The sequence below is a fragment of the Amycolatopsis sp. NPDC004079 genome (assembly GCF_040610415.1).
In the GTDB taxonomy this organism is placed as follows: domain Bacteria; phylum Actinomycetota; class Actinomycetes; order Mycobacteriales; family Pseudonocardiaceae; genus Amycolatopsis; species Amycolatopsis halotolerans.
In genome coordinates this window covers 1-56,851 of record NZ_JBEXMH010000005.1, presented here as the reverse complement: position 1 = coordinate 56,851, position 56,851 = coordinate 1, and the positions used below count along the sequence as shown (strand labels likewise).

The 56,851-nt window shown below is 70.1% G+C and carries 53 protein-coding genes and 1 riboswitch (1 of these 54 cut by a window edge); of the genes, 21 read left to right on the top strand and 32 right to left on the bottom strand.

The genetic code is table 11. The annotated features are described in order from the left end of the window. On the bottom strand, positions 1–1,738 hold the 5' portion of the coding sequence (gene lepA / locus ABZX37_RS07020) for a translation elongation factor 4 (protein WP_354736806.1). Its footprint begins 128 nt before the window's first position; 1,738 of the gene's 1,866 nt are visible here — the first part of the coding sequence; its start codon is at positions 1,736–1,738; its stop codon lies beyond the left edge, outside the window. A gap of 116 nt (positions 1,739–1,854) precedes the next feature. On the opposite strand from lepA, the gene ABZX37_RS07015 reads away from it, so the two are divergent. Beyond that, positions 1,855–2,466: a class I SAM-dependent methyltransferase gene (locus ABZX37_RS07015; RefSeq protein WP_354736804.1), complete on the top strand. Its 612-nt coding sequence runs from the start codon at positions 1,855–1,857 to the stop codon at positions 2,464–2,466. Here ABZX37_RS07015 and ABZX37_RS07010 read toward each other — a convergent pair. Beyond that, the gene (locus tag ABZX37_RS07010) at positions 2,463–2,837 is read right to left on the bottom strand and encodes a VOC family protein (RefSeq protein WP_354736802.1); all 375 of its coding nucleotides are present in this window, start codon (positions 2,835–2,837) and stop codon (positions 2,463–2,465) included. The two genes, ABZX37_RS07015 and ABZX37_RS07010, sit on opposite strands and share 4 nt — an antisense overlap. A 22-nt stretch (positions 2,838–2,859) precedes the next feature. Next, positions 2,860–3,723, bottom strand: coding sequence for a DMT family transporter (locus ABZX37_RS07005; protein WP_354736800.1), 864 nt, complete (start codon positions 3,721–3,723; stop codon positions 2,860–2,862). 393 nt (positions 3,724–4,116) lie between these two features. Between ABZX37_RS07005 and rpsT the strand changes: the two genes are divergently transcribed. Next, positions 4,117–4,377 (top strand): 30S ribosomal protein S20, encoded by a 261-nt coding sequence (gene rpsT / locus ABZX37_RS07000; protein WP_116200451.1) that lies wholly within the window; start codon positions 4,117–4,119, stop codon positions 4,375–4,377. A gap of 154 nt (positions 4,378–4,531) precedes the next feature. On the opposite strand, the gene holA is transcribed toward rpsT, so the two are convergent. Continuing rightward, the gene (holA, locus tag ABZX37_RS06995) at positions 4,532–5,503 is read right to left on the bottom strand and encodes a DNA polymerase III subunit delta (RefSeq protein ID WP_354736798.1); all 972 of its coding nucleotides are present in this window, start codon (positions 5,501–5,503) and stop codon (positions 4,532–4,534) included. Between the two features lie 131 nt (positions 5,504–5,634). After that, a riboswitch (SAM riboswitch) is annotated at positions 5,635–5,768 on the top strand. A gap of 13 nt (positions 5,769–5,781) precedes the next feature. On the opposite strand from holA, the gene thrC reads away from it, so the two are divergent. Then, the gene (thrC, locus tag ABZX37_RS06990; protein ID WP_344283822.1) at positions 5,782–7,047 is read left to right on the top strand and encodes a threonine synthase; all 1,266 of its coding nucleotides are present in this window, start codon (positions 5,782–5,784) and stop codon (positions 7,045–7,047) included. Between the two features lie 24 nt (positions 7,048–7,071). Here the strand turns inward: thrC and ABZX37_RS06985 are convergent, their stop codons facing one another. Then, a complete protein-coding gene (locus ABZX37_RS06985) occupies positions 7,072–9,450 on the bottom strand; it encodes a ComEC/Rec2 family competence protein (protein WP_354736796.1) in 2,379 nt (792 codons plus the stop codon). Next, positions 9,447–10,004: a ComEA family DNA-binding protein gene (locus tag ABZX37_RS06980; RefSeq protein WP_354737191.1), complete on the bottom strand. Its 558-nt coding sequence runs from the start codon at positions 10,002–10,004 to the stop codon at positions 9,447–9,449. Before ABZX37_RS06980 ends, ABZX37_RS06985 begins: the two co-directional genes overlap by 4 nt. A gap of 814 nt (positions 10,005–10,818) precedes the next feature. On the opposite strand from ABZX37_RS06980, the gene ABZX37_RS06975 reads away from it, so the two are divergent. Both ABZX37_RS06975 and ABZX37_RS06970 read left to right on the top strand, forming a co-directional pair. Beyond that, a complete protein-coding gene (locus tag ABZX37_RS06975; protein ID WP_354736794.1) occupies positions 10,819–11,742 on the top strand; it encodes a GNAT family N-acetyltransferase in 924 nt (307 codons plus the stop codon). After that, the gene (locus ABZX37_RS06970; protein WP_354736792.1) at positions 11,739–12,566 is read left to right on the top strand and encodes a DUF3626 domain-containing protein; all 828 of its coding nucleotides are present in this window, start codon (positions 11,739–11,741) and stop codon (positions 12,564–12,566) included. Before ABZX37_RS06975 ends, ABZX37_RS06970 begins: the two co-directional genes overlap by 4 nt. Here the strand turns inward: ABZX37_RS06970 and ABZX37_RS06965 are convergent. Genes ABZX37_RS06965 through nadD form a run of 5 tightly spaced genes read right to left on the bottom strand, consistent with a single transcriptional unit; the run spans position 12,563 to position 15,808 of the window. Continuing rightward, positions 12,563–13,408, bottom strand: a complete 846-nt coding sequence (locus tag ABZX37_RS06965) for a DegV family protein (protein ID WP_354736790.1) — start codon at positions 13,406–13,408, stop codon at positions 12,563–12,565. The two genes, ABZX37_RS06970 and ABZX37_RS06965, sit on opposite strands and share 4 nt — an antisense overlap. 4 nt (positions 13,409–13,412) lie before the next feature. Continuing rightward, entirely contained in the window at positions 13,413–14,141 is a 729-nt protein-coding gene (gene octT / locus ABZX37_RS06960; protein WP_116200457.1) for a diglucosylglycerate octanoyltransferase, read from the bottom strand. Positions 14,142–14,145: 4 nt separating this feature from the next. Then, the gene (locus ABZX37_RS06955) at positions 14,146–14,760 is read right to left on the bottom strand and encodes a histidine phosphatase family protein (protein WP_354736788.1); all 615 of its coding nucleotides are present in this window, start codon (positions 14,758–14,760) and stop codon (positions 14,146–14,148) included. Then, on the bottom strand, positions 14,757–15,164 hold the full coding sequence (rsfS, locus tag ABZX37_RS06950; RefSeq protein WP_344283800.1) for a ribosome silencing factor: 408 nt from the start codon (positions 15,162–15,164) through the stop codon (positions 14,757–14,759). The genes ABZX37_RS06955 and rsfS overlap by 4 nt, the downstream gene beginning before the upstream one ends. A gap of 44 nt (positions 15,165–15,208) precedes the next feature. Next, positions 15,209–15,808 carry a nicotinate-nucleotide adenylyltransferase gene (gene nadD / locus ABZX37_RS06945; RefSeq protein WP_344283797.1) on the bottom strand — a complete coding sequence of 200 codons (600 nt, stop codon included), beginning with the start codon at positions 15,806–15,808 and terminating at the stop codon, positions 15,209–15,211. Between the two features lie 166 nt (positions 15,809–15,974). Here nadD and ABZX37_RS06940 point away from each other — a divergent pair, with 166 nt between their 5' ends. From ABZX37_RS06940 to argS, 3 genes are all read left to right on the top strand, one after another. Continuing rightward, a complete protein-coding gene (locus ABZX37_RS06940) occupies positions 15,975–18,083 on the top strand; it encodes a RecQ family ATP-dependent DNA helicase (RefSeq protein ID WP_354736786.1) in 2,109 nt (702 codons plus the stop codon). Between the two features lie 664 nt (positions 18,084–18,747). Further along, the gene (locus ABZX37_RS06935; protein ID WP_344283792.1) at positions 18,748–20,037 is read left to right on the top strand and encodes an MFS transporter; all 1,290 of its coding nucleotides are present in this window, start codon (positions 18,748–18,750) and stop codon (positions 20,035–20,037) included. A gap of 57 nt (positions 20,038–20,094) precedes the next feature. After that, a complete protein-coding gene (argS, locus tag ABZX37_RS06930) occupies positions 20,095–21,813 on the top strand; it encodes an arginine--tRNA ligase (protein ID WP_354736785.1) in 1,719 nt (572 codons plus the stop codon). A 1-nt stretch (position 21,814) separates the two neighbouring features. On the opposite strand, the gene ABZX37_RS06925 is transcribed toward argS, so the two are convergent. Beyond that, on the bottom strand, positions 21,815–22,441 hold the full coding sequence (locus tag ABZX37_RS06925; RefSeq protein ID WP_354736783.1) for a TetR/AcrR family transcriptional regulator: 627 nt from the start codon (positions 22,439–22,441) through the stop codon (positions 21,815–21,817). A gap of 116 nt (positions 22,442–22,557) precedes the next feature. Here ABZX37_RS06925 and ABZX37_RS06920 point away from each other — a divergent pair, with 116 nt between their 5' ends. From ABZX37_RS06920 to ABZX37_RS06900, 5 genes are read left to right on the top strand one after another with little or no spacing between them, the layout of a single operon-like run. Continuing rightward, positions 22,558–23,352, top strand: a complete 795-nt coding sequence (locus ABZX37_RS06920; protein ID WP_354736781.1) for an enoyl-CoA hydratase-related protein — start codon at positions 22,558–22,560, stop codon at positions 23,350–23,352. Between the two features lie 2 nt (positions 23,353–23,354). Then, on the top strand, positions 23,355–24,500 hold the full coding sequence (locus ABZX37_RS06915; protein WP_354736779.1) for an acyl-CoA dehydrogenase family protein: 1,146 nt from the start codon (positions 23,355–23,357) through the stop codon (positions 24,498–24,500). Between the two features lie 9 nt (positions 24,501–24,509). Further along, positions 24,510–25,244, top strand: a complete 735-nt coding sequence (locus ABZX37_RS06910) for a 3-oxoacyl-ACP reductase family protein (RefSeq protein WP_354736778.1) — start codon at positions 24,510–24,512, stop codon at positions 25,242–25,244. Between the two features lie 13 nt (positions 25,245–25,257). Beyond that, positions 25,258–26,883: an AMP-binding protein gene (locus ABZX37_RS06905; protein WP_354736776.1), complete on the top strand. Its 1,626-nt coding sequence runs from the start codon at positions 25,258–25,260 to the stop codon at positions 26,881–26,883. A gap of 28 nt (positions 26,884–26,911) precedes the next feature. Beyond that, positions 26,912–27,388 carry a hypothetical protein gene (locus tag ABZX37_RS06900; protein WP_354736774.1) on the top strand — a complete coding sequence of 159 codons (477 nt, stop codon included), beginning with the start codon at positions 26,912–26,914 and terminating at the stop codon, positions 27,386–27,388. 2 nt (positions 27,389–27,390) lie between these two features. Here the strand turns inward: ABZX37_RS06900 and ABZX37_RS06895 are convergent, their stop codons facing one another. After that, positions 27,391–28,644: an FAD-dependent monooxygenase gene (locus ABZX37_RS06895; protein ID WP_354736772.1), complete on the bottom strand. Its 1,254-nt coding sequence runs from the start codon at positions 28,642–28,644 to the stop codon at positions 27,391–27,393. A gap of 85 nt (positions 28,645–28,729) precedes the next feature. Between ABZX37_RS06895 and ABZX37_RS06890 the strand changes: the two genes are divergently transcribed. Next, positions 28,730–29,350 carry a TetR family transcriptional regulator gene (locus ABZX37_RS06890; RefSeq protein ID WP_354736770.1) on the top strand — a complete coding sequence of 207 codons (621 nt, stop codon included), beginning with the start codon at positions 28,730–28,732 and terminating at the stop codon, positions 29,348–29,350. Positions 29,351–29,368: 18 nt separating this feature from the next. Here ABZX37_RS06890 and ABZX37_RS06885 read toward each other — a convergent pair whose 3' ends face one another. Next, a complete protein-coding gene (locus ABZX37_RS06885; protein ID WP_354736768.1) occupies positions 29,369–29,692 on the bottom strand; it encodes a transcriptional regulator in 324 nt (107 codons plus the stop codon). 96 nt (positions 29,693–29,788) lie between these two features. Here ABZX37_RS06885 and ABZX37_RS06880 point away from each other — a divergent pair, with 96 nt between their 5' ends. Beyond that, positions 29,789–31,228, top strand: coding sequence for an MFS transporter (locus ABZX37_RS06880; protein ID WP_354736766.1), 1,440 nt, complete (start codon positions 29,789–29,791; stop codon positions 31,226–31,228). 6 nt (positions 31,229–31,234) lie between these two features. Here ABZX37_RS06880 and proB read toward each other — a convergent pair whose 3' ends face one another. The 5 genes from proB to ABZX37_RS06855 all read right to left on the bottom strand — a co-directional run bounded on the left by proB (position 31,235) and on the right by ABZX37_RS06855 (position 38,030). Continuing rightward, complete coding sequence (proB, locus tag ABZX37_RS06875; protein ID WP_354736765.1) at positions 31,235–32,341, bottom strand: glutamate 5-kinase; 1,107 nt, start codon at positions 32,339–32,341, stop codon at positions 31,235–31,237. Continuing rightward, positions 32,338–33,861, bottom strand: a complete 1,524-nt coding sequence (gene obgE, locus ABZX37_RS06870) for a GTPase ObgE (protein WP_354736763.1) — start codon at positions 33,859–33,861, stop codon at positions 32,338–32,340. The genes proB and obgE overlap by 4 nt, the downstream gene beginning before the upstream one ends. Before the next feature lie 124 nt (positions 33,862–33,985). Next, complete coding sequence (rpmA, locus tag ABZX37_RS06865; protein ID WP_116200471.1) at positions 33,986–34,243, bottom strand: 50S ribosomal protein L27; 258 nt, start codon at positions 34,241–34,243, stop codon at positions 33,986–33,988. A gap of 47 nt (positions 34,244–34,290) precedes the next feature. Beyond that, positions 34,291–34,605 (bottom strand): 50S ribosomal protein L21, encoded by a 315-nt coding sequence (gene rplU / locus ABZX37_RS06860; RefSeq protein ID WP_009081084.1) that lies wholly within the window; start codon positions 34,603–34,605, stop codon positions 34,291–34,293. 161 nt (positions 34,606–34,766) lie between these two features. Further along, positions 34,767–38,030 (bottom strand): translation initiation factor IF-2 N-terminal domain-containing protein, encoded by a 3,264-nt coding sequence (locus tag ABZX37_RS06855; RefSeq protein WP_354736761.1) that lies wholly within the window; start codon positions 38,028–38,030, stop codon positions 34,767–34,769. Positions 38,031–38,540: 510 nt separating this feature from the next. Here ABZX37_RS06855 and ABZX37_RS06850 point away from each other — a divergent pair. Next, positions 38,541–39,971: a S8 family serine peptidase gene (locus tag ABZX37_RS06850; RefSeq protein WP_354736759.1), complete on the top strand. Its 1,431-nt coding sequence runs from the start codon at positions 38,541–38,543 to the stop codon at positions 39,969–39,971. Between the two features lie 10 nt (positions 39,972–39,981). On the opposite strand, the gene ABZX37_RS06845 is transcribed toward ABZX37_RS06850, so the two are convergent. The 4 genes from ABZX37_RS06845 to ABZX37_RS06830 are packed head-to-tail and all read right to left on the bottom strand — an operon-like array spanning position 39,982 to position 43,089. Continuing rightward, positions 39,982–40,821 (bottom strand): ABC transporter permease, encoded by an 840-nt coding sequence (locus ABZX37_RS06845; RefSeq protein ID WP_354736758.1) that lies wholly within the window; start codon positions 40,819–40,821, stop codon positions 39,982–39,984. After that, positions 40,821–41,624 (bottom strand): ABC transporter permease, encoded by an 804-nt coding sequence (locus ABZX37_RS06840; RefSeq protein ID WP_354736756.1) that lies wholly within the window; start codon positions 41,622–41,624, stop codon positions 40,821–40,823. Before ABZX37_RS06840 ends, ABZX37_RS06845 begins: the two co-directional genes overlap by 1 nt. Further along, on the bottom strand, positions 41,624–42,565 hold the full coding sequence (locus ABZX37_RS06835) for an ABC transporter ATP-binding protein (RefSeq protein WP_354736754.1): 942 nt from the start codon (positions 42,563–42,565) through the stop codon (positions 41,624–41,626). The genes ABZX37_RS06840 and ABZX37_RS06835 overlap by 1 nt, the downstream gene beginning before the upstream one ends. 47 nt (positions 42,566–42,612) lie before the next feature. Then, positions 42,613–43,089, bottom strand: a complete 477-nt coding sequence (locus tag ABZX37_RS06830; RefSeq protein WP_354736752.1) for a MarR family transcriptional regulator — start codon at positions 43,087–43,089, stop codon at positions 42,613–42,615. A 58-nt stretch (positions 43,090–43,147) separates the two neighbouring features. Here ABZX37_RS06830 and ABZX37_RS06825 point away from each other — a divergent pair, with 58 nt between their 5' ends. Further along, a complete protein-coding gene (locus ABZX37_RS06825; protein WP_354736751.1) occupies positions 43,148–43,495 on the top strand; it encodes a hypothetical protein in 348 nt (115 codons plus the stop codon). Between the two features lie 45 nt (positions 43,496–43,540). Here ABZX37_RS06825 and ABZX37_RS06820 read toward each other — a convergent pair whose 3' ends face one another. The 3 genes from ABZX37_RS06820 to ABZX37_RS06810 all read right to left on the bottom strand — a co-directional run bounded on the left by ABZX37_RS06820 (position 43,541) and on the right by ABZX37_RS06810 (position 48,569). Beyond that, a complete protein-coding gene (locus ABZX37_RS06820) occupies positions 43,541–46,876 on the bottom strand; it encodes a phosphodiester glycosidase family protein (protein WP_354737189.1) in 3,336 nt (1,111 codons plus the stop codon). A gap of 124 nt (positions 46,877–47,000) precedes the next feature. Next, complete coding sequence (locus ABZX37_RS06815) at positions 47,001–47,726, bottom strand: maleylpyruvate isomerase family mycothiol-dependent enzyme (RefSeq protein ID WP_354736749.1); 726 nt, start codon at positions 47,724–47,726, stop codon at positions 47,001–47,003. Positions 47,727–47,735: 9 nt separating this feature from the next. After that, positions 47,736–48,569: a helix-turn-helix transcriptional regulator gene (locus tag ABZX37_RS06810; RefSeq protein WP_354736747.1), complete on the bottom strand. Its 834-nt coding sequence runs from the start codon at positions 48,567–48,569 to the stop codon at positions 47,736–47,738. An 86-nt stretch (positions 48,570–48,655) separates the two neighbouring features. Here ABZX37_RS06810 and ABZX37_RS06805 point away from each other — a divergent pair, with 86 nt between their 5' ends. Further along, positions 48,656–49,429 carry a glucose 1-dehydrogenase gene (locus ABZX37_RS06805; RefSeq protein WP_354736745.1) on the top strand — a complete coding sequence of 258 codons (774 nt, stop codon included), beginning with the start codon at positions 48,656–48,658 and terminating at the stop codon, positions 49,427–49,429. Between the two features lie 63 nt (positions 49,430–49,492). Here the strand turns inward: ABZX37_RS06805 and ndk are convergent, their stop codons facing one another. The 3 genes from ndk to ABZX37_RS06790 form a co-directional block, all read right to left on the bottom strand. Beyond that, the gene (ndk, locus tag ABZX37_RS06800) at positions 49,493–49,903 is read right to left on the bottom strand and encodes a nucleoside-diphosphate kinase (RefSeq protein ID WP_020660996.1); all 411 of its coding nucleotides are present in this window, start codon (positions 49,901–49,903) and stop codon (positions 49,493–49,495) included. Positions 49,904–49,973: 70 nt separating this feature from the next. Then, complete coding sequence (locus tag ABZX37_RS06795; RefSeq protein ID WP_354736743.1) at positions 49,974–51,533, bottom strand: alkaline phosphatase D family protein; 1,560 nt, start codon at positions 51,531–51,533, stop codon at positions 49,974–49,976. A gap of 97 nt (positions 51,534–51,630) precedes the next feature. Beyond that, positions 51,631–52,110, bottom strand: coding sequence for a GNAT family N-acetyltransferase (locus ABZX37_RS06790; protein WP_354736741.1), 480 nt, complete (start codon positions 52,108–52,110; stop codon positions 51,631–51,633). Between the two features lie 53 nt (positions 52,111–52,163). On the opposite strand from ABZX37_RS06790, the gene ABZX37_RS06785 reads away from it, so the two are divergent. Beyond that, a complete protein-coding gene (locus ABZX37_RS06785) occupies positions 52,164–52,544 on the top strand; it encodes a VOC family protein (protein ID WP_354736739.1) in 381 nt (126 codons plus the stop codon). Here the strand turns inward: ABZX37_RS06785 and ABZX37_RS06780 are convergent. Genes ABZX37_RS06780 through ABZX37_RS06770 form a run of 3 tightly spaced genes read right to left on the bottom strand, consistent with a single transcriptional unit; the run spans position 52,528 to position 54,874 of the window. Beyond that, positions 52,528–52,800, bottom strand: coding sequence for a hypothetical protein (locus ABZX37_RS06780; RefSeq protein ID WP_354736737.1), 273 nt, complete (start codon positions 52,798–52,800; stop codon positions 52,528–52,530). The two genes, ABZX37_RS06785 and ABZX37_RS06780, sit on opposite strands and share 17 nt — an antisense overlap. Then, positions 52,797–53,198, bottom strand: a complete 402-nt coding sequence (locus ABZX37_RS06775; protein ID WP_354736735.1) for a DUF4233 domain-containing protein — start codon at positions 53,196–53,198, stop codon at positions 52,797–52,799. The genes ABZX37_RS06780 and ABZX37_RS06775 overlap by 4 nt, the downstream gene beginning before the upstream one ends. Further along, a complete protein-coding gene (locus ABZX37_RS06770) occupies positions 53,195–54,874 on the bottom strand; it encodes a folylpolyglutamate synthase/dihydrofolate synthase family protein (protein ID WP_354736733.1) in 1,680 nt (559 codons plus the stop codon). The genes ABZX37_RS06775 and ABZX37_RS06770 overlap by 4 nt, the downstream gene beginning before the upstream one ends. Positions 54,875–55,043: 169 nt before the next feature. Here ABZX37_RS06770 and ABZX37_RS06765 point away from each other — a divergent pair, with 169 nt between their 5' ends. Then, the gene (locus ABZX37_RS06765) at positions 55,044–55,676 is read left to right on the top strand and encodes a class I SAM-dependent methyltransferase (protein ID WP_354736731.1); all 633 of its coding nucleotides are present in this window, start codon (positions 55,044–55,046) and stop codon (positions 55,674–55,676) included. 94 nt (positions 55,677–55,770) lie between these two features. After that, a complete protein-coding gene (locus ABZX37_RS06760; protein ID WP_354736729.1) occupies positions 55,771–56,646 on the top strand; it encodes an SGNH/GDSL hydrolase family protein in 876 nt (291 codons plus the stop codon). Positions 56,647–56,851 lie beyond the last annotated feature (205 nt).

Here is a 56,851-nt window from a genome sequence, read left to right as displayed (position 1 = left end):
TCCGCGAGATGTCACCGCCGTAGCATTTGGCCAGCACGTCCTTGCGGATGGCGCGGATCGTTTCGCGCGCGATGATCCGCGAGCCGATCGCCGCCTGGATGGGCACCTCGAACTGCTGTCGCGGAATCAGCTCGCGCAGGCGCGTCGCCATGCGGTTTCCGTACGTGTAGGCGGCGTCCTTGTGCACGATCGCGGAGAACGCGTCCACCGTCTCGCCCTGCAGCAGGATGTCGACCTTCACCAGGTCGGCCACCTGCTCGCCGGACTCCTCGTAGTCGAGCGACGCGTAACCGCGCGTGCGCGACTTCAGCGTGTCGAAGAAGTCGAAGATGATCTCCGCGAGCGGGATCGTGTAGCGCAGTTCGACGCGGTCCTCGGACAGGTAGTCCATGCCCAGCAGGGTGCCGCGCTTCGACTGGCACAGCTCCATGATCGTGCCCACGAACTCCGACGGCGCCAGGATGCTCACCTTCGACACCGGCTCGTGCACCTCGGAGATCTTGAGTCCGCCCGGCCAGTCCGACGGGTTCGTGACGATGACCTCGCTGCGGTCCTCCAGCACCACGCGGTACACCACGTTCGGCGCGGTGGAAATCAAGTCCAGGCCGAACTCGCGCTCCAGCCGGTCCCGGGTGATCTCCAGGTGCAGCAGGCCGAGGAACCCGCAGCGGAAGCCGAAGCCCAGCGCCACCGAGGTCTCCGGCTCGTAGGTCAGCGCGGCGTCGTTGAGCTGCAGCTTCTCCAGCGCCTCGCGCAGCTCCGGGTAGTCCGAGCCGTCCACCGGATACAGCCCGGAGTAGACCATCGGCTTCGGCTCGCGGTAGCCCGCCAGGGGCTCCTTGGCGCCGTTCCGCTCGGCCGTGACGGTGTCGCCGACCTTCGACTGCCGCACGTCCTTCACGCCGGTGATCAGGTAGCCGACCTCGCCGACGCCGAGGCCCTTGCTGGCCTTCGGTTCCGGCGAGATGATGCCGACCTCCAGCAGTTCGTGCGTGGCGCCGGTGGACATCATCTTGATCTTCTCGCGCGGCGTGATCTTGCCGTCGACCACCCGGATGTAGGTCACCACGCCGCGGTAGGTGTCGTAGACCGAGTCGAAGATCATCGCCCGCGCGGGCGCCTCCGAATCGCCGACCGGCGGCGGGACCTGCTTCACGACCTCGTCGAGCAGCGCGCCGACGCCGACGCCGGTCTTCGCCGAGACCCGCAGCACGTCGTCGGGCTCGCAGCCGATGATGTGCGCGATCTCGCCCGCGTACTTGTCCGGGTCGGCCGAGGGCAGGTCGATCTTGTTCAGCACCGGGATGATCTGGAGGTTGTTCTCCAGCGCCAGGTACAGGTTGGCCAGGGTCTGCGCCTCGATCCCCTGCGCGGCGTCCACCAGCAGGATCGCTCCTTCGCACGCTTCGAGCGCGCGGGACACCTCGTAGGTGAAGTCGACGTGGCCGGGGGTGTCGATCATGTGCAGGACATAATCTTGCTCACCGCCCTGGCCGTCCTTGATCTTCCACGGCAGCCGGACGTTCTGGGCCTTGATCGTGATGCCGCGTTCCCGCTCGATGTCCATGCGGTCGAGGTACTGCGCGCGCATGGCCCGCTCCTCGACGACGCCGGTGAGCTGCAGCATCCGGTCCGCCAGCGTCGACTTGCCGTGGTCGATGTGGGCGATGATGCAGAAGTTGCGGATCAACTCCGGCGGCGTGAAGGTGGTGTCGGCGAACGTCTTGGGCGCTGTCACTCGGGCTGTCCTCGGGATGGTGGGGGATGTCCGTACCCCATCGTCCCATGGACCTCCGGGTGCGGGTGGGGGTCATCCCCGATGCGGCCCCGCGCGACTCGTGATGACCTCGAAGCATGACCACTTCACCCTCCCCCTCGCCGCCCGGCCCCGGCGTCCTCGACGCCGCGCTCGACCGGGCTTTCGGCCACCCCAGCGGCCTGCTGGGCAGGTTCGGCGGCAAGCTGATGGCGGTCAGCAACGCCACGACCGAGCACCGCGTCGTCGACCTCGCCCGCCTCGAACCGGACGAAACCGTCCTCGTCATCGGCCCCGGTCCGGGGATCGGCCTCGACGCGGCGAGCAAACTCGCCGGCGAGGTGATCGGCGTCGAACCCTCCCCCGAGATGCGCGATCTCTGCGCGGACCGCTGCGGCGACCGCGCCGAGGTGCGCGCGGGCAGTGCGGCTCGGACTGGCTGCGCGGACGAGATCGCGGACGTCGTGCTGACCGTGAACAACGTCCAACTCTGGGACGACCGTGCGGCGAGCTTCGCCGAGTTGTTCCGGGTGCTGCGGCCGGGCGGACGGCTGCTGCTCTCGGCGCACGAGAAATGGCTTCCGGTGACGCGACACGAACTCGCCGACGAGGCCGCCGCCGCGGGATTCGCCGACCTGCAGACCTGGACCTGGGATCCGCCCGGGTTCGCCCCGCTCGCCGCCCAGCTCCGGGCAGTGAAACCGAGCTAGCGCTTGTCGCGGCGCAACGGGTGGTCCTCCGGGACCTCGACGAGGACGATCCGCAACCCGTCCGGGTCGGCGATCCACGCCTCGTCGGTGCCCCACGGTTCGCGGCGGGCCTCGCGCACCGGTTCGACCCCGCGTCCGGCCAATTCGGACAGAGCCGCCGGGAGATCGCGGACCTGCAGGAACAGATTGACGTCCGGGCCGGGCCCCTCTTCGCCGGTGCCGACCACCTCGATCGAACCGCCACCGGCGAAAAACCGCGTGCCACCAGGGAACTCTCGCTCGATCGCGAGGCCGAGAACGTCGCGATAGAACGCGGTCGACACCTCGTGGTCGCGGGGGTGGATCAGCACCCGGCTGCTCAGTACGTCCATGGCTCCTGCCTACCTGAGCCGCTCAGGCAACCGCAATCGCGGCGATCCCGACCAGCACCACCAGCGATCCGGCGAGCCGCCGCGCCGCGTTGCGCTCGCGGAGCACGAGCCAGGCGGCGACCCCGCCGAACACGATGGACAGTTCGCGCGCCGGAGCGACGAGGCTGACCGGCGCGATCCGCAGGGCATACAGGACCAGCAGATAGCCGGCGGGCGAGGCGAGTCCGACGATCAGCACCTCGCGCCGGTGGTCCCGCCACAGCCGCTTGATCTCGGACCGGCCGCGAGCGGCGGCCGGCGCGAGCAGGATGCTCTGGCCGATCGCGCCGCCGCCGAAGTAGACGAGCGGAGGCACGCCGAGCGACGTGACCGAATGCGCGTCCCAGAGCGTGTAAGCCGCGATGACCGTTCCGGTGGCGACGCCGTAGAACACCCCAGCGCGACGAGCTTTCGCGTCGCCGGTGCTGCCGCCGAGACTGATCACCAGGACGCCCGCGACGACAAGGAAGGCGCCGACCAGCCCGAGCACACCGGGCCGTTCGCCCAGGACTGTGACGGCCACGAGCACCGACACCAGCGGTCCGGTGCCGCGGGCCAGCGGATACACGACCGACAGGTCGCCGACCTCGTAGCCGCGCTGCAGCACGATCCCGTACACCACGTGCAGGACCGCGGTGACCAGCGCGGCGAGCAGCCAAGTCCATTGTGGACGTTCCGGTTCGACGGCCAGCGCGACCGCGATCACCGGGAGCATCGCGACCGCGGAAACCGTGTAGTACAGCCAGACGAATCGCGGACCGCCGGCGGAAACCCGCTTGGCGGCGAGATTCCACACTGCGTGCACGACCGCGGCGACGAGGACCATGGCGAGGGCAGTGGTGTTCATCTGCGACCCTTTCAGGTTTTCAGCGCACGCTGAAGACCGGGTCCTCCAGGCTTTTGTCCCGTCAGATGAACGGCAGGGCTCGGTGTCCCGCCGAAGGTGCCGCTCGGACCAGGCCCGCCCGCCCTCGTTGTCTTCGCGACCCGCTCTGCGGGACCACGGGCAGGCGACGGAACCCTAGGCACTACCGGAATCCACCGTAACGGAGCCGAGGACGGAATGCCGAACAGCGACCGGCTCCGGGGTCCGCTCCAGGGCCGCGAGCAGGGCTGTTAAGATTTTCGATTGTTGCCGTGCGGCATTCCGTCAGGGAGGAAACCCGGCAGTCCCTCGGGACTGATCCGGAGCCACACGAACGCGGCAGCGACCTTCACCGAGTGAAAGAGGAACGCCTCCATGGCCAACATCAAGTCGCAGGTCAAGCGCATCGACACCAACGAGAAGGCGCGGCAGCGCAACCTGGCGATCCGGTCCTCGGTGAAGACCGCGATCCGCAAGTTCCGCGAGGCCGCCGAAGCCGGTGACAAGGACAAGGCCCTCGAACTGCAGCGCGACGCCGCTCGCAAGCTCGACAAGGCCGTCACCAAGGGCGTCATCCACGCCAACCAGGCCGCGAACAAGAAGTCGGCTCTCGCGAAGCGCGCGAACCAGCTCTGAGCGCAGTCTTTCCGGAAGGCCCGGCGGCTTCGGCTGCCGGGCCTTTTCCGTGTCCTGAGGTCGGTCTGGGCCCGGTGATCGCGCCCCTCAGACGGCGGGGTGTGCCCCATCGCGAGAGCGCGGCAGCCGATAAGGGCTGCCGGTCGCCTGAGCGTCAGCGATCTCCCTTGGCCGCGACCACCTCGAGGACCGCGCGCTGCAGGGCGTAGTTCGCATCGGCCGCCGCGCCCTTGACCTCGGCGTTCAGCCGCGCCACGACGCGCATCGCGGTCGCGAGGCCGTCCTGGCCCCAGCCGCGGGACTGGCCTTGGGCCTTGCGGATCTTCCACGGCGGCATGCCCAGTTCGCCCGCCATCTGGTTCGGGTTGCCGCGGCCAGCGGCGGACACGCGAGCGATCGTGCGGACCGCGTCGGCGAGAGCGTCGGCCACCAGGACGTGCGGAACGCCCAGCTGCATCGCCCACTGCAGCGACTCCATCGCGGCCGCCCGGTCCCCCGCGACGGCCTTCTCCGCGACCGCGAAGCCGGTCACGTCGGCGCGTCCCGTGTGGTAGCGGCGGACCGCCTGCTCGTCGATGACTCCTCCGGTGTCGGCGACCAGTTGCGTCGCCGCCGAGGACAGTTCGCGCAGGTCCGAGCCGACCGAGTCGAGCAGCGCCATCAGGCCCGCGCCGTCGATCTTGCCGCCCGCGCGGCGCACCTCGTTGCGGACGAACGCCTCGCGCTCGGCCGGCTTGGTGAGCTTCGGGCATTCGGTGATCTCCGCGCCCGCTTTTTTCAACGCGCCAGGCAGCGCCTTCGCGGCCTTGCTCCGCCCGCCGCCGCTGTGCACGACCACGAGGACGATGCCGTCGGCCGGCGCCTTCACGTAGGCCAGGACCGCGTCGGACAGCTCCTGCGAGATGTCCTGCGCCGACTCCAGCACGATCACGCGCCCCTCGGCGAACAAGGACGGGCTGACCAGCTCAGCCAGCACGGGCGGTGTGAGATCGGACACTCGCGTCCGCGTGAGGTCCGCCGTGGGGTCCGCGGCCTTGGCCGCGTCGAGGGAAGCTCGCACAGCCCGTTCGATGAGCAGTTCTTCCTCGCCCGTGACGAGGTGCAGCGGCGCGGGTGCGGTGGTCACCTCGCCATCTTCTCACCCGGCTGCCGGACCGTCCGCCCCGGTGATGTGAGCCGCCTCCGTGGCACGAGCTGATCGGGATGTCGTACGGTGTAGACGAGGACGCGCCCACCGGCGCTCCGACAACCGAATACCGCTCATCCAGAGGGGCAGAGGGAACGGCCCGACGAAGCCCCGGCAACCGGCGTACAGCCTGTCATCCCGCGATCGCGGGATAGCTGACGACCACGGTGCCAATTCCGGCCCGCTTCGGCGGGGCAGATGAGGAAAGGAACCTCGCGATGACTGCAGCCCTCAGCGCCACCTCCGCCAACAAGACGATCGACCTCGGTCCGGCCGTCGAACTGGTGTCGAAGGAAGAAGGGCACCGGCAGCCGCTCGCTCCGGAATTCGTCTCCGCCGAAGACTTCTCGCCGCTCGAGGTCGCCTACGACTTCGGCCGCGTCCGCCGCGAGGACATCGAAGCGGGCCCGCGCAACATCTGGCGTTACAAGAAACTCCTTCCCGTCCCCTCGACCGTCGAGGAGACTCCGAACACCGAACCCGGCTGTACCCGGCTCGTGCGCGCCGACCGGCTCGCGAAGGAGCTCGGCCTCAAGAGCGTGTGGGTCAAGGACGACACCGGCAACCCGACGCACTCGTTCAAGGACCGCGTGGTCGCCGTCGCGCTGGCCGCGGCCCGCGAGTTCGGCTTCGAGGTCCTCGCGTGTCCCTCGACCGGCAACCTGGCCAACGCGACCGCCGCCGCGGCGGCCCGCGCCGGCTGGCGGTCGGTCGTGCTGATCCCGAAGAACCTCGAGCGCGCGAAGATCCTCACCACCGCGGTCTACGACGGCGACCTGATCGCCGTCGACGGCAACTACGACGACGTCAACCGGCTCGCCACCGAGCTGGCCGGCGAGCACCCGAAGTGGGCGTTCGTGAACGTCAACGTCCGCCCGTACTACTCCGAGGGCTCGAAGACGCTCGCCTACGAGGTCGCCGAGCAGCTCGGCTGGCGGATCCCCGAGCAGATCGTCGTGCCGATCGCCTCCGGTTCCCAGCTCACCAAGGTGGACAAGGGTTTCCGCGAGCTGGGCCAGCTCGGTCTCGTGGACGCCAGCCCGTACAAGGTGTTCGGCGCACAGGCCACCGGCTGCTCGCCGGTCTCCACCGCGTACCGCAACGGCCACGACGTGGTCCAGCCGGTGAAGCCGGACACCATCGCCCGCTCGCTGGCGATCGGCAACCCGGCCGACGGCCCGTACGTGCTCGACGTGGTCAACCGCACCGGCGGCGCGATCGAGGACGTCACCGACGAAGAGGTCGTGGAAGGCATCCGGCTGCTCGCGCGCACCGAAGGCATCTTCACCGAGACCGCGGGCGGCGTCACCGTGGCGACCGCGAAGAAGCTCGTCGAAACCGGCAAGCTCGACCCGGACGCCGAAACCGTCCTCCTCATCACCGGTGACGGCCTCAAGACCCTCGACGCGGTCGAGAACCACATCGGCCCGAAGGCCACCGTGCCGCCGTCCGCCGCGGCCGTCGCCAAGGCGCTCGGCTACTGACGCACCAGCCCGGGGTCCGCCGCACTACCGCGGCGGACCCCGCGGCTCACCCCGGCGCGCGACCGCCGGCCCGCTTCCCGCGGGCAGAACAGCGGTGTCGCCGTCGACGTCGGTCCGGGTGACCAGTGCTCCCATCGTCCCGAGAACGTCCACTGTGGACTTGCTCGGATGTCCGTATCCGTTGCCCGCGCCGACACTGATCAGCGCCGTGCGCGGCCGCACCGCCGCGAGGAACTGCGGCAGCGAATACCTCGAGCCGTGGTGTGGCACCTTCAATACGTCGGCCCGCAGGTCGACGCCCTCGGCGAGCAGATCCGCTTGCGCGGCCAGTTCCACGTCCCCGGTCAGCAAAACCCGGCCAGCCGAGGTGTCCGCGCGCAGGACCACCGAACTGTTGTTGATCATCGTGCCGTCCTGCAGCGCCGGTGACCGAGTAGTGGCGTAGCGCGGACCTAGTACGTCCAGCGACAATCCCGGCCACTCCAGCCGTTGTCCCTCGCTCAACTGCATTAGCGGCACGCCACGACGCCGCGCTTCGCCGGAAACCGACTGCCACGCCCACGCCGGGGCACGTCCGGGCCCTACCGCGATCGCGCCGACTGCCCGTCCGTCGAATACCGAAGCGAGACCGCCGATGTGGTCCGCGTGCAGGTGGCTCAGCACGAGCAGCGGCACCCGTTCGACGCCCAGCCTCCGCAGGCATTCGTCGACCGGCCCCGGCTCCGGCCCGGTGTCGACGACCACGGCACGGCCCGGCTCGGCCGTCGCCAGAACTACCGCATCTCCTTGTCCGACATCGCATTCCACCATCGCCCAGCCGTCCGGCGGCCAGCCAGGAGCCAGCACTTTGGCTGGCACGACCGTCAGCAGCACGACGACCAGCCCGATCGCCACCAGCAGCCGGAGCCGGCGAAACCTTGCCGCCACCACGACCACGACGAGCAGGGCCGCCGCGCACAATCCGCCCCACCAGCCCCCAGGCCAGGACAGCGCTGCACCGGGTGCCCTCGCGCCGTGCCGAGCAACGGTGATCAGCCACCGGGCCTCCGGGTCCGCCAGATGGATCAGCACCTGCCCGGCACCTGGCCACCACGGCCCGACGACTGTCGCGAGCACGCCCAGCACGGTGACCGGCGCGACCACTGGTGCCGCAAGGACATTGGTGACGACTGAGACCAGGCTGACCGTGCCCGCCATCCCGGCGATGACTGGTGCGGTGACCACGAACGCGGCCAGCGGGACAGCGAGGCCTTCGGCGTAACCGGGCGGAACTCCCCGTCGTACCAACGAATCCGCCCAGCGCGGCGCGAGCAGAACCAGCCCTGCCGTCGCGAGAACTGAGAGCGCGAAGCCGAAATTCGCCGCCATCGTCGGATCCCACGCCACCAGGACGCACACCGCGAAGGCCAGCGCGGGCAGAGCTGAACCACGTCGTCCGAGGGCCAGCGCGAGCAACCCGATGCCGCCCATGACGCCTGCCCGCACCACACTCGGTTCAGGACCCACGAGGACGAGGAATCCTGCCAGACAGGTGCCCGCCGCTGCTGCGGAAGACTTTGGGCCCGCTCGAACCAATCGGCACAGGAGCAGGACCGCTCCGCCGATGATGACGAGATTTCCGCCGCTCACCGCCATCAGATGGGTGAGCCCCGAGGCAGTGAACTCGCTCTCGACCCGCTGCGGCAGCGCGCTCGTGTCGCCGAGCACCAGTCCGGGCAGCAGACCCGCTGGTTCCTCCGGCAGGACCGCGCACAGCGAATGCAAGCTGTTGCGCAGGGCCGCGGCGGCGCGCTGCCACCACGGGGCCGACCCGACGTCGGCTGGTGCGGCACGGACGGAGAGCACTGCGGCGGTCAGCTCGCCGCCGCGCGCGGGCAGGAGCCGACCGGACGTCGTCGCTTCCTGGCCTGGCAGCAGACCGCTCCATCCCGCGACCGGTGCCAGCAACAGAACCCGGCCGGTCGATTCGACTGGCTGACCGTCCACTGTGGCCGTGGTGACGCGGGCGGGGATCGCGACTGACCGGGTGCCCGCCTGCTGATCGGCGTAGCCAGCTTGGTGGATCGGCCGTGGGCGCTCGCTGATCTCGACCCGCAGCGTCGCAGTGACACCACGGGCAGCAGCGGCGCCCAGCGGGTCGGATGCCGCGTCGTGAATGCGAAGGGCCGTTGGCACTGCGGCAATGAGCCCTACTAGCAACAACGCTCCCCCGACGCCTACGTATCGGGAACGGCCTCGCGCTAGAAGCACCACCGCGCCGATGACCGCTACGGCTCCGACTGCGGTCGCGGCCCACCAGCCGAGTTGCAGTCCGGCAAGGGTGGCCGCCCATCCGGCGACAGCAGCGGGAACGAGGCGGAAATCGTGTTCACGCCGCGGCTTTTCCTCGGTTTCCAGTTTCATCCGACGGTCACCTGCTCGCGGAGCTTCTGGAATTTGCTTTCGCCGATGCCGTCGACGTCGCGAAGCTGTTCGACGCTCGAGAATCCGCCGTGCTGCGTGCGCCAGTCGGTGATGCGCCGGGCGGTGACCTCGCCGACGCCGGGGAGGCTGTCGAGTTGTTCGGCGGTCGCGGAGTTCAGGTCGATCTTGCTGGCTGCAGCGGCTGAACCGGCTGGTGCCGCCTGGGCGGCGGGGACGCCGACCGCCAACTGTTCGCCGTCGGTGAGTTTGCGGGCGAGGTTCAGCGCGGTCAGGTCGACGCCCGGGTTTGCACCACCGGCGGCGCGGAGGGCGTCGGCGACGCGGGAACCCGATGGAACCGTGACGAGTCCCGGGGATCGCACCTGGCCGACGACGCTGATCACCAGGTTCTCGTTGGTCTTCGACGCATGCGGTGCCTGCGCGCGGGCGGTCGGGAGCGGCGGGGCGATCTCGGCTGCGGGCGAGCGGCCGAAGATCGCCAGGCCACCGGCGATGACGGCGGCGGCCGCCAGCAAGGCCAGGGCGAAGATCATTCCTCGACGGCCCAGGAGCCCCGGCAGGCCGGTGGCACCGGGGAGCCAGCGGCGGGTCCACCGCTGTTCAGTGTGTTCCGGCAGCCAGCTGCGGACGAGTTTGCCGCCGGGCAGCGAGCTTTCCGGTGGCGACGGGTTGTCGGCAAATGCAGACAGTCCGGCGCGGGGATCCGTAGGCCGTGAGAGACCTTGGGAGCTCGTCTCAGCCGCCGACTGGCCGTCCAGCAGCAGTGAACTGTTAGCAACTGCAGACAGCCGGGCTTTCAGGCCCTTTGCTCGAGAGGGCGGCACCGAGTCAGGTGCCGCGTGGTCCGTACCTGCCAGCAGCGGACTGTCGGCAGGGCGCTTCAATCCTCCGCGCACGCCAGGCAGCTCCGTACTTACGGACAGCTGGCTGTCTGCACTTGCCGACAACCGTCCGCGGGCTGACCGGCCCGCACGGCCGAGGGGCAGCCAGCGGCGTGCCGGACGGTCGCCGGGTCCGGCGGTGTGCGGGACCACGGCCAGCTGGTCGGCGAGCCAGGTGAGCCTGACGTTGACGGGAGTGCCCGGATCCCGGGCGGACTGCTCGAACACACGATCGACGCTAGGCGTCGGCCGGCTCGGCGGCGAGAGGCTTCCGCGCGATCTGTGGACAACCCGCCCCTTGGGGACAACTCGGCTGGCACAGCCGGAGACGCGCCGAAATTTGTCGGAGTACGCGGTCATACTGGCGGGTTTGGCCGAAAGCACCGGGGGTCGAAAAGCGTTCGCACCTGCCGCTGTCATCCGCTAGACCTGGCAGTCAGCCGTCGAACGGGAGCATGCCGCAGCTGTGAATCACACCGACCTGACCTTGCGCCCGATCACCGGGCCGGAAGAACTCGATCTTTTCTGCCAGCTCACCTACGCCCTTGACCACGAACTGGCCGACGACCTCGCCGCCGGTCGCCGCAGGCCCGGCTGGATGTGGGTCGCGCTTCGCGGTGGCGAACTCGTCGCCAGGGCCGCGTGGTGGGGTCGTGCCGAGGAGCCGGTCCCGTTTCTGCTGGACGTTTTCGATGTTGAGGACGCGGCCGTCGGCGCGCGGCTGGTGCGAACCGCGATGGCGGAGATCCTGCCTCCGGGCACCAGGCCGCCGACCTACAACCGGATGATCCCCGCAGAGTGGCGCGATGAAGCCGCGGCCCGAAGCGTGGTCGAAGACCGGATGACCGCGCTCGAACAGGTCGGTGCCCAGCTGCTCGCCGAGCGGCTGCGCTTCGAATGGCGACCCGAGACTGCGGTCGCGCCGCCACGGAACCGGCTGGTCTTCCGTCCGATCCACGACGTGGACGAAATCCTCGAACTGATGACCCGCGTCCTGGACGGGACGCTCGACGCCCACAGCCGCGACGACCTGACCCGGATGCCCGCTCGGGAAGCGGCGATCCGGCATTACGAGGACGAACTGGCGCATTACCGCAGCCCACGGGACTGGTGGCGGGTCGCCACGCTGCCCGACGGCACGCCGGTCGGGTTCGTCACGCCCGCGCGCAACAACTACAACCCCATCATCGGGTATCTCGCCGTCCTGCCCGAACATCGCGGCAACGGCTACATCGACGACATTCTCGCCGAGGGCACTCGAATCCTTGCCGCCCAAGAAGTTCCTCGCATCCGAGCGGCGACGGACCTCGGCAACATCCCGATGGCGAACGCGTTCCGGCGCGCCGGGTATGGCAACTTCGAGCGCACGATCACGATGGCCTGGCCATGATTCGCGCGGAACCCTGGGAACGCGCGGTCGCCCACTTGGCCGGGTTGGCGACCGGCGGCCCGGCGGATCCGTCGTGGCGGGTCACGCTGCATTTCCACCCGGACCGGCTGGTCGGCGGGGTGCCGATCCTGGAAAGCCTGGCGCGCGACGGCCGCTACCGCTCGCAGTTCGAGACCGGCGTCAGCAACGGCGGGCTGACCGCGCATCCGGGAGGAGACCGCTGGCGTTGGGAAAGCCGGTTGTTCGCTGGCGCTTACGACGACGTCGCGGCCGCGCACCGGCCTAAATACGGGTCGCTGAATTTTCGCGGCCGGAAGACAGGCGGCTCGCCGCGGTTCGGCTCGGCGTATCTGCGGCTTGCGCGGCACACAATGCCCCGGACGACTTTCGCTTATCCCGACAGCGTCTTCGAGCCGACCTCATTCGGCGTCGAGGCGCGCTTGTCCGAGCTCGTCGCGATTGCCGAGGCTGACGACCAAGATTTGCTGGACGACTACATAGAGGCGCAGGTGCACGGCGAGGTGGACCTGGCGCGGGACGTCGAGGCACTGGTTCTCGATCCGTCCTACCAAGGAACCGAAATCGAGGCGGCGGCTCGAAAACTGGGCACCGTCGAATGGCATGACGGGTTCCGGATCGACACCGGAGAACTGCTCCGGCATCCCGATTACCGCGGGCCGGAATTCACCGCACTGGGCGCCGAACTCGCCGAGGACGGGCAACTCAACCCGCGCGTCCTCGGGAAAGCCACCGGCCACGACGAACAATCCCTCAAACGCGTCTGGCACCTGCTCGCGCGATTCGGCAACCAGGAACTCGGCTAGGCGCGCTGCACGACCACGCCGAGCACGCCAGGACCGGTGTGCGCGCCGATGACCGCGCCGATTTCCGACACCACGCATCCCCCGGCGCAGCCCGGAATCGCTTCCTCCAGCCGGTTCGCCAGTTCGACAGCTCGTTCCGGCGAAGCAAGATGATGCACCGCCAGCTCGACCGGCCCGGTGCCCGCCGCCTGCACGGACAACTCGACCAAACGCCCGATCGCGCGGTTCATCGTGCGCACTTTCTCCAGCGGCAAGATCCGGCCGTCGGACATGTGCAGCACCGGTTTCACCGCCAGCGCGGTGCCGAGCAACGCCGCGGCCGAACCGATCCGGCCGCCACGGCGCAGGTGTTCCAATGTCTCGACCACGAACAACGTCGACGACCGGTCGGCCGCTTCCGTTGCGACCGCTTCGACTTCGGCCGGGCTGGCTCCGGAAGCGGCGGCGTCCGCGGCGTGCAGGGCGGCAAAGCCCAAACCCATCGCCGTGGTGCGGGAATCGACAACGCGGACCCGGTCCGAGCCGACTTCTTCCGCTGCCAGAACGGCGGCTTCCCAGGTGCCGGACAGCTCTCTCGACAGGTGCACCGACACGACCGCGTCCGCGCCAGCGTCGAGTGCGGCCCGGAATTCGGTGGCGAACTCGGCCGGAGTGGGCCGGGAAGTCGTGACGATCTTGCGCTCCCCCAGCGCTTCCGCGAGCGCGGCAGGACCCATTTCGACGCCGTCGAGCGAGCACACGCCTTCCACCAAGACGTGCAGAGGCACCACCCGCACCGAGTGCCGCTCGGCGAAGCCTTCGGGCAGGTGCGCGGTGGAGTCCGTGACCACGGCGACCGACACGCCGTCAGCCTACGTTGCCAGAGCCGAGGTGCGGGGCAACGAGCTTCGCCATCGCAGTGCCGACGGCTTCGTGCCCCGCCCATCCCCAGTGCATGCCGTCGGGATTTCCCGCGCCGCTCAAGACATGTTCGCCAACCACGCCGGGCGTGTCGAGCAACGGCACTTCGCGTCGCGCGGCCCACGAAGCGAGCGCAGCGGCTGCTTCGGCGCGTCCCGTGTGCACGCGTCCGTACGCATCAGCGCGGTGCACCGAAGGCAGCATGCCGAACACAGGCAACTCGGGACGTAGCGCGCGCAACGCTTCGACGGACTGGTCCAGGTAGCTCACGCTCAGCCGCGCAGGAAGCACGCGAGGACGTCCGCGCATCACGACAGACAGCCGTGGCTGCGCAGCGAGGTAGGCACCGCGTACAACGCGACGCACGCCGTCGGGGCGAAGGTAGCGAAGCCCCTGACGCAAGTACGTCGGCAGAGGCGACGGCAGTGTGTCCATGTGGCCGACAGCGAGCACGACAGCGTCGACGCGACGCAGGTCCGCCCACACGCGCGGGTCGCCGGTAAGCGACCACCACAGGTCGCGCGCGGTCCAGCCGATGCCGGCGACGAGATCGGCCTGTCCGGACAACGCGTTCGCGGCGACGTTGGGCCACAGGCGCGGATCGTCGGCCGCGCAAGGGCCCTCGGGGCCGTGGAAACAGAGTGAATCGCCGAAGACGAGCAGCTGCGGGCTCATCGGGTCAGCCGGTGATGCCCGCGTTGTACGCGTGCAACCGCCACTTCCCCTCGCGGTGGCCGAGTTCGACCCAGTGGCAGTTCATGATCCCGCCGAGCGACGGCCACACCTCGACCGGAAGGCCGAGCAGCTTCGCGGTGAGCGCCAGGATCAGGCCGCCGTGCGAGGCGAGCAGGACCGATTCCCCGGCGTCGGAGTTCGGCTGCATCAGGTCGTTGACCACCTCGGCGGCGCGTTCGGCGACCTCGACCCGGGATTCGCCGCCGGGCGGGGCCCACGCGGCGTTGGTGCGCCACAGCTGGCGGTCGCCGGGATAGCCCTCGTCGACCTGGGCTCCGGTCAGTCCCTGCCACTCGCCGAGGTGCGTCTCGCGCAGCCGCTTGTCGATCTGCAGCGGCACGCCGATCGCCTCGGTGAGCACCGTCGCCGTGTCGGTGGCGCGGCGCAGATCGGACGCGATGACGAGCTCCGGAGCGAACCGCGCGAGCGCGGGCACGGCGAAGCGGGCCTGGTTCCAGCCGACCGGGGTCAGCGCCGAATCGAGGTGTCCCTGCATGCGGCCGGCGGCGTTGTAGTCCGTCTCGCCGTGCCGCCAGAGCAGCAGCCGCCGCGGGCTCACGCCTCCGGACCGTCCGCGTCGTCGGTGTCGTTGGCGGGGACCGTCGCGAGCCCTTCGACCTCGATCCGCGGGCAGTCCTTCCACAGCCGCTCGAGGCCGTAGAACGAGCGCTCGTCCGCGTGCTGGACGTGGACGACGACGTCGACGTAGTCGAGCAGCACCCAGCGGCCCTCGCGGGCGCCTTCGCGCCGGACCGGCTTGTGCCCCTCGATGCGGAGCTTCTCTTCCACGTTGTCGACGATCGCGCCGACCTGCCGCTCGTTGGCCGCGGACGCGATCACGAACGCGTCGGTGATCACGAGCTGCTCGGACACGTCCAGGACGACCACGTCGCTGGCCAGCTTGTCGGCCGCCGCGTGCGCGGCCGCCACCGCCAGGTCCCGTGCCTCGGACGTCGCTGCCACAGTGCTCCTTCAGATTCGGGGTATGCCCGGACGAGGGTACCCGGTCAGGCCTCGGCGTCCTTGCGGTAGAGGTCCTTCTTCGCGATGTAGCGCACAACGCCGTCGGGCACGAGGTACCAGACCGGCTCGCCGCGCTCGACGCGTTCGCGGCATCCGGTGGACGAGATGGACATGGCGGTGACCTCGACGAGGCTCACCTTGCCGCTCGGCAGATGGTGCGAGTTGAGCCGGTAGCCCGGGCGCGTGACACCGATGAAATGCGCGAAGTCGAACAGCTCGCCGGCCTTGTGCCAGGTGAGGATCTGCTCGAGGGCGTCGGCCCCGGTGATGAAGAACAGCTCGTCGTCCGGGTACTCCTCGTGCAGGTCGCGCAGCGTGTCGACGGTGTAGGTCTGCCCGCCGCGGTCGATGTCGACCCGGCTCACCGAGAAGACCGGGTTGGACGCGGTGGCGATGACCGTCATCAGGTAGCGGTCCTCGGCGCGCGTGACGCGGCGGCCGGACTTCTGCCAGGGCTGCCCGGTCGGCACGAAGATGACCTCGTCAAGCGCGAACCGCGACTGGACCTCGCTGGCCGCGACGAGGTGGCCGTGGTGCACGGGGTCGAAGGTGCCGCCCATGACCCCGATCCGGCGTGGTGACATAGCCGGTGAGCCTATACGCGCGGGCACGCGAGGGCTTCCCGTCGCGACTGCGACCTAGGTTACTGTTGTGACATAAGTCACATAACTCTCCGTTTCCGGTCGGAAACTGTCCGTTCCGGGTCGGTCGGCTCCGGGATTGTCGGGGGCATGGGGTAGACCGGGGGGCGTGGACACCACCGAAGCTCTCCGGACCCGCGCCGAGACCCTGCTCCGCGCGCTCGCCGGGGACAACGCCGCCCTCCGAGAGGACCAGTGGACCGCCATCGAGGCACTGGTCGCGCACCATCGGCGCGCGCTCGTCGTGCAGCGCACCGGCTGGGGAAAGTCGGCTGTGTACTTCCTGGCCACCGCGCTGCTGCGGGAACAGGGAGCGGGGCCGACGGTCATCGTGTCGCCGCTGCTCGCCCTCATGCGCAACCAGATCTCCGCCGCCGCGCGGGCGGGGATCCACGCCGCCACCATCAACTCGGCGAACGCGCAGGAGTGGGCCCAGGTCCAGGCGTCGGTGGCCGCGGGCGAGGTGGACGTGCTGCTGGTCAGTCCGGAGCGGCTCAACAACCCGGACTTCCGCGACAGCGTGCTGCCGAAGCTCACCGCCAGCGCCGGACTGCTGGTGGTGGACGAGGCGCACTGCATTTCGGACTGGGGCCACGATTTCCGTCCGGACTACCGGCGGCTGCGCACGCTGCTGGGCGACCTGCCCGAGGGCGTGCCGGTGCTGGCCACCACCGCGACCGCGAACGACCGGGTGGCCACGGACGTCGCCGAACAGCTCGGCATCGGCGGCGAGACGGACACGCTCGTCCTGCGCGGTCCGCTCGACCGGGAAAGCCTGCGGCTGGCGGTGGCCGAACTGCCGAGCGACGAGGCGCGGCTGGCCTGGCTCGCCGAGCACCTGGCGGAACTGCCGGGGTCGGGCATCATCTACACGCTCACCGTCGCCGCCGCGCACGACGTCGCCGCGCTGCTGTCCGATCGCGGCTATCCGGTGGCCGCCTACACCGGGAAGACCGATCCGGCCGACCGCCAGGCCGCGGAGGACGACCTGCTGGAGAACCGGGTCAAGGCGCTGGTGGCGACGTCGGCGCTCGGGATGGGGTTCGACAAGCCGGACCTCGGGTTCGTGGTGCACCTGGGCGCGCCTTCGTCGCCGATCGCCTATTACCAGCAGGTCGGCCGTGCCGGTCGTGGCGTCGAGCGGGCCGAGGTGGTGCTGCTGCCCGGGCGGGAGGACAAGGCGATCTGGGCGTACTTCGGATCGCTGGCGTTCCCGGACGAGCTGCGCGTCACGCAGGTGCTCAACGCGCTCGCGTACTCCGACCGTCCACTTTCGACAGCCGCGCTGGAGCCGACGGTCGAGCTTTCCCGGTCGCGGCTGGAGATGGTGCTGAAGGTGCTCGATGTGGACGGTGCGGTGCGCCGGGTGCGCGGCGGCTGGGAAAGCACCGGGCAGCCGTGGGAGTACGACCGGGAACGGTACGAACGCGTCGGCGTCGCGCGGGCGGCCGAACAGGAGGCAATGCTCGGGTACATCCGCACGGCCGGGTGCCGGATGGAGTACCTGCGGCGGCAGCTCGACGATCCGGAAGCAGTGCCGTGCGGCCGGTGCGACAACTGCACCGGGGAGCATTGGAACACGGCGGTGTCCGAGGAAGTCGCGGGCGAGACGCGGGCACGGCTGGACCGGCCCGGGGTCGCGGTGGCGCCGCGCAAACAGTGGCCGAGCGGGATGAAAGGGCTCGACGTGCCGCTGTCGGGCCGGATCAAGACGGAGGAGCAGGCCGAGCCGGGACAGGTGCTGGGCCGGCTCACGGACGTCGGCTGGGGCGGTCGGCTGCGCGAACTGCTCGGCCCGGGCGCGCCGGACACCGAGGTCCCCGACTCGGTTTTCGACGCCTGCGTGAAGGTGCTCGCGGGATGGCAGTGGGCGCAACGTCCGGTGGCGGTGGTGGCGATCCCGTCGGCGACGCGGCCGCAGTTGGTGGACAGCCTCGCGTTGCGCTTGTCGGCGATCGGGCGGCTGGACTACCTGGGAGAGCTGGCCTCGGCCGGGCCGCCGCCTCGGCAGGCGAACAGCGCGCAGCGGCTGGCTGATTTGTGGCGGAGGCTGAGCCTGCCGGAGGACGTGGCGGCGAGTGTCGCGCAGGCACAGGGGCCGGTGCTGCTGGTGGACGATCTGATCGACACCGGTTGGACGATGACGCTGGCGTCCCGGCTGCTGCGCAAGGCCGGGGCGGAGGGGGTGTTGCCGTTCGCGTTGGCGACCACTGCTTGATGCGCGGTGCGATGTGGGTGCGGCGCGGGCTGGCCGGATCGGCTTGAGATGCCCTGGGCGGCTGGGCGGGACGGCCTCGGAGTGCGCTGAAACCTGGGTGACTGGCCGGGATGGGCTTGAGGTGCGCCGAGAGATCGGCGAGCGGCCGGGATGGGCTTGAAAGTGCGCTTCGGCCTGGGTGTCCGGGCGGGATCGGTTTGAGCGGAGCTGGAGCCTGGGCGAGATGGGGTTGAGCGTACGGCGGACCGGTGCGGAATGAGGCCGTGTTTGCGGCGGGAGCCAGCCGAGGCGCGGCTAGTCCTGGCGGGTTGATCCGGACCGGTGCGCGAGCGCTGCATCGGTGATGCTGCGGCGACGCCTGCCTCAGCGGTGCGCCCGATCCGTGCCACCTGATCGCGGCCGTTCTTGTGGCCACCGGATGCCATGCCCACGAACGAAGCGGGTGGGCGAGGACAAGCCCTGGTCTAGCGGCTCGGCTCAGCCAGCGCGGACTGAGCGCCCCCATCGCCACCCGCGCCTCCATGATCCCCGTGCGGCCAAAGCATTCCCGCATCACGGACCGCAGTGGGACAAGCACCAACTGCCATCATGGGGCGAGATCTACCGATCTCCGGGCATTTCTGGCAAAGTCCCGTTCCACTCGTGCGGACGTGGAGGTTGCCCGATGGCCGGTCCTACGACCGAAGGCGTCGCCCGGCATCGGTTGCCGGTGCGGAAGTTGTTCGCTGCCAGTGCGGGCAATGCGCTCGAGTGGTTCGACTGGACGATCTACGCGACCTTCAGCATTTACTTCGCCGGCGCGTTCTTCCCTCCTGGCAACGAAACGCTCGCGCTGATCAACACCTTCGCCACCTACGCGCTCGCGTTCTTCTTCCGGCCCCTCGGCGGCGTGCTGCTCGGGCGCTTCGCCGACGTGCACGGGCGCAAGCCCGCCATGCTGCTCACCATTTCGCTGATGGCGGGCGGGTCGGTCGCGATCGGCGTGCTTCCGACGTTCGCGCAGGTCGGGTGGCTGGCTCCGATTCTTCTGCTGCTCGCGCGGATCGCGCAGGGGCTTTCGCTCGGCGGGGAGGTGTCCAACGCTTCCGCGTACCTCGGCGAGGTCGCGCCCAAGGAGCGGCGCGGGCGGTATTCCTCCTTCTTCTACATCTCGACCGGGTCGGCGGTGCTCATCGCGACGGTGCTCGGGTTCGTGCTCGCCCGCACGATGGACAAGGCGCACCTCACCTCGTTCGGCTGGCGGATTCCGTTCCTGCTCGGCGGCGTGCTCGGGCTGGTCGGGCTGTGGCTGCGGCGCAGTCTTGAAGAAACCGAGCTGTACCACGAGAAAAAGGAGAGCGCGCGGCAAGTGAAGCGGCCGTTGCTCACCACGGTCACCCAGCATCCGCGGGCGGTCGGGCAGCTCATCGGGTTCTCGATGCTCTCGACGCTTTGCTACTACACCTTCTTCAGCGCCCTCACCTCCTTCGCGGTCAAGGGGCGCGGCGCGAACGACGTCGACACCTTCCTCGCGCTTTCCATCGCGACCGCCCTCTTCGTCGTCCTCCAGTACCCGATGGGCGCACTCGCCGACCGGCACGGGCGGCGGCCTCAACTGCTGGTCTGGTCCGGGGCTACGGCACTGGTGATCGTTCCGCTCTCCTACCTCGTGCGGCCCGGGTTCGGGAATCTGCTCATCGTGTTCTGCGTCGGCCTCGCGCTCTACACCGCGATGACCTCGCTCGCCCCGGCGATCATGAGCGAACTCTTCCCCACCGAACTGCGCGGGCTCGGCATCGGCGCTTGGTACAACCTGACTGTCGCCGTGTTCGGCGGGACCGCGCCGCTCGTGCTCAGCGCGCTCTCCGCGGCGGGCGCTGCCACTGCCTTCTTCTGGTACGTCGCGGTCGCGGCGGCGATCGCGTTCTTCGTGATCCTCCGGATGCCCGAAACGAAGGGCAGCGAACTGCGGTAAACCCGCTCGCGCGCGGTCGGTAGGCTTCACCGATCGACTACGCGAAGGAGGGACACCGTGCGCAAGCCCGAGGTTAGTGAGGAACTCGCCCGACGCGTGGTGGCCTCGCTCCGCCGCGCGTTCGACGTCGACCTCGACCCGTCCGCGGCGCTCATCGTGGTGTCCACTCGCGACGGTGTCGACTACCAGTGCAACCTGGCGATGAGCCTCGGCAAACGGCTCGGCAAACCGCCGCGCGAGGTCGCGGCCGGGATCGTCGAGAACCTGGAGCTGGACGGGATCGCCGACCAGCCGGAGATCGCCGGGCCCGGCTTCCTGAACTTCGTGCTGCGCCGCGAATGGCTCGAGCAGCGCGTCGCCGAGCAAGCGGAAGACGACCGGCTCGGGGTCGCCGAAGCTGAGCAGCCGCGCCGGATCGCGCTCGATTACAGCAGTCCCAACGTCGCCAAGGAAATGCACGTCGGGCACGTGCGCTCCACCGTGATCGGCGACGCGATCAGCAGGCTGATGCGTTTCGTCGGGCACGAAGTGCTGCCGCACAACCACCTCGGCGACTGGGGCACGCCGTTCGGCATGCTCATCGAGCACCACCTGGACGAACCGTCCGGGGATCGCAGCGACCTCAACGCGTTCTATCAGGCCGCGCGCCGGAAGTTCGACGCCGACGAGGCCTTCGCGACCCGCTCCCGCGAGCGCGTCGTGAAGCTCCAGAGCGGCGACGCGGACACACTCGCCTTCTGGCAGGAACTCGTCGACGAGTCGACAAGGCACTTCAACGCGGCCTATCGCCAGCTCGGCATCACGCTCACCGACGACGACATCTACGGCGAAAGCTTCTACAACCCGTACCTGGGCGAAGTCGTCGACGAACTCGAAGCCGACGGGCTCACCGAGATCAGCGACGGCGCGGTCTGTGTGTTCCCGGAGGGCTTCAGCAACCGCGAAGGCGACCGGCTCCCGCTGATCGTCCGCAAGCGCGACGGCGGCTACGGCTACGCGGCCACCGACCTCGCCACCATCCGGTATTGGACCGCCGAACGCGGCGCGACCGACCTGCTGTACGTCGTCGGCACCCCGCAAGCGCAGCATTTCGCGATGATCTTCTCGGTGGCGCGTGCGGCGGGCTGGCTCGACGGCGTGCACGCCGAGCACATCGGGTTCGGCTCGATTCTCGGCGCGGACGGCAAGGTGATGCGCACTCGCGCGGGCGAGACGATCAAGCTCGCCAGTCTGCTCGACGAAGCGGTGGCGCAGGCCGCGGAAATCGTTGCGGAGCGCAGTGAACTCAGTAAGGAAGAGCAGCGGGAGGTCGCGCGCGCAGTCGGGATCGGCGCGGTGAAGTACGCCGATCTTTCCAGCGACCGCGAACGCGACTACGTGTTCGACTGGGACCGCATGCTCGCCAAGGACGGCAACACGTCCGTCTACCTCCAGTACGCGCACGCGCGGATCGAGTCGATCCTCGCCAAAGCTGGAGAACCCGCCGGGAACGCGCCAGTCCTGCTTAAAGAACCGGCGGAACGCGCGCTCGCTCTGACGCTGTTGCGGTTCAGCGAAGCGATCAGCGCGGCGACGTCCGCGTACGCGCCGCACAAGCTGTGTACGTACCTGTACGACACCGCGGTCACGTTCTCGCGCTTCTACGAACAGTGCCCGGTGCTGACCGCGGAAACGCCGGAGCTGCGCGCTTCGCGGGTACAGCTGGCCACGCTCACGTCGCGCACTCTCGTGCAGGGATTGGCATTGCTCGGCATTGAAGCACCGCGACGCCTCTGAATCAGGGGCCGATGTGGACGAGCGCCATCAACGTATCGGCGACCTCGTCCACCGCTTTCCCCCGCGCGGCGGACGGCAGTTCACCGCACCACGTCGGCGCCTGGCTCATCGCGGCATGCATGCACTGCAGCACGGTGTCGATGCTGGTGACGGTGAACTCGCCGCCCGCCAAGCCTTCTTCGATCAGCGCGCGGAAGAGCGAGTCGTGGCGGAGGCGGAGTTCCTTGATGCGTTCGCGTTGCGCGCTCGGCCATTCGCGCGGCATCAGGAAGAGCCGCAGCGCCGCCGGATAGTCGTTGACCGCGATCGTGACGTGCTCGTGGATCAACGCACGCAGCCGGACTTCCGGCGTGCCTTTGGTGCGTTCGAGCAGTTGCTCCAGCCGCGCCGTCCACTCGTCGCCGAGCGTCTCGATCGCCGCCGTCCCTAGCTCGTCTTTGCTGGAGAAGTAGTAGTACAGCGAGCCCTTCGTGACGTCGAGGCGCTCGGCGACGTGCTCCAGGCTCACCGCGTCGTAGCCGCGTTCGCCGAACAACTCGGCCGCCGCCGTCAGGATCTCCTGGATCCGCTTGCCCCGTTTGCGCTGGACGCGCTCGGACGGCGGCTTCACCCCGTTCACCGCGCCCATTGTCGTCCCTCCACGTTCTTCGCTGCCCCGAAAGCCTACCGGTTGACCGCAAGTTCAACTCTTGACTTGAGAGTCAAATTTTGTCACCGTGGTCAGACGACAGACGGGAGCGGACGATGGAGTTCGAGGACATCCGGTACGAGATCGACGGCCCGGCCGCGGTCGTCACGATCGACCGGCCGGAGCGCTACAACGCCTTTCGCGGGCGGACGGTCGACGAGCTGATCAAGGCGTTCCGCTTGGCGTGGGCGGACAAGCAGGTGCAGGCGGTGATCCTCACCGGTGCCGGCGAGAAGGCGTTCTGCACCGGCGGCGATGTCAAACAGCGCGCGGAGACCGGCGATTACGGCCCCACCGAAAGCGGCATGTTCGAGATCGGCAACCTGCACAAGCTCATCCGCGACATCCCGAAACCGGTGATCGCCGCGGTCAACGGCGTCGCGGTCGGCGGCGGGCACGTGCTGCACGTCCTGTGCGACGTCACGATCGCCAGCGAGACCGCGCGGTTCGGCCAGGCCGGTCCGCGGGTCGGGTCGTTCGACGCCGGGTTCGGTTCGGCGTATCTCGCGCGGGTCGTCGGCGAGAAGAAGGCGCGCGAGATCTGGTTCTTCTGCCGCCAGTACGACGCGGCCGAGGCCGAACGAATGGGTCTGGTCAACGCCGTCGTCCCGCCGGGCGAGCTGCTCAAGACCGCCAAGGCGTGGGCCGATGACACTGCCGCGCTAAGCCCGACCGCACTGCGTTTCCTCAAGCAGTCCTTCAACGCGGACACCGACCACCAGGCCGGACTGTCCAATTTGGCCATGTCCGCGCTCGACCTGTTCACCGCCTCGCCCGAGGGCTTGGAAGGTGCGCAAGCGTTTGCGGAGAAGCGCAAGCCGGACTTCGTCTCGCACGTGAACTGGCACTGACCATGGACTTCACGTTCACCGACGACGAGGACGCCTACCGGCACGAGCTGCGCCGGTTCGCCGCGAAAGTCCTTGCGCCGCACTACCAATCCGACGACAAGGCGGCGAAGCTGCGGCCCCAGCTCGTCGCGGACCTGGCGTCGATGGGCCTGACCGGCCTGCGCATCCCGGAACGCCACGGCGGCCAGGAGGCCAGCGCGGTCGTCGCCGGGATGGCGGCCGAGGAGGTCGCGCGCGGCGACTTCAACGCGGCCTATCTCATCATCGTCAGCGCGCTGGTCAGCGACATCCTCACCCGCAACGCGACTGAGGAGCAGCAGACCGCGTGGCTGCCGCCGATCGCGTCCGGCGAGGTCGTGCCCGCGTTCTGCATCACCGAACCCGGGCACGGCACCGACGCGGCGAAGCTGGAGATGAAAGCCGAACCGGACGGCGACGGATGGCGGCTCACCGGCGAGAAAACGTCCATCACGCTGGGGATGTCCGCCGACGTCGCGCTCGTGCTCGCCCGCACCGGCGGCCCCGGTGCCCGTGGCGTCAGCGCGTTCTGGGTCGAACTGGACGACGCGTATGTCTCGCGGGCGGCGTTCGACGATCTCGGCAGCCGGGCGATCGGCCGGGCGTCATTGCACTTCGACGGGCTGCCAGTCGCCAAGGACGCGTTGGTCGGCGGCGAGGGCCAGGGTTTCGTCTCGGTGATGCAGGGTTTCGACTACTCACGCGCCATCATCGGGCTCGCTTGCCTTGGCGCGGCTCAGGTTTCACTCGACGAAGCGGTGCAGTGGTCCCGCGACCGCGAGGCGTTTGGCAGTCCGATCGGCACCTTCCAGGGCGTCGCGTTCCCGCTCGCCGAGCAGGCGACGTACCTGCGCGGTGCCCGGCATGTTTGTTACGAAGCGTTGTGGCGCAAGGACAACGACGTCGAGCACAGCACTGAGGCGGCGATGGCGAAGTTCTGGGCGCCGAAGCTCGCCGCGGAGACCATCCACCAGTGCCTGCTCACGTTCGGGCACCTCGGGTACTCCAGCGAAAGCCCGGTCGGGCAGCGGCTGCGCGACGTGATCGGCCTGGAAATCGGCGACGGCACCGCGCAGGTGTCGAAGCTCGTCATCGCGCGCAACCTGCTCGGCCGCGCTTACGCCCCCTAGGGAGACATCATGCTCAAGGACAAAATCGTCATCGTCACCGGCGCGGGCCAGGGCATCGGTCGCGGCATCGCCGAGAAGCTGGCCGCCGAGGGCGCGACCGTCGTGGTCACCGACATCAACGAGACCACCGCGAAGGAAACCGCGTCCGCGATCGGCGGGGTCGGGGTGAAGACCGACGTCACCTCCCCCGAGTCCGTCGCCGCCGCGGTCGAGCAGGTCCGCGCGCAGTTCGGCCGGATCGACGTGCTGGTCAACAACGCCGGCTGGGACAAGGCGGGACCGTTCGTCGAGTCCGATCGCGCCGATTGGGACCGCGTCGTGCAGATCAACCTCTACGGCGTGCTCAACACCTGCCGCGAGGTCTTGCCGGTGATGGCCGAGCAGGGCTTCGGCTCCGTGGTCAACATCGCGTCCGACGCCGGTCGCGTCGGTTCGTCGGGCGAGGCGGTGTACTCGGCGGCCAAAGGCGGCATCATCGCGTTCACGAAGTCGATCGCGCGAGAACTGGCGCGCAGCAAGGTCAACGCGAACGTCGTCTGTCCCGGCCCCGCCGACACCGAACTGTTCGCCTCGCTCGGCGGCGACAACCCGAAACTGCGCGAAGCGCTGACGAAAGCCATCCCGTTCCGGCGGCTCGCGCAGCCGTCCGACATCGCGAACGTGGTCGCCTTCCTGGCTTCCGACGAAGCCGCCTATGTCACCGGCCAGACCGTCAGCGTCAGCGGCGGCCTCACCATGAGCTGACCCGGAGCCCGCCATGCCGTTCGCGACGATCCTCAACGACGAGACGATCGAGGCCCACACCCGCGCCGGGTATTGGGTCAACCGCACCATCACCGACTACCTCGACGACGCCGCGGCGGCCACGCCGGACAAGACCGCGTTCGTCGATTCGCAGCGCAGTATCACCTTCGGCCAGCTCAAACATGAGGTCGATCGGTGCGCACGAGGGCTGCTGGAACTGGGCGTCCGGCCCGGCGACGTCGTGTCGTTCCAGCTGCCGAACCGGATCGAGTGGATCGTCGTGCACTACGCGGCGAGCCGGATCGGCGCGGTCAGCAATCCGCTCATCCCGATCTACCGGGACCGCGAGGTCGGCTTCATGGTGGCACTCGCGAAGTCGAAAGTCCTGGTGGTGCCGCGGGAATTCCGCGGTTTCGACTATCCGGCGATGGCGCGGCGGCTCCGTCCGCAGTGGCCTGATCTGGAGCACGTGCTGGTGGTTGGATCGTCCTGGGACGAGTTCGCCGCGACGCCCTGGGAAGAGCGGCGGGAACTGCCGTCGTGGCGGCCTGACCCGAACGACGTCACGCTGCTGATATTCACCTCCGGCACCACCGGCGAGCCGAAGGGCGTGATGCACACGCACAACACCGCGATCGCCGCGAACAACCCGCTTCCCGACCGACTCGGCATCACCTCCGACAGCGTCCTGCACATGGCGTCGACGCTCGCGCACCTCACCGGTTTCCTTTACGGTGCAAGGCTCGGCGTGCAGAACGGCGCGACCTGCGTGCTGCAGGAAGTGTGGGATGCCGCGCGATTCGTCGAGCTGGTCGCCGAACACGGCATCACCTACACCTCCGCCGCCACACCGTTCCTGCACGACCTGCTGTCCGCACCGAACCTCGCCGAGCACGATCTCCAGTCTCTGCAACGGTTCTGCTGCATGGGCGCACCGATTCCCCGGGCGCTCGTACGGCAAGCGCGGCAGAAGCTGCCCGGCCTCGTCGTGCTCGGCGGCTGGGGGCAGAGCGAGGACGCGCTGGTCACGCTCGGCCTCCCGGGCGATCCGGACGACAAGCTGATCGACACCGACGGCTATCCCTGGCCGGGGATGCGGATCCGGGTCGTCGACGCGGACGGCACCGAATTGCCGCCGGGCGCCGAGGGCCGTCTGCAGGTCGCCGGGCCGTTCCTGTTCGTCGGCTACGCGGAACGGCTCGAACTGGCCCGCGAGAGTTTCACCGGCGACTGGTTCGACACGGGCGATCTCGCGGCCATCGACGCCGACGGGTACCTCCGCATCGCGGGCCGGACCAAGGACGTGATCATCCGCGGCGGAGAGAACATCCCGGTCGCGTACGTGGAGAACGTCCTTTACGAACACCCGGACGTCGAAGCGGTCGCCGTGGTCGCGGTGCCCGATCCACGGCTGCAGGAACGTGCGTGCGCCTGTCTCGTGCTCAACTCTGGCGCACACCTGGACCTGGAAAAGCTGCGCGGCTTTCTCGCGGAGAAGGGCGTCGCCAAGCAGTACTGGCCGGAGCGCGTGGAGCTGTTTCCGGCACTCCCCCGGACCGCCAGCGGCAAAATCCAGAAGTTCCAGCTCCGCGCGCTGGTGGAAGCGCAGAGCGGGACCGGTCCCGAGCCGCCGCAGTAGCTTCGGGCGCGAGAGAGGGGAGAATCTCGTGTCCCGCGACGATCCCGACTTCGCCCGCGCCCTCGCGCTGGTCGACGAAGCGCTGACCCGGCTCCGCCGCCCGATCCGCCGCGAACGACGGCGGCTGCGCTGGGAGCAGTGGCGGCGGCGTCCCTACTACCGCTTCGAACCGGACGGCAGGAAACCGCAGCTCGTGCACCTGGCCGGACTCCGCGTCACTCCACTGTGGACGACCGTCGGCACCGGGGTCTCCGACGTCGACGTGCGCTACCCGGTGACCGCGCGCCGCCGGTTCACAATCGGGTGGCGCTGGCTCGTGCGGCACGACTACGACGAGTACCGCGTGCCGATCTCGCTGGTCGCCGACGCGAGCGGCCAGGCGGTGCTGATCGCGCCGGGCGGCCGGGCGTTCACCGCGGACGAGACCGGCTGGCATGCCCTGGCCGCGCTCCTGTACACGGAGTACGCCATGCCGCCCGGCGGACGCTGGTACGGCGCGGGCTGACCTCAGCGGGCTCGCAGCCTCCGCCGCAACGAGAGGCCCGCCCCCATGGCGGCCATCGAAGCGCGCATCGCACCGCGGCTGAACCGGCTGTCAGTCACGAACTGATCTGCGCTGCGGAGCGAACCGCGCACTTGCGGGTACGCGTACTTCCGCATCTGTCGTTCGTAGTCGGCCACCGCGGCTGTCACGTCGCCGTCCCGGGAAAGGTTGCGGCACAACACTTGCGCGTCGCGGAGGGCGACGTTCGCGCCGATGCCGCGGAACGGGGTCATGCTGTGCGCGGCGTCGCCGAGCAAGGTGACCGGACCGGTCTCCCACGCGCGGACGGGCACCGACGTACGGATCGGCAGCATGGCCACCGTGGCGTCCAGCGAGTCCCGCACCACCCGGCTGAACGACGGGTGCCAGTCACGGATCCGGTCCAGCACCACCGACCGCAGCTCCGGCACGGTCAGCTCGGCGAGGTCCGCCGGGAAGTGCGCCGCCTTCGCGCCATAGGACCACATCACGTAGCTGCTGGTGTTGTCGAACAACACCGGGTCGACGGTCGCGGTCTCGTCGTTCTCCGAAGCCGCCGAAAACTCGTGCGGCGCGGTGAACATCCCGCAGCCGGGAGGCGGCAGCACGAACGTCGGGGCCGTCGCCAGCCGTCGCGGGATCAGCGCGCGGGACTCGGCGGTCAACGGGAATTTCCCGATGACGGTGCGGATCCCAGTGTCCACGCGCTTCGCGTGCGGCAACAGCTGCGCGCGGATCCGGGAGTTCGCGCCGTCCGCGCCGACCACCAGGTCCGCTTCGGCGGTGGTGCCGTCGGCGAAGTGCAGGCCGACCCCCTTGGCGTCGGTCTCGTACCGCACGAATTCCTTGTCGTGCCAGAGGACTTCTTCCAGCCCGGACGACAGCACCTGGTGCATCGAAATCCGGCTGACCGAATGGTGCGCGGCGGCCGGGTCGCCGCTGGGCGGAGCGTCGAAGACCGCCAGCTCGCGCATCTTCTCGGTGACAAACCCGAAGGTCCCCTCGCTTACCCCCGTGGTGGCCAGGAACCGCTCCCACGCCGCCGCCGGGAGGCACTCGTGCAGCGCCGCGGAGCCCATCGGCGCGATGTGCACCCGGTAGCCCTGCAGCCGATCGGCCCGGGTGCGGCTGCGCTCGTAGACCGACACCTGGAATCCGGCTCGCATCAAGCCGTGCGCCAGGCACAACCCGCCGGTGCCGCCGCCTACTACCGCCACCTTGATCTTGTTCACGGTCATCCCCTCTCGGTCGGCCTCTATAATTATCCATGTGGATGATTGTGTCAACTTTCAGGATGATTAACGCGTCGGTTAGGCTGCCGAAGTGTCCGAGACCACCCCGCGCCGCGCGCCGCGCCCCGGTGAGCGCCAGCGCGATCCCGAACGCACGAAGGCCCGCATTTTCGAGGCGGCGAAGGTCGAATTCGGCAGCAAGGGCTACGCGGCCGCGCGGGTCAGCGACATCGCGCAGCGCGCGGGCGTGAACAAGCAGCTGATCTCGTACTACTTCGGCGGCAAGGAAGGCCTGTACGCCGAGGTCGCGAGCGAACCGTTCGCCGGGTTCACCGCGATGACCACGACCGACCGGCCGCTCGCCGACGTGCTCGAGGACTTCGCCAAGGGCGGGCTCGCCGACCAGGACCAGGCGCGGCTGTTCCTGCGGGAGAACATGGCCGAGGGCACGCCGAACGAGGCGGGCGCGGAGTCGCAGCGCGAGTTCCTGCGGGGGCAGCTCAAGTACATGCGGGCACGGCAGGAAGCGGGCGATTTCCCGGCCGATGTGGACCCGAAGATGCTGCTGCTGATGCTGATGGCGGCGGCCAGCGCGCCGATGTCGCTGCCCCGGGTCGTGGAAGCGCTTACCGGGGAGGACCCGGCGTCAGAATCCTTTGTGGAGTACTACGCGGAGCAGCTCGCTCGCGTGGCTCGGCATCTCGCGCGCTGAACGAACGTCGAACGAACGTCAGGCGGGCGCGTCGAGGACCGCGTTCAGGAGGCCGGGAAACCGCACCTGCAGTTCAGCCTTTCGCAGCGTGAGGATCCGCTGCGAACCTTGCACCCGAGCGTGCAGGATGCCCGCCTCGCGCAACACTTTCTGATGATGCGAGAACGTCGACCGGCTCATTTCCAGCCCCGCGTCGGCCTGCAGCCGGGTGCAGTCGGACTCGCCTAGCCGGGCCAGCGCCCGCACCGTGGCCAGCCGCCCCTCGTCGCCGAGCGCGGCCAGCACCCGGGCCAGCCGCAGGTCGCTCGCGTCCGGATGCAGTCCGTCGGTCGTCACCGTCACGGGCCGAGCGTATCCCGAGCCTTCCGCTATGTCGAACTTTCTTGTACTGTTCGAAACCCTTCGAACACATCGAAGATTATCGAACAAGGGGGTCTCATGGGTGCGTCCGACCGCCGGCCGCCGCTGCTGCCGGTCGTCCTCGCGGCGATGTTCATGTACGGCTTCGACCTGAACGTCGTCAACGTCGCCGTCCCGTCGCTGCACCGCGACCTGAACGCCGGACAAGCCGCGCTCGAGCTGGTCGTCGGCGGGTACGCGTTCGCTTACGCCGCGGGGCTGGTGACCGGAGGCCGCCTCGGCGATCTGTTCGGCTACCGGCGGATGTTCCTGTCCGGCATGAGCGCGTTCACCGTGGCGTCCGTGCTGTGCGGGCTCGCGCAGTCCCCCGGCCAGCTGGTCGGGGCCCGGCTGCTGCAGGGCCTGACCGCGGCGATGATGGTGCCGCAGATCCTGGCCGTGATCACGAGCAGTTTTCCCGCGCCGGAACGGCCCAAAGCGCTGGCCTGGTTCGGGGTGACTGCCGCGGTCAGCGGGGTCTTCGGGCAGGTGCTGGGCGGAGTGCTGCTGAGTGCCGACGTTTTCGGCCTCGGCTGGCGGGTGATCTTCCTGCTCAACGCTCCAGTCGGCATCGCCGTGCTGCTGCTGGCGGCGCGAGTGCTGCCCCGCGTCGCGACCGTCCGGACCGCGGGCCTCGATCCGGTCGGAGTCGTCGGCGTATCCGGTTCGCTGGCGCTCGCGTTGATCCCGCTGGTGCTCGGGCGCGGCGCGGGCTGGCCGTGGTGGTGCTGGGCGATGCTGGCGCTGTCCGTCCCGGCGGCGCTGCTGATCGTGTCCTACGAACGACGGCTGCTCGCTCGCGGCGGGGCCCCGCTGCTCGATCTTTCCTTGTTCCGGATGCGCGGTTTCCGCGCCGGGCTGGCGATCAGCGTGGCGTTCATGGCGTCCTTCGCCGGCAGCATCTTCGTCGTCAGCCTGTTGCTGCAGAACGGGCTCGGGCTGGGGCCGTTCCAGGCCGGGCTGACGTTCGCGCCGATGGCGCTCGCCGGGGTCGTCGCGCCGCTCGCCGGCAAACGGCTGATCGCCGCGCACGGCCCGGCCAAGGTGATCCTGCTCGGCTGCGCCGCCGATCTGGCCGCCATGCTCGGTCTCGCCATCGCGCTGGACCTCCGCGGCGGCGCGATCGAAAGCTGGTGGCTGGCGATCGTCCTTGCCTTGCTGGGACTGGGAAACAGCCTGATCCTGCCCGCGTTGATCGGCACCACGCTGTCCGAAGTGGACCCCCGGCAAGCGGGCATCGCCTCCGGAACGCTCAACACCACGCAGCAGTTCGCCGGTGCGGCCGGGCTCGCGGTCATCGGCACGATCTTCTTCGCTGTGCTGGGAGATCGCCCGTCAGGCGCGGCCGGGTACGCGGCCGCGGCCGAAGCAGCAGCCTGGATCTGCGCCGTTCTGGTCGCCGCGATGGCGGCGCTCACTGCCTTGGTGAGCCGACGTCGCGCCAGCCCGGACCGCGAGTCTGCGGCGGTGCGAAGCTGAACGGGCTCAGCGGCGCAGCGGGACGAGGTCGTCCGCGTGGACGACCTCCCGGCGGTACTCCACCGGAACCTCATGACTCGACCGCCCGATCAACGCGGGCAACTCCCCCGCGTCGAACCCGACCACCCCGCGCGCCACCGGGACGTCCGCGGAATCCACCAGATCGACCACATCACCGGCCTCGAAATCACCGTCCAGGCCAGTGATTCCGGCCGCCAGCAGCGAACGGCGGCGCAGGATCGCTCGCACCGCGCCGTCGTCCAAGCGGAGGCGGCCGGAGGTGTCGGCGGCATAGCCGAGCCAGAAGCGGCGGGCGGACAGACGGGTGTCGGCGGGGGCGAAAGCGGTGCCGACGTTCGCGGCGCGCAATGCGTCCCCGGCGTCGGCGGCAGCGGCCAGCAGCACCGGGATTCCGGCACCGGCCGCGGTACGAGCCGCGGCGAGTTTCGAGACCATGCCGCCGGTGCCCAGGCCCGAGGAGGACATGCCGACCGCGATGCCCTCCACGTCGGACTCGCCGCGCACCTCGGTGATCTTGCGCGTCGCGCCGTCGCGCGGGTCGCCGTCGTACAGACCGTCCACATCGGACAGAAGGACCAGTGCGTCGGCGCCGACGAGGTGTGCCACCAAAGCGGCGAGCCGGTCGTTGTCGCCGAAGCGGATCTCTTGCGTGGCAACGGTGTCGTTCTCGTTCACGACCGGCACCGCGCCGAGCGCGAGCAGCCGGGAGAACGTGCGTTGCGCGTTGCGGTAGTGCGCGCGGCGGACGACGTCGTCCGAGGTGAGCAGCACCTGGCCGACGGTCAGCGAGTAGCGGCCGAACGATTCCGCGTACGCGTGCGCCAGCGCGAGCTGTCCGACGCTCGCCGCGGCCTGCTGCGTGGCCAGGTCACCCGGGCGCTTGCCCAGCTTCAACGGCGCGAGCCCGGCGCCGATCGCACCCGAGGACACCAGCACGATCTGCGCGTCGCGGGCGACGCGGTCCGCGATGGCGTCGACCAGAGCGTCGAGGCGAGCGACGTCGAGACCGCTGCCCGCGGTGGTCAGCGCCGAGGAACCGACCTTGACGACCAACCTGCGGGCTTCCGCGATCTCGTGGCGCGTGCCGCTCACCGGTCGCGCTCCGCCTGCTCCTCGTCGTCCCACACGTCGTCCAGCTCGGAGTCGACGGACGGGGTGGTTTCCTCTTCGACCAGCTCTTCTTCCTCGCCGGTGCCGTCGCGGCGAATCCGGCGGGCTTCCTTGCGCTCGGACGCGCCGACGCGGTCGGTGCGCTCCAGCCGGACGTCCGTGCCGCGGCCCGACAGGTGCACCGCGACACCCGGCGTGGAGGGCTGCCATTCGAACTGGATGTCGCCGATGGTGACCGGGCTGCCCGGACGCGCGCCGTTCTTTGCCAGCGCCTCCTCGACGCCGAGCCGGTTGAGCCGGTCCGCGAGGTAGCCGACGGCCTCGTCGTTGGCGAAGTTCGTCTGCCGGATCCAGCGTTCCGGGCGCGAACCGCGGACGATGAACCCGCCCTCTTCCTCCGGATCGCGTTCGACGGTGAATCCGCTGTCGTCGATCGCGAGCGGGTGCAGCACGATCTTCTCCGGCTCCAGCACCGGCTGCGCCTCGCGGTAGGCCTCGACGACCTCCGCCAGCGCGAAGCTCAGCTCCTTCAAACCCTTGCGCGACGCGGTGGACACCTCGAACACGCGCAGCCCGCGAGCCTCCAGCTCGGGCCGCACGAACTCGGCCAGCTCGGCCGCTTCCGGGATGTCGATCTTGTTCAGCACCACCACGCGCGGGCGTTCCTCGAGCTTGCCGCCCAGCCCTGGCGTGTAACGGGCCAGCTCCTCCTCGAGAGCGTCCACATCGGACAGCGGATCGCGGCCCGGCTCCAGCGTCGCGCAGTCGACCACGTGCACCAGCACGGCGCAGCGTTCGATGTGGCGCAGGAAGTCCAGGCCGAGGCCGCGGCCCTCGGACGCGCCCGGGATCAGGCCCGGCACGTCGGCCATCGTGAACACCGACGAACCGGCGGTGATGACGCCGAGGTTCGGCACGAGCGTGGTGAACGGGTAGTCGGCGATCTTCGGCTTCGCCGCGGACAGCACGGAGATCAGCGACGACTTGCCCGCGGACGGGAAGCCGAGCAGGCCGACGTCGGCGACCGAACGCAGCTCCAGCACGAGGTTGCGGCTCTCGCCCGGCTCGCCGAGCAGCGCGAATCCCGGCGCCTTGCGGGCCTTCGACGACAGCGCGGCGTTGCCGAGCCCGCCGCGGCCGCCCTGCGCGGCGATGAACCGGGTGCCGGGGTTGGTGAGGTCGGCGACGAGTTCGCCGTCCTCGGTGAACACCACGGTGCCCGGCGGGACCTTCATCTCCAGGCCCTCGCCCTGGGCGCCGTTGCGGTTGCTGCCCATGCCCATCTTGCCGTTGCCGGCGCGGGCGTGCGGGCGGAAGTGGAAGTCGAGGAGGGTGTGGACGTTGGCGTCGACGATCAGCGTGACGTCACCGCCGTTGCCGCCGTTGCCGCCGTCCGGGCCGCCGAGCGGCTTGAACTTCTCGCGGTGCACCGAGGCACAGCCGTTTCCCCCGTCCCCGGCGGTCAGATGGATGACCGCGCGGTCCACGAACCGGGACGCCATGGGCTTGCCTCACTTCACGTGCGAATGTGCGAAAAAGTATCCGGACAAAAACGAACGAGGGGTGGCACCGGAGTATTCCGGCCCCACCCCTCGTTCGGAGGTTCTTATGCGCTGAAGCCGATTGTCAGGCTTCGGCCGGCACGATGTTGACCGTCTTGCGGCCGCGCTTCGAGCCGAACTCGACCGCACCGGCGGCGAGCGCGAACAGCGTGTCGTCGCCGCCACGGCCGACGTTCACGCCGGGGTGGAACTTGGTGCCCCGCTGGCGGATCAGGATCTCGCCCGCGTTCACCTCCTGGCCGCCGAAGCGCTTCACACCCAGTCGCTGGGCGTTCGAATCACGACCGTTGCGGGAGCTGGACGCACCCTTCTTGTGAGCCATCGCTCAAGCCCCTTCTTGGAAAGTTTCAGTCTCGAAAGTTCGAAGAACTACTTGGAGATGCCGGTGACCTCGACGCGGGTCAGCTTCTGCCGGTGACCCTGGCGCTTGTGGTAGCCGGTCTTGTTCTTGAACTTGTGGATCCGGATCTTCGGACCCTTGGTCTGCTCGACGACCTTGCCGGTGACCGAGACCTTCGCCAACGCGTCGGCGTCCGTGGTGACCTCGCCACCGTCCACGAACAGCACGGCGGGGAAGGTGTGCTCGGTGCCCGGCTCGCCCTCGAGCTTCTCGACCTCGACGACGTCGCCAACGGCAACCTTGTACTGCTTGCCGCCGGTCTTGACGATCGCGTACGCCGACACGGATGTCTCCTGCATTACTCGACAATGGGTTAGGGGGCTGGCGCGGCCGGCCCGCCCGAAGACGGTCCAGGTGCTCGCGCAGCAACTCATGCTTGCGATGAGCCGTACTACAGGTTACGGGAGGCCCCGGGCGCTGCTGCACCCGGGGTACCCGTGGTGGATCAACTCTGGTCCGAAGCCTTCACCGGCGGCCCCGCCGGACGCGAAGCGGCACGGCGCGGACGGCGCCGGGTGCTCCGCACGGCCGGGGCCGGGACGTCGACCTCGGGTTCTTCTCCCGCGTCCGCCTCGGCGGCCTCGGGCTGCTTGGTTTCCGCCTCCGGCGCGGCCTGGGCGACCGCGGGCTCCGGCTGCTTCGGCTCCGGCTGCTGGACGGCGGCCGGGGCCTTCGTCGTGTCCTCGGCCTTCTCGGTCACAGTGTCCTGCTCGGACGGCTTGACCGATTCCTGCGCCTTCGCCTCGGCGGTGTCCGCTGAGTCTTCCGGGCCGTGGTGCTCGTGCTTCGCCTTGGACGCGTTGGCCATGGCCTGCACGGCCGACACCACGGACTCGCGCTGCACCGGGGTCGGAGCCGGGGCGGCCGGCTCGGCCTTGGGCTCGTGGTGCTGCTGCTGCTCCTCGCCCTTCCCTCGGCCGCGGGAGCGCCGCGAGCTCTTGGTGTCGCCGCCGTGGCTGTGGCCGTTGTTGCCGTTGTGCCCGTTGCCGCCGTTGCCTCCGCCACCGGTGCGCTGCGGTTCGGTGGACACGACGACGCCGCGGCCCTTGCAGTGCTCGCACGGCGTGGAGAACGCCTCGAGCAGCCCGGTGCCGATCTTCTTGCGCGTCATCTGCACGAGGCCCAGCGACGTGACCTCGGCCACCTGGTGGCGGGTGCGGTCGCGGCCGAGGCATTCGGTGAGCCTGCGCAGCACCAGCTCGCGGTTGGACTCGAGCACCATGTCGATGAAGTCGATGACGATGATGCCGCCGATGTCCCGCAGCCGCAGCTGGCGGACGATCTCCTCCGCCGACTCCAGGTTGTTGCGGGTCACCGTCTCCTCGAGGTTGCCGCCCGAGCCGGTGAACTTGCCGGTGTTGACGTCGATGACGGTCATCGCCTCGGTGCGGTCGATGACCAGGTAGCCGCCCGAGGGCAGCCAGACCTTGCGGTCGAGCGCCTTCGTGATCTGCTCGTCGATCCGGTGGTCGGCGAACGCGTCGCCGGTGCCGGTGTAGCGCTTGAGCCGGTCGGCGAGGTCAGGCGCGACGTGCTGGACGTAGCCGTGGATGGTCTCCCACGCCGTCGAGCCCTGGATCTCCAGCTTCGCGAAGTCCTCGGTGAACAGGTCGCGCACGACCTTCACCAGCAGGTCCGGCTCCTCGTACAGCATGGTCGGGGCGCCGCCCTTCTTGGCGGACCCGGCCGAGGCCTTCTCCTTGATGACGTCCCACTGCGCCTTGAGCCGCTGGACGTCCCGGTCGAGCTCCTCCTCGCTGATGCCCTCCGAGGCGGTGCGGATGATGACGCCCGCGTCCTCCGGGACGATCCGCTTGAGGATGTCCTTGAGCCTGCGCCGCTCGTTCTCCGGCAGCTTGCGGGAGATGCCGGTGGCCCCGCCCGCGGGGACGTAGACGAGGAAGCGGCCGGGCAGCGAGATCTGCGTGGTCAGCCGGGCGCCCTTGTGCCCGACCGGGTCCTTGGTGACCTGCACCAGCACGCTGTCGCCGGTGGACAGCGCCTGCTCGATCTTGCGCGCCTTGCCTTCGAGGCCGGCGGCGTCCCAGTCGACCTCGCCCGCGTAGAGCACGGCGTTGCGGCCGCGGCCGATGTCGATGAACGCGGCCTCCATGCTGGGCAGCACGTTCTGGACGCGGCCGAGGTAGACGTTGCCGACGATCGAGCCGGTGCCCGACGAGGTCACGAAGTGCTCGACCAGCACGCCGTCCTCGAGCACGCCGATCTGCGTGGACTCGCCCTTCTCGGCGACGACCATGGTGCGCTCGACCGACTCCCGGCGGGCCAGGAACTCGGCCTCGGACAGGATCGGCGCGCGACGGCGGCCCGCCTCGCGGCCGTCGCGGCGGCGCTGGCGCTTGGCCTCCAGCCGCGTCGAACCGCGGACGCTGCGCACCTCGTCGCGCGCCGGGCGCTCGGTCTCGGCGGCCTTCGCCTGGCGGACGTGCGTGACGGTGTTCGGCGGGTCGTCTCCGCCGGTGGCCTCGGCCCCGTCGTCGTCCCCGCCCTTGCGACGGCGGCGACGGCGACGGCGCTTGCTGCCGCCGTCGGACTCGGCGTCGTCGTCGGACTCCGCTTCGGCTTCGCCCGCCTCGTCCGCCTTCTCGGGCTTGTCCTTGGAGTCTTTGCTGTCCTTGGCGTCTTTCGCGTCCTTGACCGGCTGGTCTTCGGAGGTTTCGTCCTCGTTCTCGGACTGGGCCTCGTCGCCGCCCTTGCCCCGGCCGCGGCCACGACGGCCGCGACGGCGCCGGCGACGGCTGTTCGCGTCGTCGCCGTCCTCGTCGGAACGCTCGTCCCGGGCCTCGTCGGAGGTTTCTTCCTCAGCGGTGTCGGCGGCGCGCTCGGTCCGATCGGTCCGGCCGGGACGCTCCGGACGCTCGGTCTGTGCGGGAGCCTCTCCGACGCCGAACACCGGCTCGGGCTTGCTGCGCGTCTGCTGCGCGGGCTCGGGCGGCAGGAAGACCGGCGACGGTGCGGCGAAGACCGGCACGTGCACGGGGCCGCGGGCCGGGGTGGCCTGCTCGGTTTCCTGCTGGTCGGCCGGGATCGCGGGCGCGACGGCCCGGCGGGCGCGACGGGTGCGGCCGCGGGCGGGCTTCTCGCTCTCCTGAGCGGACTCCTGCTCGGCTTCCTGGCCGGTTTCCGCGGCGGCGGGCTCGGCGGAGAACGGGCGGGCAGTCCAGCTGGCCGGGGCGGCTTCCGGGGCAGCGCCCTGCGCCGGAGCGGGCTCCGAAGCGGCGGTTCCGGTGGAGGCGACGTCCTGCGCGGCGGCTTCCGGGGCGGACTCGCCGTCCTGGGATCCGGCCGTCGCCTGGCCGCTGGCCTGCTCGACGGTTTCGGTGCTCGCAGCCTGCTCGGCGTCGCTTCCGGCGACGGCCGCGGCGGTGGCTTCCTGCGCGGCCTCGGCGGTCGCGCCCTGCTCAGCCACGCTGGCAGCGGTGGCCTGGGCGGTGTCGCCGGACTCGGCGGCGGTCTCCGCGTCGAGGATCACGGCCACGCGGTGCGCGACCTCCTTGGTCACGCTCGACTGGGCGCTGCGGGGGCTCTCCCCCAGCTCGGCGAGCTTGCCGAGCAGGTCGCGGCTGCTCAGGCCGAGCAGCTTGGCCAGCGCGTGCACGCGGATGCGCGGCGGCAGCTCGCCCAGCCTGCTGGTCGTGGGTGCGACGGTATTCCCGCCGGTCTGATCGGCGGGTGTGTCCGCGTTCGACATATGTCTCCTCCGCCCCCGGGCGCGTCAGCCGGTTCGCACCGGTGGTGACGCGGCCGCGCAGGGGCCCTTTCTGTTCCGTGCCCGCCGTGGTGGTGACCAGCGGCGGGAATTCTGCTGGCAGCCGTGCGGTCCGCCGGGTCGGCGGCCGCTCGGTTCCTGGTCTGCTCGGCGGGGTGCCGGCCTGCTCGCGACCCCCGGGCCACCCGCCACGACATCGACCTTGGCCCGGCCTCCCGGGGGCGACGCGCGTGGTGCCGGTCCGGCACTCCTCCGGGCCGCTCACGACGCGGGCGGGATGCCCGTCGGCGCAGCGGCCAACGCGAGTATCCCACACCCGGGGGGACACCCGGTGTAGTCGGTGTCCCCCGGCAGGCGCCCGGGCGTGCCGCGATCATGCACTCGGGCGAACTTCCGCGCTTCGCTTGTCGCGCCGGGCCGGGGATGGTTAGCGTGCGGGCTCGGGCGCTCGCGCGGGCGCCCGGCATAACCCCGCGCGCGGTGGGAGGTCCGGTGTCTGTGCTGGCGCGGCCGCTGCGGGCGGCCGTGTGCTCCCTCCTGGTCCTCGCCGGATGCGCCGTGGTCTCTCCGCCGGCGGTCGCGGGTCCCGGATGCGCCTCCGGCGGGCGGGCGGTGCGCTACGTCGTCGCGTTCGACCGCGGAACCCCGGAATCTTCCGCCCGCCAGCAGGCGAGCGCGGGCTGCGGGCAGGTCACCGGCTACTACCCGCAGATTTCCGTGGCGGTCGTCACGTCATCCGATCGGGCGTTCGCGGACCGCTTCGGCCCGGAGCGGACATTCAGCGCGCAAGCCACCCGGACGGCCGCCGAACAGCCGGGCGCCGCCGCGCAGCCCGCGCGAGCCGCGCTCCCGCTCAGCGACCCGGCGCGAGTTCCTGCCGCGGACCTGTCCTCGCGGCAGTGGGACATGGACTTGATCGGCGCTCCGGCCGCGCACCTGGTGACCGGCGGCAGCCGTTCGGTGGTCGTCGGCGTGCTGGACTCCGGCGTCGACCCGAAGCACCCCGACCTCGCCGCCGCGATGGACCCGGACGATTCGGCGGGCTGCCTCACCGGCGTCCCGGACCCGAGCCCAGCCGCGTGGCAGCCGACGACCTCGGCGCACGGCACGCACGTCGCGGGCATCATCGCCGCGGCCGACGACGGCAAGGGCATCACCGGCGTCGCGCCGGGCGTGCGGATCGCGTCGGTGAAGGTCATCGACGACCGCGGCTACGCCGATCCCGAGGCCGCGGTCTGCGGAATCATGTGGTCGGCGGCGCGGCACCTGCCGATCGCCAACAGCAGCTGGTTCGTGAACCCGTGGTCCTTGTCCTGCGTGCGCGGCAACGACCGCGGCGTGGTGCACGAAGTGCTGGCGCGAGCCGTCGAATACGCGACCTCGCAGGGCACTTTGAACGTCGCCGCCGCGACCAACGAGGCGGTCGGCCTCACTCCGTCGGCCCATTCGGGTTCGCCGTCGGCCGCCGGGAAGTGCGAGGCGCTGCCGGCCGGGCTGCGGGACGTGGTGACGGCTTCGGCGATCAGCCAGGACCGGGTGAAGTCGGGCTACAGCTCGTACGGGCTTGGTGTGGTTGATGTCACTGCCCCGGGCGGCGATGACGACCGGTGCGTGGTTTCGACTGTCCCCGGCGGGTACGCGCCGATGTGCGGGACGTCGATGGCCGCGCCGCACGTCGCCGGAGTGCTGGCGTTGCTCAAGTCGGTGCATCCCACGTGGTCGGCCGCCGAGCTGCGCCGCGCGCTCGACTCCCGCGCGACGCCGATGCCGTGCCCGGACAATTACGACCTGACCGGCGACGGCGTCCAGGACGCCTACTGCTCCGGTTACGACGGATACAACGGCTTCTACGGCCACGGTCTCGTCGACGCCCGCTCCGCCGTGGCGCCCGCACAGGTCGGAGGACCCAGCCCGGCCCGCTGACCGTCTCGCTCTAGGTCAGCAGCAGTTTCGCGATCCTCCTTGTCGCGCCCCAGATCCCGATCCCGGCGAGCACCAGCAGGTACGCCAGGTTGCCGAGCATGCTCCAGGAGAAGATGCCGGTGGAAAGCCCGCGCATCAGCTCGACCCCGTGGTACAGCGGGAAGCAGCGGACCAGCCACTGCAGCGCCTCCGGGTAGACCGTGATCGGGAAGAACGTGGTGGAGAACAGGAACATCGGCATCAGGACGAGCTGGATGTAGTCGAACTGGGACGTCGACTTCAGGAAGCTGACCAGCGTGATGCTGATGGCCGCGAACGCGAACGACACCAGCAGCGCGGCGGGCAGGAGCAGCAGCGCCCACCACGACGTGAGCAGCCCCATCACGCCGGTGACCGCCAGGAACGCGACCGAATAGAGGCCGCCGCGCATCATCGCCCAGGCGATCTCGCCGAGCGCCACGTCGAGCGGGCCGACCGGGGTGGCCAGCATCGCGTCATATGTCTTGGCGTAGCGCAGTTTGAAGAACAGGTTGTACGTGCACTCGAACACCGCGCCGTTCATCGCCGACGACGCCAGCAGCGCGGGCGCGACGAACGCGACGTAGCTCATCGGCTGCCCGTCCGGCCCCGGTACGGTGGTGACCAGCTTGCCGAAGCCGACCTGGAACGCGAGCAGGTAGAACAACGGCTCGAGCGCGCCGGACACGAGGATCCCCCACGACCGCCCGTAGACGGTGAGCGCGCGTTCGATCAGCGCGGTCGCGCGGCCGCTGTACATGCCCGAGGGCAGGACGCGGAGCAGAATTCCGCGCCGCTGCGGGAGAATCGGGGCGTTTCGCAGGTCCGTCATCACGCCACCAGCCGTCGGTAGAAGCCGCGGTGCGCGATCGCCCAGCCGACCGCGACCAGCACCGCCAGATACGCGAGGTGCCCCAGCACCGGGAGCAGGTCGCGCCCGCCGAGCGTGACGGCGCGGGACAGCTCGGTTCCGTGCCACAGCGGGGAAATCCAGGCGAGCCAGCGCAGGTACAGCGGCAGCTGGGTGATCGGGAAGAACGTGCCGGAGAACAGGGTCATCGGGATGACCACGAACCGGAAGATCAGCCCGAACCGCTGTCCCTCGTCGAAGGTCCACGCCGCCAGCGCGGCGATCAGCGATCCGCAGGCGAGCCCGGTGAGGACGCCGACGAGGATCACCAGCAGCGCGCCCGCGTTGTCCCAGGCGCCGAACAACCACGCGACGAGCGCGTAGACCGCGCCGGAGAGGGCTAGCCGCAGAATGGTCCAGATCTGGTGCCCGCCGAGAACCTGGCCTGGCGACACCGGTGTCGCGGTGACCGCCAGATAGTCCTTCTGCCATTTGAATCCGCTGAGCACCGGATAACTCGACTCGCTGACGCCCTGCTGCGCCGCACCGGCGACGAGCAGCGCCGGGGCGACGTACACGAGGTACGACACGCCGCCGGTCGCCGGACCGGCTTTGACCTGCGAGCCGAAGCCGAGCCCCATCGCGGCGAGGAACAGCACCGGTTGCAGGCCGGTGGAGTAGAGCGTGCTGAGCCAATGTCTGCGGTACCAGGTCCAGTAGCCCTCGACGCGCAGCCAGGCGCCGTGGAACCGGCCGACGACGCGGCCGGTGGCGGGAGCGGTCATCAGTCCACCAACGTCCGGCCGGTGAGGCGGAGGAACACGTCTTCGAGGGAGCTGCGCCGCACGAGGCTCGACAGCGGGCGCAGGCCGCGCTCGTGGGCGCGCTCCAGGGTGGATTCGCCGGTCATCGTGTAGAGCAGCACCCGGTCCGGGAGGACTTCGACGCGTTCGGCCAGCCCCTCGAGCCGGTCGGCCGCGTCCTGCTGCTCCCCCGGCGCGAACCGCAACTCGACTACTTCACGGGTGGAATGCCGGGCGATCAGGTCGGCGGGCGCGCCTTCCGCGGCGATCCGGCCGCCGTCCATGACGACCAAGCGATCGCAGAGTTGTTCTGCCTCATCCATATAATGGGTCGTGACGATCAGCGTGGTGCCGCGCGCTTTGAGGCGGAAAAGCCGGTCCCACAACAGATGCCGCGCCTGCGGGTCGAGGCCGGTAGTCGGTTCGTCGAGCAGCAGCAGTTCCGGGTCGTTGACCAGGGACCGGGCGATGGTGAGCCGCCGCTTCATGCCGCCGGACAGCGAATCGACCGGTTTCTCGGCGCGATCGGACAGCTGCGCGAACTCCATGAGCTCGACCGCTTTCCGCCGCACGTGCGCGCGGGAAAGGCCGAAATAGCGGCCGTAGACGTGGAGGTTCTGCCGGACGGTCAGCTCCACGTCGAGGTTGTCCTCCTGCGGCACCACGCCGAGGCGCGCGCGGATCCGCGGCCCGTCGACGTCCGGGTCCATGCCGAGGACGCGCAGATCGCCGTCGGTGCGCGGGGACACGCACGCGATCATCCGCATCGTCGACGACTTCCCGGCGCCGTTGGGCCCGAGGAAGCCGAACGCCTCCCCCGGCCGCACCTCGACGTCGACGCCGCGGACTGCCTCGAATTCCCCGAACCGTTTGACCAGCGCCTTCGCTTGCACGAGCGCTGGTTCCGATGCCGACTCTCCCACGAGGAACGACAGTAGAGGGAGGGACCGACAATTCTCGACCCGTTTCCTCAGCCGCCGGGCGGCTCGAGCGCCCCCATGGCCCGCCACAACGTTTCCCGGCAGCGATCCAGTTCCTCGCGCCCGACCTCGTCGGCCATCCGGGATTCCAGCGCGCGAACAGCTTCCGCCGCCGCTTCCGCCAGCCCCCGGCCCGCTCCGGTGAAATCGACGAGTTTCGCGCGGGCGTCGGCGGGATCGTCACGGCGAGCGAGATAGCCCCACGCGACGAGTTCGTCGATCACCGGCCCGGTCGTCTGCTTGGTCGTCCCGAGAAGCCGCGCGACGGCGACCGCTCGCGCCGGTCCGTTCTCCAGCGACGCGAACACCCGCAAATGGACCGCGCGGATCCGGGCGTCCCGCTGCTGCACCTCGGCGAGCACTCCGGCGGTCACCGCCTGGGCGAGCCGCCTGGCCAGCGCGCCGAGCCGCGACGAGCCGGTCAGCGCGACGAGGGCGGGCGGCTCCTGCGGGGCGCTTCTTGACACACCCGTCAGGCTACCTTACTTTTTTGGTCAGGTTACCTGACCGCTTGGAGGCCCGGCCGTGCTGCTCTCCCCCGCGGCTTCGCAGACCCGTTCCCGGCTGCTCGGCTCGATCCTCGCCTTGTCGGCGGTGACCCACGTCAGCCAGCTGGCCGTCTACGGAACCGGTTCGGACACGGTCGGATCGGCGGCCTTCGGGGTCCTTTACGCGGCCATCGCGGCCGGGGTGTTCCGGCAAGCGCGGTCTGCCTTCCTCGCGGCCGCGACCTTCCCGGCGATCGGCGGGCTGCTCGGGCTCTACCGGCTGGTCGCCGTCCATCCCAACCCGTTCAGCGTGTTCCACCCGATCCTCGACCTCGTGATCGTCCCGCTCGCGGTCAGCCTGTGGCGCGGCACCGCGCGGAAATAGCGAAGCGGGGCGGCCCGAAGACCGCCCCGCCCTTGGCATCTCAGCTCAGCGCACCGTCACCGGCACCGAACGGGTCACCCCGTTCACCGTCACCGAGATCTCCGCCGTCCCCGGCCGCAATCCCCGCACCGACCCGGTCGCCGGGTCGAGCGACACCACGTCCCACGGGGCCGGCGGCCAGCTGCCGATGTGCACCCCGCGACCGCCCCAGACGGCGCTCACCGGGTACGCCACCGGAATCGACCGGCCTTCCTGCGTGACCGCGGCGGTCACCTTCCCGGTGCCGCCCCACGGCAGCGTGCCCGGGCCGGTCACGGTCAGCGCGTCGACGTTCGGGCGCGTCTCGAAGCGCACCGGCTGGCTGCGGTCCGACGGGTCGACCTGCACCAGGGTCCAGCCGACGAAACCGCCGTCGCCGGGAGCCGCGGCGGGCGTCTTGCCGGAGTTGCCGTTCACCAGGTATGGCACGCCGTCCGTGCGCGACAGGCCGAACACGCCCGCGTGCGAGGCCAGCGAAGCCGCCGGTTTGCCGGACTTTTCCTCGAAACCGGTCAGCCACGTCTGCAGCAGCGCGGCCTCCTTCCGGTCGCCCAGCTGCGAATTGCCGGTCGGGCTCGGGTCCTTCACCGGGTGGTGCATCGCGACGACCACGCCGCGCACCGAACGATCCTGCGCTGCGTTGTCGAGTGCCTCGCGCATCATGCGGACCTGGTCGAACCCACCGGCGCGCAGCGAGCCGCGCGAGGAGTCCATCAGGATCAGCCGTACGCCGCGCACGTCGACCACGCGGTGCGTTTCCCCGAACGCGGCCTGGAAGTTCTTCAGCCCGTCGCCGGCCTCGGCTTCGTGGTTGCCGGGGACGTAGTACCAGGGAACGCGGCCGTCCAGCTCTTCCGTGATGATCTTGCGGGCCAGGACGAAGTCCGGCGCGGTGCCGCGATCGACGAAGTCGCCGTTGATCAGGACCAGGTCCGGTTTCGCCGCGACAGCCTCGCGCAGCGCCCGGCGCGCCTGGGCGACGAGCGGGCCGTCCGGTGCGTCGGCGGTGAACTGGGCGTCGCTGACCACCGCGATCTTCAGGCCGCCCTTGCCGAGCGTGCCGTTCGTGACGAGCGCCGGGTCCGGGACCGCCGGATCGTGCGGCACGGTCGTGGTCGGCGCGACCTCGAAGGTGAGGTCATTGAAGACCAGTTTGCCCTCATATTGCTTGCCTGCCGCGGTTTCCACGGCGTAGAAGCGGGTGAACCGCTGCCCGTCCGGCAGTCCGGCGGGCACCGCGGCGGTCACGTAGCGCCAGCCGGTCCAGGTGACGCTCAGCGAAAGGTCCACAATGGACGCGGTGTTGGCGCCGTCGCGGAGTTCCGCGCGGATCCAGGCGCCCTTGCCGTCGCCGTTGATCCACATGCCGATCTTCTGCGTCCCGGCCGGAACCGGGATCGGGTTGGCGGCGTTGACATACGCGGCGCGGGTGGCGGTGGTGCCGGTGAGCCGGTAGTCGAGCGCCAGTCCCTTGCCGCCGTTGCGTCCGTCCGCCGACGACAGCGCAGCGCCGACGACCGCCGGGTACACGGTGGCGGACCAGCCTTCCGGACCGGCCAGCGGAGCCGCGACCTTGGCTTCGGTACCCACCGAAGCCGCCAGGTGCATGGTCTTCCCGCCTGCGTGCACGGTGATCGCGGTGGCCCCGGACGCGGTCTTCGCGGTGACCGCGAACCCCTTGCCCGACGGCTCGATCTTCACCACGGCGGGGTCGTATTCCAGCTTCACGTCCGACGGTTCGATCCAGGTGCCGTAACCGTCCGCGTCGTAGCCGTAGACCTGGAACTCGCCGCGCGCGTCAGCACCGGACAGCGCGACCTGCTTCGTGCTCGCACCGAGCCGGACCGGCTTGCCCAGCACGGTCAGCTTCGTGCGGCCGTTCACGAAATTCTGGTGCGCGGTGACAGTGACGTCGGTTCGCGCGTCCGGGTGCAGGAAGTCGGGCTGCGCGGTGAAGACGTTCTTCGTGACAGTGCCGCGGAACGGGTTCGACGTAGTCCAGAACGGCCTCGACGCTACCGCGGCCCCGGTCTCGTCGTGTCCGTTCGGCACGAGCGCACGGCTCAGGCCGGACAGCACGCGGGTCGAGTTGTCGCCCTCCTGCGCGGGGGCGGGCGCGAAGCCGGTCAGCCGTCCGCTGCCAGGGACGGTCGCGACGCCGATGCCGTTGGGCACCAAGCGTTCCCCGCCGTCCGAAGGCGAGTTGCGCACCGACGGCGCAGCCTCTCCTTCGCCGCGCGCGAGCAGCGTCGAGGAGCCGCCGCCGTCGAGGTTGATCGCGTCGTTGGCTCCGAGCCGCTGCAGTTGCCGGGCCATTTCCAGCTCGGTCATCCCGCGGCTGTCGGCCTGACGACCGTCGACCGTGACGAGCCACATCCGCTTGCCGTCAGCGGAAAAACCGACGCCAGTACGCGGAGCGAGGGTAACGTCGTCGAGTTGCTGGAGCTGACCGTCCTTCAGCAGCGTCTTGTTCCCGCCGACCGCGACCGCGATCTTACCCGCGTCGGTCCGCGGCGCGTACGAAACGCCGACTCGGTCACCGATCTTGAGCGCCGACAACGCATCCGCGCCAGCTTCACGGCCGAGCAGCAGCGTGCTGCCAGCCGGAATCGGGCCGTCCGCGGGCTTCGGACGCACCTGCGTCACGACACCGTCGCGGATCTCGACTTCGGCGACGCGCTGTGCACCGGCAACCGACGTCGCGCGCGCCGAAGCGCCCCAGAGCGGCGTGTAGACGCCGAGAGCGTCCTTCGCGAGCACCGGGCTGTTGAAGTTCGTGGCCGGGACAGCTTGCCCGTTCGGCAGCGTGACCGACGCTTCGAGGAAGATGTCGGCGAGCTTTGCGCGGCCCTGGTCGGTGATCGCGGCGGTGGTGTTGTGGCCGGACGCGGGCGCGTTGTGCAGCTCGCCCTTGTCGATGCCGACACCGAGCGGCGCGCCGGAGGCGTTGATGTCGAAGAAATCGCCGTTGACGCCCGCGACCGCTCCGGCGCGAGCGACCTGCTGGGACAGCGGGGTGCGCGCGGAAACGGTGCCCGGGCTGAGGTAAGTCGGCTTCAGGACCTTGCTGGTGAGGTCGACGCTCAGCGCGTCGCCACGGATCCAGCCCTTGGGGTCGAAGCGGTCGAATTGGGTGAGGTTCAGACCAGGCGCCACCGCGTTGGTGGCGCTGCTGGTCTCGAGGCCGTCGTCGGCGCCGGGTGCCGCGGCGACGGCCGCCGCCTCCCGGGCCGAGGAGAAGGCGGGCGCGCCCTCGACCGGCGGCGGGCCGAGCGGAGCGGAGAGCGGGTCGGCATGCGCCGGAGTGGCCAGCGTCAGCACCAGCAAGGCGCTGAGCAGCACGGATCTTGATCTTTTCACCAGGTACCCCACGATCGCGAAAATGGCTCAGGTCAGCCAAATCCATCGGCGCGACCGCCGGAAGTCCCTGCGGTGAACGGGACCTGAATGGCGCAGGATTATCCTCTCAGGGTGTCATGCGCGCGGCGAGAAACGCCTTCGCGACGGCTTCGTCGCCCGCGATCTCGGGCTGGAAGTCGGTGCGATTCCACAGCAGCAACAGCAAATCCTGCGCGGGCGCCGCGACGGTGGCGACCGCTTCGCCCTCGCCCAGCTCGGGCGGATCGCCGGGCACGACGGTCCACGCGTGTCCGGTGTCGGTGGTGCGCAAGGTGATCGGCGCGGCCAGCGGAACCTCGTGCTTCCAGCGCGCGACGCGCGGCAGCATCGTGCCGAGAACCTCGAGGACGCCGTCGGTTGCGATCAGCGGGTCAAGCTGCGCCGCCCGGCCGCGTGCACCGAACAGGTCGACCAGATGCACGGCAGTTTCGTGCACCTGACGGCGGAACCAGAACCCTTTCGCCTTCTCCGCCGCGCCGAAAACCCAGCACGGGTCGGCGGGATCGGCCGCTTCGAGCGCGTCGAGCAGTTCGGCGGCGCTCTCGGCGTACCAGGGCGCGAGGTCACCGCTCGGCGCGACGTCGAAGTCCTGATCGCTCAGTTCGCCGGTGCGGACGATCCCGGCGGCCCACCGGTGCACGTTGCCGAGGTGCGTGACGAGGTCGCGGTTGGTCCAGTCGGCGCAGTACGGGACCGGATTGTCGAGGTCCCCCACGGCTCCCGCGGCGAAGGCCTCGGTAAGCGAGCGCAGGTGGGGCAGGTAGTCGCGGGGCGGCAGCGGCAGGGCAGTCACGGGTGGAGGTTAACCGATGTGCTGGGTTCCGAGCACCGACAATAACCGCAGCGCCTCCTCCCCCGGCGAGCCCGGCGCGGCGGTGTACAGCACGACCTCCTGGTCCCGGTCGGCAATGGCGAGCACGTCGCAGTCCACGGTCACAGCCCCGACGGCCGGATGCTCGAACGTCTTGCTGAACGTCGATTCCGCCACGACGTCGTGCGCCGCCCACAGCGCGGCGAACCGCTCGCTCCCCGCGAGCAAGTCCGCGACCAGGGTGCGCACCTCGGGGTCGTCCGGGTACTTCGCCGCGGTCACCCTCAGCCGGTTGGCCATCGCGCGGGCGAACGCCTCGGCTTCGACCAAGCCGTAAAGGCGCGATCGTCCGCGCTCGAGGAAGACCCGGCGAGGCAAGCTGCGTTCTTCCCGGGACAGCGCGGAGAAGTCCTCCATCAGCGCGGCTGCGAGCGGGTTCCAGGCGAGCACCTCGTAGGTCGCCGAGAACACGACCCCGGCCGTCCGCGGCAACCGGTCCAGCAGGTCGAGGATGGTTTGCCGGACCACCCGCGACGGCCCGCGCGCGGGTCGCCGCGCGCCCGCGAGTTCATGGAGGTGGTCGCGTTCGACGTCCGAGAGCCGCAGCGCGCGGGTCAGCCCGGCCAGCACCTCATTCGACGGGTTCGGACCGCGTGCCTGCTCGAGCCGCGTGTAGTACTCGACCGAGATGAACGCCAGCCGCGCGACTTCCTCGCGCCGCAGCCCTGGCGTGCGGCGACGCCTGCCCGCGGGAAGGCCCACGTCGGCCGGGGCGATGCGTTCACGCCTGCTTCGCAAGAAGCCCGCCAGTTCCGCTCGGTCCACCTGCCCAGTCTGCGCAGTCCGGGCGGGCTCAGCCAGGTACATCCGGTGCCTGGCTGGCCGGGTTTGCCGGGGAGACCCTCGAAGCCATGACCGAAACACGAACGAACGGCCTGCTCGGCGGCAAGATCGCTTTCATCACCGGTGCCGGGCGAGGGATCGGCGCGGCGGCGGCCCGGTTGTTCGCCGCGGAGGGCGCGAAGGTCGTCTTGGCCGCGCGGACCGAACCGCAGTTGAAGGCGGTCGCCGAACAAGTGCGCGCGGACGGCGGCGTCGCGGATTGCGTGCGGTGCGATCTCGCTGACCCGGCAAGCGTGCGGGCCGCGATCGCCCGGGTGCTGGAGCTGCACGGACGGTTGGACCTCGCGTTCAACAACGCCGCGGCCGTCACCCCGCCGGGTCCGCTGGACGAGGTGCCGCTGGCTGACTTCGACCGGCTGTGCCAGGTGAACCTGCGCGGACCGTGGCTGGCGATGGCCGCCGAGGTGAAGGCGATGCGGGCCAGCGGCGGCGGGGCCATCGTGAACACGTCGAGCGTCGGCAGCTTCGGCGCGAATCCGGCGCTCCCCGTTTACGGCGCCGCGAAACGCGCGCTGAACAGCCTGACCGAATCGGCGGCGGTCGCGTACGGGCCGGAGCGGATCCGGGTGAACGCGATCGCGCCCGGCACGACGATGACCGAGATGATCCGGCAGTGGGAGGCGGACTCGCCGGGTGTCGTCGCCCGGCTCGTCGCGGCCAATCCCCTTGGCCGCGCGGCTGATCCCGCCGAAATAGCCGAAGCCGCGGCGTGGTTGCTGAGCGACCGGGCTTCCTACGTGACCGGCGCCGTCCTGCGCGTCGACGGCGGCACCGGGGTCTAGAAAGCACGAACGCCGGGCCGGAACCGAAGTCCCGGCCCGGCGTTCGCGGGGTCTAGCGCCGGATCACAGGTCCGGGAACCACAGCTTCAGCTCGCGCTCGGCCGACTCCGGCGAGTCCGAGCCGTGCACCAGGTTGTACTGGGTCTCCAGCGCGAAGTCGCCGCGCAGGGTGCCCGGGGTGGCCTTCTCGACCGGGTCGGTGCCGCCGGCCAGCTGGCGGAACGCGGCGATCGCGCGCGGGCCCTCGACGGCCAGCGCGACGAGCGGGCCGGACGTGATGAACTCCAGCAGGTCGCCGAAGAACGGGCGCTCCTTGTGCTCCGCGTAGTGCTCCTCGGCCACGGAGCGCTCGACGGTGCGCAGTTCCAGCGCGGCCAGCTTCAGGCCCTTGCGCTCGATGCGCGAAACGACCTCGCCGACGAGGCCGCGCGCGACGCCATCGGGCTTGACGAGGACCAGCGTGCGTTCAGTCACGACGGTATTTCTCCTTGTGCGGATTCGTGTTAATCGGAGCCGAGCCTATCCGACGCCCGGCGCTGGCCGGTCAGCGACGCTGCGGCTGCAGCGTCTTCGACCACAGCGAGGCCCCGGTCGCGTCGCGCAGGTCGACCGTCAGCGCACCGCTGGCACCGTCCACATTCACCTCCCCGAAGTGCTGGAATCCTTGCACCGGCGAGGAATTCTGCGTCTGCGGGGCGTGCACGAACACCGCTTCCGGACCGAACGTCGGGTCGAGTTTGTTCGGGCCGAACGCGCCGGCATTGAGCGGGCCGGACACGAATTCCCAGAACGGGTCGAAGTCCTGGAACGCGGCGCGCTCGGGCGAATAGTGGTGCGCGGCGGTGTAGTGGACGTCGGCGGTCAGCCAGACGACATTGCGCACGCGATTGCGCGAGATCTGCTTCAGCACCCAGGCCAGTTCGGTCTCGCGGCCGCCGGGCGCGCCGGGCAGGCCGTTGGCGACCGCCTCGATGTCCTTGCCGTCCGGCACGACGAGGCCGATCGGCATGTCCGCCTGGACGATCTTCCAGGTCGCCGTGCTGCGCCGGAGCGCGTCGGCCAGCCAGCGGGCCTGCGCGTCGCCGAGGATGTGGCCGGGCTTGGTCTGATCGGAGGTGTTGGCGTCGCGGTAGGTGCGCATGTCGAGGACGAACACCTCGACCCGGCTGCCGTAGCGGAAGTTCCGGTACACCCGGCCGTCCACGGCCTGGCGGCGGTCGATCGGATGCCATTCGTGGAACGCCTGGAACGCCCGCCGGGCAAGGACGTCGGCCCGCTTTTCGGTGTATTCGGGGCGGTCGTTGAGGATTTCGCCCGGGTACCAGTTGTTGACTACCTCATGATCATCCCACTGGACGCAGGCGGGCACCTCCGCGGCGAACCGGCGGAAGTTGGCGTCCAGCCGGTTGTAGGCGTGCTGTCCGCGGTATTCGTCGAGAGTCTCGGCGACCTTCGACTTCTCCGGCGTCACGATGTTGTGCCAGGTCCCGCCGCCGCCGGGGAGCGTGACGGTTTCGGTGAGCGGGCCGTCGGCGTACACCGTGTCGCCGCTGTGCAGGAAGAGGTCCGGACGGCGGTCGGCCATCGCGGAGAAGATCGTCATGCCGCCGAGGCTCGGGTTGATGCCGTAGTTCTGGCCGACGACGTCGCCGCTCCACAGGATCCGCGTGTTCGCGCGGCCGATCGGCGCGGTGGCGAACCGGCCGGCGACCGGCTCGCTCGCGCTGCGGCCGTCGAGGTCCACGGCGGTGACGCGGTAGTGGTATTCGGTGCCCGGTGCCAGCCCGGCGACGCGCACCTTGCCGGTGCCGCCGGTGGCGGGCGTGACGAACGGGCCGGGCACCCGGCGGGCGTGCCGGAACGACGGGTCGCGCGCGACCTCGACCATCAGCCGCGCCGGGCGGTCGGCCTTCGACCACACGATGCCGGAGCCGGTCGTCACGTCCCCGGACGCGACGCCGTGGGCGAGCACCGGACGGTCGCGGCGGACGAGCGGGGCGGCCGAGGCGGAGCCGGGCAGCAGCAGCCCGCCTGCCGCGGCGAGCGCGGGCACGGCGATTCCGGCTTTGAGCACGGAGCGCCGCGATGGGGTCGTTTCGGTCATGGCGGTCGTTCTATCCCGCGGTCGCGGCCAAGCGGCCAACTCGGGCTGACCGACGGGTGAACGGCTCACTCGTCAGGAGGAAGCTCACAGCCGGCCGTCACGCTCGGTGCGCTTCCCGGACCAGCTCGTGCTCGCACTCGCCCGGTTCGGCCAGCGGACGCTCCACAAACCCGTGCCGTTGGTACAGCGCCAGCGCGTACTCGTTGCCGCCAGCGACACGCAACGCCAGCTCGCCCGCCCCGCGCCCCTCGCTCCAGCGCACGACGGCGCGCACGAGCGCGTCCCCGACTCCCCTGCCGCGCGCCGAGGGAGCGACCCACATCGACATCAGTTCGGCGGTGTCGCCGCGCTCGGAAAGGTGTCCGCTGACCATTCCCGCCGGAACGCCGTCGAGGTCGGCCAGGACGTTGAGCGAGACGTCGCGCAGCCGGGCCCGCCAGCGCGGTTCGGCGTCGCCTTCGCCTTGCCAGTCCGCGAGTTTCGAGCTGAACGCCTCCGGGTTCTCGCGCAGCGCCGCCAGCCGGAGGTCGCGCCACTCCGCCCAGTTGTCCACGCTCAGCTCGCGCACCACGATCACACTTGCACCGTCGCCGTGGCGGCCCGGCCGTTACATCGGAATAGGGTGAAACCATGCGCATCGACCGGCTCGACCACCTCGTGCTCACCGTCGCCGACCTCGATGCGACGGTGGATTTCTACACGCGCGTCCTCGGCATGACCGAGGTGACGTTCGGGGCCGGTCGCAAGGCACTGACGTTCGGCACCAGCAAAATCAACCTGCACGAGGCCGGACACGAGTTCGAACCCAAGGCGGAACGGCCGACGCCGGGCAGTGCGGATCTGTGCCTGATCACGAGCGATTCGCTGGAGCGGGTCGTCGAGGATCTCGCTGCGCACGGGGTGCCGATCGAGGAGGGCCCGGTCGGCCGCACCGGCGCGACCGGGCCGATCCAGAGCGTGTATTTCCGGGACCCGGACCGGAATCTGATCGAGGTCAGCGTCTACCGCTGAGCCGCACCTCGCGGGAGTACACCGGCGCGGCGCCGGGTTCCGGAAAGCATTCCAGGAGGAGATCGCCGCGCAGGTCGTCGAGCTCGTGAGGCGCTTCCTCGAGCAGAGCGCCGGCCCACGCTTCGAGCGATCCGCTCTTCAGCGCGGCGTTCGGGACCTGGCTGAACTCGCCCGGTCCCATCGGCGTCCATCCCGGTTCGCCGTCCGCGCGGAACGACAGCCGCCACCAGTACGGCTGCCAGTAGCGAGCGCTCAAGCCTGCGGCTGCTGCTGGCTCGGCAGCGTCCCCGCGGCCATCCGGCGCGCGACGTCGCGGCGCAGCCACAGGAACCACACGAACGCGGCCAAGAAGATGATCCCGATGATCGCGATCGCCGGTTGCGTGACGCCGACCGCGATGATCGCCAGCTGCAGCAGCAGGATCACCGGCACCGCCCAGACGTGCTTGAGCATCCCGCACAGCACGATCAGCACCACCGCCAGCGCGATGACCGTCCAGCCGGTGAAGCTGGTGATGCCACCGCCGAGCTTGGCGACCACCGGCAGCGCCAGCGCGACGGTGATCGCCTCCATGATCAGCGTGCCCGCCATGACGCCGCGGAAGCCCTTCATCGGGTCCTTGGCGGGCGGCTTCGCCGGGGTCGTCTCGCTCATGCCGGTTCCTTCCCGAACAGCGTGCGTGCGTCGCCCGCGGTGACCACGGATCCGGTCACCAGCACGCCGCCGCCCGCGAGCGGTTCCTCCGGGTCGTCGTTCTGCTCCACGAGGCCGATCGCGGTCTCGATCGCGGTCTCCAGGTCCGGTTCGGCGAGCACGCGGTCCTCGCCGAAGATCGACGCGGCCACCTCCGCCAGGTCCTCGACCGGCAGCGACCGCGGCGACGAACTGCGCGTGACCACGACGTCGGACACCACCGGTTCCAGCGCGTCCAGGATGCCGCGCGCGTCCTTGTCGGCCAGCACGCCGACGACCGCGACGAGCCGGCGGAAGTTGAACTCGTCGGTGATCGTCGTGGCGAGCGCCCGCGCGCCCATCGGGTTGTGCGCGGCGTCGACCATGACCGCCGGGGCGGCCCGCACGCGTTCGAGCCGACCGGGGTTCTCGACCTCGGCGAACGCCTCGCGCACCGCCTCGACGACGAGCTGTTTGTCTTTGCCCGCCCCGAAAAACGCCTCGACCGCGGCCAGTGCGAGCGCCGCGTTCGCCGCCTGGTGCGCGCCGTGCAGCGGCAGGAAGATCTCGTCGTACACGCCGCCGAGTCCCTGCAGCTTCAGCATCTGCCCGCCGACCGCGACCTCGCGTTCGAGCACGCCGAACTCGCTGCCCGCGCGTGCCACCGCGGCGTCGACCTCGACCGTGCGCTTCAGCAGGACGTTCAGCACCTCGGGGTCCTGCTCGCCGATCACCGCGACCGATCCGGGCTTGATGATCCCGGCCTTCTCCGCGGCCGCGTCGGCAGGTGTCGGGCCGAGGTATTCGGTGTGGTCCAGCCCGATCGGCGTGATGACGGCGACCTGCGCGTCGGCGACGTTCGTCGCGTCCCACGCGCCGCCCATGCCCGCCTCGATCACCGCGGCCTCGACCGGGGCGTCGGAGAACGCCGCGAACGCCATCCCGGTGAGCACCTCGAACTTGCTCATCGGCACGCCGTCCTCGCTCGCGCCGTCCACCATCGCCACGTACGGCGCGATGTCCTGGTACAGCCCGGCGTAGCGGGCGGCGGAGATCGGACGGCCGTCGAGCGCGATCCGCTCGGTGACGAGCTGCAGGTGCGGGCTCGTGTAGCGGCCCGACCGGAGGCCCATGCGGGTCAGCAGCGAATCGACCATCCGGGCGACCGAGCCCTTGCCGTTCGTGCCCGCGACGTGCACCACCGGGTAGCCCTGGTTGGGCTCGCCGAGCAGCGTCATCAGCGCCTGGACCCGGGCCAGCGACGGTTCGAGCTTCGTCTCCGGCCAGCGCTGGTTCAGCTCGGCCTCGGCGGCCATCAGGTCGCGGCGGGCCTCCGGGCCGTTCTCGTCGCCGAACTCGGCCGGCGCGCCCTCGTCGTCGAGTTCGTGCAGCTCAGTGCCCTCTTCGGCGTGCAGGTCCGGGACCGGGCCGAGCGCCAGGTTGTCGCCGAGCTGGCCGATGCCGCCGATCCCGCCGCGCGACCCGCCGCCGACGGTGTAGGCCGCGTCGGGCGCGTCGAGGTCGGGCTCCAGCTCGTTCCCGGCGTCGTACTCGTCTTCGCTGTGCGCGAGCGCGCCCAGTTCGTCGACCCCCGCGAAACTGTCCGGATCGGCGAGATCCGGCCGCCGGGTCTCCTCGGGCTCCTCACCGCGCGGCACTCGTGCACTCCTTGAAGTCGCTGTCCCGGCGCGGTCGCGCGACCGGGGAAGACCAGGCGAAAGGTTCGGCCCGGCACAGCCTCGAGCGTACCCGGGGCCGCCTCGCGCCCGGCGGCCCCGGGGCTTCGGCGTGATCACGCCCGCAGCGATCCGTGGCAAGGTCGGGCGCATGCCCTTCGACCACAACCACCACTATCACCCGGCACTGCTCCGGCTTCTGCCGCCAGGCCCCGGCCGAGCCCTGGACGTCGGCTGCGGCGACGGCCGGTTCGCGCGCAAGCTGGCCGCCGCCGGAATGACCGTCGAAGGCATCGACGCCTCAACCGAAATGGTCACGCGCGCCACCGCCGCCGGTTCGCCAGGACCAGGCACTGTGGAGTACCGCCGCGCAGACGTGACCACCGAACCCCTTGAACCCGAGTCCTACGCCTTCGTCTCCTGCCTGGCGTCCCTGCACCACGTCCCGTTCGAAACCGTCACGAGACTCCGCGACGCCCTCGCCCCCGGCGGCGTGCTCGCGGTACTCGGCTGTGCCCGCCCCAGCCGCCCGAGCGATTTCGCCCGCGAGTTCGTCGCCGCGCCCGCGAACGCCCTGGCCAGGCTGATCGTCTTCGCCGGAGACAAGCTCAACGGCGGTCCAGACCCAATCGCCAAGGCCCCCGTACACATGAAATTCCCGCCGCTGAACGACGTCCGACGCGACGCCGCCCGCCTGCTCCCCGGCAGCACAGTCCGCCGACTGGTGTTCTGGCGGTACCTGTTGACCTGGCGGAAACCCACAGATCACCCCGCAGCCGGGTGAAAAACCGCCCCGACCACCCGATCGGCGGAGAGCGCGCACGCCCCGCTTGCCGAAAGGTAAAGCGGGTCGTACCGCTCGGGAGGACGGGGTTCGCATGCGCATCATCCGAATCGTGCTGGCCGCAATCGCGGCGGCCGCACTGCTTCTGTCGACGGCGGCGGCCGCGAGCGCCGCGCCCCGGCACTACCGCCACTACGTCGCCCTAGGCGACTCGTATACCTCGGGGCCGCTCATCCCGCTGCCCCGGCTGGATCCGTTCGGCTGCTTCCGCTCGACGTCCAACTACCCGTCGATGGTGGCCGATTCCCTGGACGTGGACCGCTTCACCGACGTCAGCTGCGGCGGCGCGGACACGTCGCACATGACCGCCCCGCAAAGCGTGCCGCTGGGCCAGAACGCCCCGCAGTTCTCCGCGCTGCGCCCAGACACCGACCTGGTGACCGTCGGCATCGGCGGCAACGATTCGGGCCTGTTCGGCAAGCTAGTCGACACTTGCCCGACCCTGCGCGACTCGGACCCGACCGGAAACCCGTGCCAACAGCACTTCACCGTTGACGGCGTAGACACGATCAAGGCCCTGCTCCCCAAGACGCAAGCGGCCATCGAGCAGGTCCTAGCCGGAATCCACGCCCGCTCGCCCCACGCGAAGGTGCTAGCCATCGGCTACCCGCGCATCGCCCCCGCGGAAGGCTACTGCCCAGACGTCCTGCCCTTCGCAAACGGCGATTACGCCTGGCTCTCCAGCGTCGAACAGGCCCTGAACAGCGCAGTAAGCAACGCAGTCGAGGCGGACGGCCAATCGTCCTATGTGGACACCTACACCCCGTCCTTCGGCCACGACGCCTGCCAACCCCAAGGCGTGGCGTGGATCAACGGCAAAGACCTGAACCTGCTAGCCGCAGCCCCCTACCACCCCCTGTACGCAGGAATGGAAGGCGAAGCAAAAGTAATCCGCCACCAACTCCGCTAAAAAAACGTGAGGGGACCCCTGAGGGAATCAGATTCCCTCAGGGGTCCCCTCACGACCCAAAACCGCACCAGCGCACCCACCGAAACCAAGCACCCACCCCACCCCCAACCCCGATACGAAGCCTTCTCTGCGGTTCGGGGGTGCTTGTCAAGGCATCATAAACGCCGACTACAACCACCACCCCCCCGACAGCCACAACAAAAAA

Bases quoted from the DNA above. Each gene is read 5' to 3' on its own strand.
- ABZX37_RS07010 (WP_354736802.1), bottom strand. From the start codon at position 2,837: ATGGACGTACTGAGCAGCCGGGTGCTGATCCACCCCCGCGACCACGAG.
- ABZX37_RS06910 (WP_354736778.1), top strand. From the start codon at position 24,510: ATGCTCAAGGACAAAATCGTCATCGTCACCGGCGCGGGCCAGGGCATC.
- ABZX37_RS06840 (WP_354736756.1), bottom strand. From the start codon at position 41,624: ATGACCGCTCCCGCCACCGGCCGCGTCGTCGGCCGGTTCCACGGCGCC.
- rpsT (WP_116200451.1), top strand. From the start codon at position 4,117: ATGGCCAACATCAAGTCGCAGGTCAAGCGCATCGACACCAACGAGAAG.
- ABZX37_RS06925 (WP_354736783.1), bottom strand. From the start codon at position 22,441: ATGGGCGCGGTGAACGGGGTGAAGCCGCCGTCCGAGCGCGTCCAGCGC.
- ABZX37_RS06905 (WP_354736776.1), top strand. From the start codon at position 25,258: ATGCCGTTCGCGACGATCCTCAACGACGAGACGATCGAGGCCCACACC.
- ABZX37_RS06785 (WP_354736739.1), top strand. From the start codon at position 52,164: ATGCGCATCGACCGGCTCGACCACCTCGTGCTCACCGTCGCCGACCTC.
- ABZX37_RS06805 (WP_354736745.1), top strand. From the start codon at position 48,656: ATGACCGAAACACGAACGAACGGCCTGCTCGGCGGCAAGATCGCTTTC.
- ABZX37_RS06970 (WP_354736792.1), top strand. From the start codon at position 11,739: ATGATTCGCGCGGAACCCTGGGAACGCGCGGTCGCCCACTTGGCCGGG.
- ABZX37_RS06935 (WP_344283792.1), top strand. From the start codon at position 18,748: ATGGCCGGTCCTACGACCGAAGGCGTCGCCCGGCATCGGTTGCCGGTG.
- ABZX37_RS06895 (WP_354736772.1), bottom strand. From the start codon at position 28,644: ATGACCGTGAACAAGATCAAGGTGGCGGTAGTAGGCGGCGGCACCGGC.
- rpmA (WP_116200471.1), bottom strand. From the start codon at position 34,243: ATGGCTCACAAGAAGGGTGCGTCCAGCTCCCGCAACGGTCGTGATTCG.
- ABZX37_RS07005 (WP_354736800.1), bottom strand. From the start codon at position 3,723: ATGAACACCACTGCCCTCGCCATGGTCCTCGTCGCCGCGGTCGTGCAC.
- ABZX37_RS07015 (WP_354736804.1), top strand. From the start codon at position 1,855: ATGACCACTTCACCCTCCCCCTCGCCGCCCGGCCCCGGCGTCCTCGAC.
- ABZX37_RS06845 (WP_354736758.1), bottom strand. From the start codon at position 40,821: ATGACGGACCTGCGAAACGCCCCGATTCTCCCGCAGCGGCGCGGAATT.
- ABZX37_RS06915 (WP_354736779.1), top strand. From the start codon at position 23,355: ATGGACTTCACGTTCACCGACGACGAGGACGCCTACCGGCACGAGCTG.
- octT (WP_116200457.1), bottom strand. From the start codon at position 14,141: ATGAGCCCGCAGCTGCTCGTCTTCGGCGATTCACTCTGTTTCCACGGC.
- ABZX37_RS06760 (WP_354736729.1), top strand. From the start codon at position 55,771: ATGCGCATCATCCGAATCGTGCTGGCCGCAATCGCGGCGGCCGCACTG.
- ABZX37_RS06795 (WP_354736743.1), bottom strand. From the start codon at position 51,533: ATGACCGAAACGACCCCATCGCGGCGCTCCGTGCTCAAAGCCGGAATC.
- ABZX37_RS06880 (WP_354736766.1), top strand. From the start codon at position 29,789: ATGGGTGCGTCCGACCGCCGGCCGCCGCTGCTGCCGGTCGTCCTCGCG.
- nadD (WP_344283797.1), bottom strand. From the start codon at position 15,808: ATGTCACCACGCCGGATCGGGGTCATGGGCGGCACCTTCGACCCCGTG.
- obgE (WP_354736763.1), bottom strand. From the start codon at position 33,861: ATGGCGTCCCGGTTCGTGGACCGCGCGGTCATCCATCTGACCGCCGGG.
- ABZX37_RS06765 (WP_354736731.1), top strand. From the start codon at position 55,044: ATGCCCTTCGACCACAACCACCACTATCACCCGGCACTGCTCCGGCTT.
- thrC (WP_344283822.1), top strand. From the start codon at position 5,782: ATGACTGCAGCCCTCAGCGCCACCTCCGCCAACAAGACGATCGACCTC.
- ABZX37_RS06980 (WP_354737191.1), bottom strand. From the start codon at position 10,004: ATGATCTTCGCCCTGGCCTTGCTGGCGGCCGCCGCCGTCATCGCCGGT.
- ABZX37_RS06985 (WP_354736796.1), bottom strand. From the start codon at position 9,450: ATGAAACTGGAAACCGAGGAAAAGCCGCGGCGTGAACACGATTTCCGC.
- ABZX37_RS06855 (WP_354736761.1), bottom strand. From the start codon at position 38,030: ATGTCGAACGCGGACACACCCGCCGATCAGACCGGCGGGAATACCGTC.
- ABZX37_RS06920 (WP_354736781.1), top strand. From the start codon at position 22,558: ATGGAGTTCGAGGACATCCGGTACGAGATCGACGGCCCGGCCGCGGTC.
- ABZX37_RS06775 (WP_354736735.1), bottom strand. From the start codon at position 53,198: ATGAGCGAGACGACCCCGGCGAAGCCGCCCGCCAAGGACCCGATGAAG.